This is a genomic window from Streptomyces sp. NPDC056224 (genome assembly GCF_042267665.1).
Classification (GTDB): domain Bacteria; phylum Actinomycetota; class Actinomycetes; order Streptomycetales; family Streptomycetaceae; genus Streptomyces.
Window position 1 is genome coordinate 1 of sequence record NZ_JBHJTK010000024.1, and the last position, 55525, is coordinate 55525.

The 55525-nt window shown below is 72.8% G+C and carries 53 protein-coding genes (1 of these 53 cut by a window edge); 33 read left to right on the plus strand and 20 right to left on the minus strand.

Annotation, left to right across the window (positions count from 1 at the left end; genetic code table 11):
• The 3 genes from ACFCZ1_RS24710 to ACFCZ1_RS24720 all read left to right on the plus strand — a co-directional run.
• On the plus strand, positions 1 to 1854 hold a 1854-nt coding region (locus ACFCZ1_RS24710), incomplete at its 5' end, for a WD40 repeat domain-containing protein (protein WP_376680435.1).
• A 162-nt stretch (positions 1855 to 2016) separates the two neighbouring features.
• Entirely contained in the window at positions 2017 to 2670 is a 654-nt protein-coding gene (locus ACFCZ1_RS24715; protein ID WP_376680531.1) for a molybdopterin-dependent oxidoreductase, read from the plus strand.
• Complete coding sequence (locus tag ACFCZ1_RS24720) at positions 2654 to 3271, plus strand: cytochrome b/b6 domain-containing protein (RefSeq protein WP_376680436.1); 618 nt, start codon at positions 2654 to 2656, stop codon at positions 3269 to 3271. The genes ACFCZ1_RS24715 and ACFCZ1_RS24720 overlap by 17 nt, the downstream gene beginning before the upstream one ends.
• A 67-nt stretch (positions 3272 to 3338) precedes the next feature.
• Here ACFCZ1_RS24720 and ACFCZ1_RS24725 read toward each other — a convergent pair whose 3' ends face one another.
• A complete protein-coding gene (locus ACFCZ1_RS24725) occupies positions 3339 to 4907 on the minus strand; it encodes a hypothetical protein (RefSeq protein WP_376680437.1) in 1569 nt (522 codons plus the stop codon).
• Between the two features lie 142 nt (positions 4908 to 5049).
• Positions 5050 to 5244: a hypothetical protein gene (locus ACFCZ1_RS24730; protein ID WP_376680438.1), complete on the minus strand. Its 195-nt coding sequence runs from the start codon at positions 5242 to 5244 to the stop codon at positions 5050 to 5052.
• 282 nt (positions 5245 to 5526) lie between these two features.
• Here ACFCZ1_RS24730 and ACFCZ1_RS24735 point away from each other — a divergent pair, with 282 nt between their 5' ends.
• Positions 5527 to 6510, plus strand: a complete 984-nt coding sequence (locus ACFCZ1_RS24735; protein ID WP_376680439.1) for a fibronectin type III domain-containing protein — start codon at positions 5527 to 5529, stop codon at positions 6508 to 6510.
• A gap of 62 nt (positions 6511 to 6572) precedes the next feature.
• Positions 6573 to 8669, plus strand: coding sequence for an NB-ARC domain-containing protein (locus ACFCZ1_RS24740; protein ID WP_376680440.1), 2097 nt, complete (start codon positions 6573 to 6575; stop codon positions 8667 to 8669).
• A gap of 146 nt (positions 8670 to 8815) precedes the next feature.
• On the opposite strand, the gene ACFCZ1_RS24745 is transcribed toward ACFCZ1_RS24740, so the two are convergent.
• Positions 8816 to 9001 (minus strand): DUF5999 family protein, encoded by a 186-nt coding sequence (locus tag ACFCZ1_RS24745; RefSeq protein WP_328924488.1) that lies wholly within the window; start codon positions 8999 to 9001, stop codon positions 8816 to 8818.
• Positions 9002 to 9157: 156 nt separating this feature from the next.
• On the opposite strand from ACFCZ1_RS24745, the gene ACFCZ1_RS24750 reads away from it, so the two are divergent.
• Together ACFCZ1_RS24750 and ACFCZ1_RS24755 are read left to right on the plus strand one after the other, a co-directional pair.
• Positions 9158 to 9595 (plus strand): SRPBCC family protein, encoded by a 438-nt coding sequence (locus ACFCZ1_RS24750; protein ID WP_376680441.1) that lies wholly within the window; start codon positions 9158 to 9160, stop codon positions 9593 to 9595.
• A gap of 65 nt (positions 9596 to 9660) precedes the next feature.
• Positions 9661 to 10407, plus strand: coding sequence for a hypothetical protein (locus ACFCZ1_RS24755; protein WP_376680442.1), 747 nt, complete (start codon positions 9661 to 9663; stop codon positions 10405 to 10407).
• Between the two features lie 43 nt (positions 10408 to 10450).
• Here the strand turns inward: ACFCZ1_RS24755 and ACFCZ1_RS24760 are convergent, their stop codons facing one another.
• The gene (locus tag ACFCZ1_RS24760) at positions 10451 to 11680 is read right to left on the minus strand and encodes an acyl-CoA dehydrogenase family protein (RefSeq protein WP_376680443.1); all 1230 of its coding nucleotides are present in this window, start codon (positions 11678 to 11680) and stop codon (positions 10451 to 10453) included.
• Between the two features lie 206 nt (positions 11681 to 11886).
• Here ACFCZ1_RS24760 and ACFCZ1_RS24765 point away from each other — a divergent pair, with 206 nt between their 5' ends.
• Positions 11887 to 12531 (plus strand): TetR family transcriptional regulator, encoded by a 645-nt coding sequence (locus ACFCZ1_RS24765; protein WP_376680444.1) that lies wholly within the window; start codon positions 11887 to 11889, stop codon positions 12529 to 12531.
• Between the two features lie 46 nt (positions 12532 to 12577).
• Here the strand turns inward: ACFCZ1_RS24765 and def are convergent, their stop codons facing one another.
• Complete coding sequence (gene def, locus ACFCZ1_RS24770) at positions 12578 to 13132, minus strand: peptide deformylase (protein WP_376680445.1); 555 nt, start codon at positions 13130 to 13132, stop codon at positions 12578 to 12580.
• 123 nt (positions 13133 to 13255) lie between these two features.
• On the opposite strand from def, the gene ACFCZ1_RS24775 reads away from it, so the two are divergent.
• The 6 genes from ACFCZ1_RS24775 (at position 13256) to ACFCZ1_RS24800 (ending at position 18592) form a co-directional block, all read left to right on the plus strand.
• Entirely contained in the window at positions 13256 to 14494 is a 1239-nt protein-coding gene (locus ACFCZ1_RS24775) for a MurT ligase domain-containing protein (RefSeq protein ID WP_376680446.1), read from the plus strand.
• Positions 14495 to 14522: 28 nt separating this feature from the next.
• Positions 14523 to 15251, plus strand: coding sequence for a type 1 glutamine amidotransferase (locus tag ACFCZ1_RS24780; protein ID WP_376680447.1), 729 nt, complete (start codon positions 14523 to 14525; stop codon positions 15249 to 15251).
• Positions 15252 to 15442: 191 nt separating this feature from the next.
• The gene (locus ACFCZ1_RS24785; RefSeq protein WP_376680448.1) at positions 15443 to 16468 is read left to right on the plus strand and encodes a 6-phosphofructokinase; all 1026 of its coding nucleotides are present in this window, start codon (positions 15443 to 15445) and stop codon (positions 16466 to 16468) included.
• Between the two features lie 89 nt (positions 16469 to 16557).
• Positions 16558 to 17514: a cytochrome c oxidase assembly protein gene (locus ACFCZ1_RS24790; protein WP_376680449.1), complete on the plus strand. Its 957-nt coding sequence runs from the start codon at positions 16558 to 16560 to the stop codon at positions 17512 to 17514.
• A 32-nt stretch (positions 17515 to 17546) separates the two neighbouring features.
• Complete coding sequence (locus ACFCZ1_RS24795; RefSeq protein ID WP_376680450.1) at positions 17547 to 17705, plus strand: hypothetical protein; 159 nt, start codon at positions 17547 to 17549, stop codon at positions 17703 to 17705.
• Positions 17706 to 17881: 176 nt separating this feature from the next.
• Positions 17882 to 18592, plus strand: coding sequence for a lysophospholipid acyltransferase family protein (locus ACFCZ1_RS24800; protein ID WP_376680451.1), 711 nt, complete (start codon positions 17882 to 17884; stop codon positions 18590 to 18592).
• Between the two features lie 80 nt (positions 18593 to 18672).
• Here ACFCZ1_RS24800 and ACFCZ1_RS24805 read toward each other — a convergent pair whose 3' ends face one another.
• From ACFCZ1_RS24805 to ACFCZ1_RS24840, 8 genes are all read right to left on the minus strand, one after another.
• Entirely contained in the window at positions 18673 to 20271 is a 1599-nt protein-coding gene (locus ACFCZ1_RS24805; protein WP_376680532.1) for an alpha/beta hydrolase, read from the minus strand.
• Positions 20272 to 20521: 250 nt separating this feature from the next.
• Positions 20522 to 21319, minus strand: coding sequence for an urease accessory protein UreD (locus tag ACFCZ1_RS24810; RefSeq protein ID WP_376680452.1), 798 nt, complete (start codon positions 21317 to 21319; stop codon positions 20522 to 20524).
• Positions 21316 to 22011 (minus strand): urease accessory protein UreG, encoded by a 696-nt coding sequence (gene ureG / locus ACFCZ1_RS24815; RefSeq protein ID WP_376680453.1) that lies wholly within the window; start codon positions 22009 to 22011, stop codon positions 21316 to 21318. The genes ACFCZ1_RS24810 and ureG overlap by 4 nt, the downstream gene beginning before the upstream one ends.
• Positions 22012 to 22100: 89 nt before the next feature.
• On the minus strand, positions 22101 to 22775 hold the full coding sequence (locus ACFCZ1_RS24820) for an urease accessory protein UreF (RefSeq protein ID WP_376680454.1): 675 nt from the start codon (positions 22773 to 22775) through the stop codon (positions 22101 to 22103).
• A gap of 16 nt (positions 22776 to 22791) precedes the next feature.
• Complete coding sequence (locus tag ACFCZ1_RS24825; RefSeq protein ID WP_376680455.1) at positions 22792 to 24513, minus strand: urease subunit alpha; 1722 nt, start codon at positions 24511 to 24513, stop codon at positions 22792 to 22794.
• Positions 24506 to 24817, minus strand: coding sequence for an urease subunit beta (locus ACFCZ1_RS24830; RefSeq protein ID WP_376680456.1), 312 nt, complete (start codon positions 24815 to 24817; stop codon positions 24506 to 24508). The genes ACFCZ1_RS24825 and ACFCZ1_RS24830 overlap by 8 nt, the downstream gene beginning before the upstream one ends.
• Positions 24818 to 24831: 14 nt before the next feature.
• Positions 24832 to 25134 (minus strand): urease subunit gamma, encoded by a 303-nt coding sequence (locus tag ACFCZ1_RS24835; RefSeq protein ID WP_376680457.1) that lies wholly within the window; start codon positions 25132 to 25134, stop codon positions 24832 to 24834.
• Between the two features lie 297 nt (positions 25135 to 25431).
• Positions 25432 to 25881 (minus strand): ATP-binding protein, encoded by a 450-nt coding sequence (locus ACFCZ1_RS24840; RefSeq protein ID WP_376680458.1) that lies wholly within the window; start codon positions 25879 to 25881, stop codon positions 25432 to 25434.
• A 197-nt stretch (positions 25882 to 26078) separates the two neighbouring features.
• Between ACFCZ1_RS24840 and ACFCZ1_RS24845 the strand changes: the two genes are divergently transcribed.
• The gene (locus ACFCZ1_RS24845; protein WP_376680459.1) at positions 26079 to 26963 is read left to right on the plus strand and encodes a helix-turn-helix domain-containing protein; all 885 of its coding nucleotides are present in this window, start codon (positions 26079 to 26081) and stop codon (positions 26961 to 26963) included.
• 12 nt (positions 26964 to 26975) lie between these two features.
• Positions 26976 to 27197 carry a DUF397 domain-containing protein gene (locus ACFCZ1_RS24850; RefSeq protein ID WP_376680460.1) on the plus strand — a complete coding sequence of 74 codons (222 nt, stop codon included), beginning with the start codon at positions 26976 to 26978 and terminating at the stop codon, positions 27195 to 27197.
• Positions 27198 to 27203: 6 nt separating this feature from the next.
• Here the strand turns inward: ACFCZ1_RS24850 and ACFCZ1_RS24855 are convergent, their stop codons facing one another.
• On the minus strand, positions 27204 to 28376 hold the full coding sequence (locus tag ACFCZ1_RS24855) for an 8-amino-7-oxononanoate synthase (protein ID WP_376680461.1): 1173 nt from the start codon (positions 28374 to 28376) through the stop codon (positions 27204 to 27206).
• 156 nt (positions 28377 to 28532) lie between these two features.
• Here ACFCZ1_RS24855 and bioB point away from each other — a divergent pair, with 156 nt between their 5' ends.
• The 9 genes from bioB (at position 28533) to mug (ending at position 38689) form a co-directional block, all read left to right on the plus strand.
• The gene (gene bioB / locus ACFCZ1_RS24860) at positions 28533 to 29789 is read left to right on the plus strand and encodes a biotin synthase BioB (RefSeq protein ID WP_376680462.1); all 1257 of its coding nucleotides are present in this window, start codon (positions 28533 to 28535) and stop codon (positions 29787 to 29789) included.
• On the plus strand, positions 29782 to 31104 hold the full coding sequence (locus ACFCZ1_RS24865; protein WP_376680463.1) for an adenosylmethionine--8-amino-7-oxononanoate transaminase: 1323 nt from the start codon (positions 29782 to 29784) through the stop codon (positions 31102 to 31104). Before bioB ends, ACFCZ1_RS24865 begins: the two co-directional genes overlap by 8 nt.
• Before the next feature lie 10 nt (positions 31105 to 31114).
• Positions 31115 to 31876: a dethiobiotin synthase gene (gene bioD, locus ACFCZ1_RS24870; protein WP_376680464.1), complete on the plus strand. Its 762-nt coding sequence runs from the start codon at positions 31115 to 31117 to the stop codon at positions 31874 to 31876.
• Between the two features lie 327 nt (positions 31877 to 32203).
• Complete coding sequence (locus ACFCZ1_RS24875) at positions 32204 to 32872, plus strand: class I SAM-dependent methyltransferase (RefSeq protein ID WP_376680465.1); 669 nt, start codon at positions 32204 to 32206, stop codon at positions 32870 to 32872.
• A gap of 439 nt (positions 32873 to 33311) precedes the next feature.
• Positions 33312 to 34763: a hemolysin family protein gene (locus ACFCZ1_RS24880; protein ID WP_376680466.1), complete on the plus strand. Its 1452-nt coding sequence runs from the start codon at positions 33312 to 33314 to the stop codon at positions 34761 to 34763.
• Entirely contained in the window at positions 34760 to 35779 is a 1020-nt protein-coding gene (locus ACFCZ1_RS24885; RefSeq protein WP_376680467.1) for a hemolysin family protein, read from the plus strand. The genes ACFCZ1_RS24880 and ACFCZ1_RS24885 overlap by 4 nt, the downstream gene beginning before the upstream one ends.
• A 68-nt stretch (positions 35780 to 35847) precedes the next feature.
• The gene (locus tag ACFCZ1_RS24890; protein ID WP_376680468.1) at positions 35848 to 36639 is read left to right on the plus strand and encodes an SGNH/GDSL hydrolase family protein; all 792 of its coding nucleotides are present in this window, start codon (positions 35848 to 35850) and stop codon (positions 36637 to 36639) included.
• Between the two features lie 71 nt (positions 36640 to 36710).
• Complete coding sequence (gene purB / locus ACFCZ1_RS24895) at positions 36711 to 38144, plus strand: adenylosuccinate lyase (RefSeq protein ID WP_030860702.1); 1434 nt, start codon at positions 36711 to 36713, stop codon at positions 38142 to 38144.
• Positions 38141 to 38689 (plus strand): G/U mismatch-specific DNA glycosylase, encoded by a 549-nt coding sequence (mug, locus tag ACFCZ1_RS24900; protein WP_376680533.1) that lies wholly within the window; start codon positions 38141 to 38143, stop codon positions 38687 to 38689. Before purB ends, mug begins: the two co-directional genes overlap by 4 nt.
• A 19-nt stretch (positions 38690 to 38708) precedes the next feature.
• Here mug and ACFCZ1_RS24905 read toward each other — a convergent pair whose 3' ends face one another.
• From ACFCZ1_RS24905 to ACFCZ1_RS24915, 3 genes are read right to left on the minus strand one after another with little or no spacing between them, the layout of a single operon-like run.
• Positions 38709 to 39146 carry a hypothetical protein gene (locus tag ACFCZ1_RS24905; RefSeq protein ID WP_376680469.1) on the minus strand — a complete coding sequence of 146 codons (438 nt, stop codon included), beginning with the start codon at positions 39144 to 39146 and terminating at the stop codon, positions 38709 to 38711.
• Positions 39147 to 39186: 40 nt separating this feature from the next.
• A complete protein-coding gene (locus ACFCZ1_RS24910) occupies positions 39187 to 39936 on the minus strand; it encodes an ABC transporter permease (RefSeq protein ID WP_376680470.1) in 750 nt (249 codons plus the stop codon).
• A 28-nt stretch (positions 39937 to 39964) separates the two neighbouring features.
• The gene (locus tag ACFCZ1_RS24915) at positions 39965 to 40876 is read right to left on the minus strand and encodes an ABC transporter ATP-binding protein (protein ID WP_376680471.1); all 912 of its coding nucleotides are present in this window, start codon (positions 40874 to 40876) and stop codon (positions 39965 to 39967) included.
• Positions 40877 to 40984: 108 nt separating this feature from the next.
• On the opposite strand from ACFCZ1_RS24915, the gene ACFCZ1_RS24920 reads away from it, so the two are divergent.
• The 3 genes from ACFCZ1_RS24920 (at position 40985) to ACFCZ1_RS24930 (ending at position 44075) form a co-directional block, all read left to right on the plus strand.
• Positions 40985 to 42163 carry a sensor histidine kinase gene (locus ACFCZ1_RS24920; protein ID WP_376680472.1) on the plus strand — a complete coding sequence of 393 codons (1179 nt, stop codon included), beginning with the start codon at positions 40985 to 40987 and terminating at the stop codon, positions 42161 to 42163.
• Positions 42164 to 42167: 4 nt separating this feature from the next.
• Entirely contained in the window at positions 42168 to 42818 is a 651-nt protein-coding gene (locus tag ACFCZ1_RS24925) for a response regulator (protein ID WP_376680473.1), read from the plus strand.
• Positions 42819 to 42917: 99 nt separating this feature from the next.
• A complete protein-coding gene (locus tag ACFCZ1_RS24930) occupies positions 42918 to 44075 on the plus strand; it encodes an ROK family transcriptional regulator (protein ID WP_376680474.1) in 1158 nt (385 codons plus the stop codon).
• Positions 44076 to 44355: 280 nt separating this feature from the next.
• On the opposite strand, the gene ACFCZ1_RS24935 is transcribed toward ACFCZ1_RS24930, so the two are convergent.
• On the minus strand, positions 44356 to 45126 hold the full coding sequence (locus ACFCZ1_RS24935; RefSeq protein WP_376680475.1) for a GntR family transcriptional regulator: 771 nt from the start codon (positions 45124 to 45126) through the stop codon (positions 44356 to 44358).
• 288 nt (positions 45127 to 45414) lie between these two features.
• On the opposite strand from ACFCZ1_RS24935, the gene ACFCZ1_RS24940 reads away from it, so the two are divergent.
• From ACFCZ1_RS24940 to ACFCZ1_RS24955, 4 genes are all read left to right on the plus strand, one after another.
• Positions 45415 to 46272, plus strand: coding sequence for an alpha/beta fold hydrolase (locus tag ACFCZ1_RS24940; RefSeq protein WP_376680476.1), 858 nt, complete (start codon positions 45415 to 45417; stop codon positions 46270 to 46272).
• A 137-nt stretch (positions 46273 to 46409) separates the two neighbouring features.
• Positions 46410 to 47993, plus strand: coding sequence for an alkaline phosphatase D family protein (locus ACFCZ1_RS24945; protein ID WP_376680477.1), 1584 nt, complete (start codon positions 46410 to 46412; stop codon positions 47991 to 47993).
• 222 nt (positions 47994 to 48215) lie between these two features.
• Complete coding sequence (locus tag ACFCZ1_RS24950; RefSeq protein WP_376680478.1) at positions 48216 to 49628, plus strand: GNAT family N-acetyltransferase; 1413 nt, start codon at positions 48216 to 48218, stop codon at positions 49626 to 49628.
• Between the two features lie 166 nt (positions 49629 to 49794).
• The gene (locus ACFCZ1_RS24955) at positions 49795 to 51495 is read left to right on the plus strand and encodes a DUF885 domain-containing protein (RefSeq protein ID WP_376680479.1); all 1701 of its coding nucleotides are present in this window, start codon (positions 49795 to 49797) and stop codon (positions 51493 to 51495) included.
• A 96-nt stretch (positions 51496 to 51591) separates the two neighbouring features.
• Here the strand turns inward: ACFCZ1_RS24955 and ACFCZ1_RS24960 are convergent, their stop codons facing one another.
• Positions 51592 to 52110, minus strand: a complete 519-nt coding sequence (locus ACFCZ1_RS24960) for a rhodanese-like domain-containing protein (RefSeq protein ID WP_376680480.1) — start codon at positions 52108 to 52110, stop codon at positions 51592 to 51594.
• Positions 52111 to 52204: 94 nt separating this feature from the next.
• Here ACFCZ1_RS24960 and ACFCZ1_RS24965 point away from each other — a divergent pair, with 94 nt between their 5' ends.
• Positions 52205 to 52651 (plus strand): Lrp/AsnC family transcriptional regulator, encoded by a 447-nt coding sequence (locus tag ACFCZ1_RS24965; protein ID WP_376680481.1) that lies wholly within the window; start codon positions 52205 to 52207, stop codon positions 52649 to 52651.
• A gap of 65 nt (positions 52652 to 52716) precedes the next feature.
• On the opposite strand, the gene ACFCZ1_RS24970 is transcribed toward ACFCZ1_RS24965, so the two are convergent.
• A protein-coding gene (locus tag ACFCZ1_RS24970; protein ID WP_376680482.1) for an AAA family ATPase crosses the window boundary here: on the minus strand, positions 52717 to 55525 show its 3' portion. It continues 203 nt past the right edge of the window; 2809 of the gene's 3012 nt are visible here — the last part of the coding sequence; its start codon lies beyond the right edge, outside the window; its stop codon occupies positions 52717 to 52719.

Consider the following 55525-nt stretch of genomic DNA (forward strand, 5'->3'; position numbering starts at 1 on the left):
GCCACCGAGGCGCGCGGAGCCCTGCTGAGCACCCAGGCCCAGCCGTTCGTCGCACGGCTCGGCGGGCACCGCGGGCCCGTGAACGCGGTGGCCTTCGGGCCGGGGAACGGCACGCTGGCGACGGCCAGTTCGGACGGGACGGTGACGCTGGTCCGGGTGGCCGATCGCCGCACGACGGCGGCCTTCACCATGGCCGGCCGGGTACGCGCCGTCGCCTTCAGCCCCGACGGCCGGACGCTCGCGGCCGCCTCCACGGACGGCCCCGCGCGGCTCTGGGACATCGCGGGCCGGCGCACGGCGGCGGTCCTCCCGGCGAGCACCGCAGGCGCCCGCGCGGTGGCCTTCGCCCCCGACGGGCGGACGCTGGCCGTCGGCTCCCCCGACGGGCCCGTCCAGCTGTGGGAGGCCGCCGGGGAGCACCGGGCCGTGGGCTCCCTCGACGGCCACACCGGCAGGGTCAACGCCCTGGCGTACGCGCCGGACGGCCGCACGCTGGTCTCGGCCGGCTCGGACCGGACCGTACGGCTGTGGGACCCGGTGGAGGCCCGCCCGCTGGCCGTCTTCGCCGGGCACACGGACGAGGTGCTGGGGGCCGCGTTCGCTCCGGACGGACGGTCCGTCGCCACCGGGGGCGTCGACAGGACCGTACGACTGTGGGACGTGGCCGGACGCCGGATCACCGCGACGCTGACCGGGCACAGCGACGACGTCAACGGCGTGGCCTACACGCCGGACGGGACGACGGTCGTCAGCGCGGGCGGCGACGGGACGACCCGGCTGTGGGACGTGCACGGCGGCCGGCTGACGGCGACGCTCGCCGGGCACACCGACTACGTGCTCGGGGTGGCGGTGGACTCGTCGGGCGCGGTGCTGGCCACCGCCGGGTTCGACCAGTCGGTGGTGCTGTGGGACCTGCGGGGCCCGGTATTGGCGTCGCGTCCGTTCACGGAGGTCTGGCACGCCGCCTACGGCCCGGACGGCAGACTGCTGGCCACCGCCGAAGCCGATCACACGGTGCGCGTGTGGGACGTGGCGGACCGGCGGGTGGTGGCCGCCTTCGCGGGGCACACCGAGACCGTGTTCTCGGTGGCCTTCGCCCCCGACGGGCGGACCCTGGCCTCGGCGGGCTCCGACGGCACGGTCCGGCTGTGGGACGTGGCGGCCCGCGCACCGGCGGCCACCCTCACCGGCCGGGGCGGGACCGTGTTCGCCGTGGCCTTCGCCCCCGACGGCCGGACCCTCGCCGCCGCCTGCGCGGACGGCACCGTGCGGCTGTGGGACGTCCCGGCACGCCGCCCGTTCGCGGTGCTCACCGGTCACACGGACTTCGTCAACGACGTGGTGTTCAGTCCCGACGGACGGACCCTGGCGAGCGCCGGCGACGATCTGACGGTACGGCTGTGGGACGTCCCGGAGCACGGTGCCGGTGAGGGTCGTCAGCCCACCGTGCTCACCGGTCACACGGGCGCGGTGCGGGGCGTGGCCTTCAGTCCGGACGGGCGGACCCTGGCCAGCAGCGGCAACGACGGAACGGTCCGCCTGTGGGACGCCCGCCGCAGGCGCTTCGAGGCGGCGCTCACCGGGCACACCGGCTCCGCGCGGGGCATCGCCTTCTCCCCCGACGGCAGGACCCTGGCCAGCAGCGGCAACGATCGCACGGTGCGGCTGTGGGACGTGGCCGGGCGCCGCCCCGTGGCCGCGCTGGCCGGCCATGCCAGTGCGGTGTGGGGGGTCTCCTTCTCGCCCGACGGACGGACGGTGGCCAGCAGCAGCACCGACGGCACCGTACGGCTCTGGAGCCTGGACGTCGGAGCCCGGCTCGCGGAGATCGACCGCTGCTGCCGCCACGGCTGAGGTGCCGGCGGCTCCGGCCGCCAGGTGTGACGAAAGTCTGACGTGCCGCCGCGACCCCTGGTTTCCGGGGACCGGCGGTGGTCGAATCGGCGGGTGAGCACAGAAGAGCGCGCGGACCCCGACGGCCGGGGCGCCCCGGTCGGGCGCCGGCTGGTCCTGGGGATGCTCGGCCTCGGCGCGGCCGGGCTGGTCACCGCCCCCTACCTCCAGCACGGCTCCGAGGCCGTCGCCGACAAGGACCCCACCGGCCTCAGCGGGCTGCTGCCGAACGGCGGCGGATTCCGCTACTACTCGGTTGCCTCGTCCGTTCCCGAGCGGGGCCCGGAGAACTACCGACTCACCGTCGGCGGGCTCGTCGACCGCCCGGCGGAGTACACCCTCGACGCGCTGCGGGCGCTCCCGCAGACCCGGGTGGTCCGGGACGTGCAGTGTGTGACCGGCTGGAGGGTCCCGGGTACGCCCTTCGAGGGGGTGCCGCTGTCGCGGCTGCTCGACGCCGCCGGGGTGCGGCCCGAGGCCCGCGCCGTCCGCTTCGACTGCTTCGACGGCACCTACACCGAGAGCCTCACCCTCCCGCAGGCCCGCCGCGACGACGTCCTGGTCGCCCTGCGGATGCAGGACCGGCCGCTGGGCCACAGCCACGGCGGACCGGTGCGGCTGTACGTCGCCCCGATGTACTTCTACAAGTCGGCCAAGTGGCTCTCCGGGATCACCCTCACCGAGAAGGCCGAGCCGGGCTACTGGGAGCTCCTGGGCTACGACGCCGACGCGTGGGTCGGCCGCTCGAACGGACGTGACGATGCGCCCACCGTCTGAACGGGCCGCGCGCGTGAGCCGTTTCAGCCGCGCCGAGCGCCTGGTCCACCGGTCCACGGCCGCGCTCGCGCTGGTGTGCGTGGCGGGCGCCGCCTGCCTCTACCTGCCGCCGCTCGCCGAACTGGTGGGCCGTCGGCACCTGGTCGTCACCGTGCACGAGTGGTCCGGGCTGCTGCTCCCGCTGCCCTTCCTGCTGGGCCTCGCCTCCCCCGCCTTCCGCGCCGACCTGCGCCGGCTGAACCGCTTCGGGCCGCACGACCGCCAGTGGCTGCGGGCCGCGCTGCGCCGCGGCCGCAGGGGGCCACGGCCCGCCGGGAAGTTCAACGCCGGGCAGAAGGTGTACGCGGGCTGGCTGGCCGGGGCGGTCCTGGTGATGCTCGGCACCGGGCTCCTGATGTGGTTCACCGGTCTCGCCCCGCTGGTCTGGCGGACCGCCGCCACCTTCGTCCACGACTGGCTGGCGCTGGCCCTCGGCATCGTGCTCGCCGGGCACATCGGCAAGGCCCTGGCCGATCCGGAGGCTCGGCGCGGCATGCGCACGGGCTCGGTCGGGCGTTCGTGGGCCGCGCGCGAGCACCCGCTGTGGCGGCCCGAGGAGTGAACCCCCGCCGTGACGACGGGAGCTCGGCTCCCCGCAGGGCCCGGGCCGAGGCGGCCGGCCGGCGGGATCAGCCGCCGTCGCGGACCGCGACGATGCCGTTGAAGACGCCCACGTACGCGGTGCCGTCGGGCCCGAGGGTGATCGGGGCCCAGTTGTTGTCGTACAGCGCGCCGGTGCCCGTCAGCTGCCGCCAGCGGCGCTCACCGGTACGGAAGTCCACCGCGGTGAGGTACCAGGCGTCGATGCCCCAGGAGTTGGGCTCCTTCTCGTAGAAGTAGAGCAGCCCGTTCCCGGTGGAAAGCTTCGGGACGACGGAGGGCGAGCGGATCGCGCTCTCCCACACCGTGTCGCAGCCGCTGCCGTCGGCGCGGACGTCGATGCGGGCCACGCCGCCGACGACGGACTTGCCCAGCAGCAGGGTGGCGGGGTTCTCGTAGCCGTAGTTGTTCTCGACGACGATGCTGTTGCCCCAGGTGATCAGGGAGTTGTCGGTGGTCGAGGCGCCGGGACCGAACACCGGTACCTTGCAGACCAGCCGCCGGTCCGCGGGCACGTCCACGCCCCGCTTGTAGACCAGGACGTTCATCCGGTCGTCGGCGTTGTCGGTGATCGCCACGTAGCCGTCGCCGAAGAGGTCCGGGGTGGTGCCCGAACCCTGGTTCACGGAGCCGGGCTTGGTCCCGGCGCCCCGGTCGTACGCCTGGCGCCACTGTGCCTCCGGGGTGCCGTCGGCGGCGGCGCGGAAGCTGTAGAGCGCGTGGTCGGTGACGATGGAGACGCCGTCCTCGGCGACCGAGAAGGAGTTCTGGATCTCCTCGCCGTCGAGCCGGACGGAGCGGATCTGCGAGGTCGCCGGGTCCACGGTGCCGACGCGGCCCTGGCGGGTGACCCACCAGATGCGGCCGTTCCAGTCGGGCATGACGGAGGTGACGGGGTCACAGGTGCCGCTGGGCCACAGGTTGGTCCAGGTGACGCAGTCGTGCGGGACCTGGCCGGTGAGGTCCCAGTCGTCGACGACGGTGAACTTCCAGCTGCCGTCCGGGTCCTGGGCATGGGCGAGGCGCAGGACGTGCTGGCGGGAGTCGGCCAGCACCGCCCGGTCCTGGTCGTCCAGGTAGAAGTAGGCGCCGCCCGAGGTGTCCTTGAAGATCTTCGCGAAGTCGAGGGAGGTGATCGCCTCGACCGTGGAGGAACGCTGCGGGAGCCGGTACTCCGCGAGCGTGGCGAGCGTACGGGGCTCCAGGAGCTTGACCACGAAGCCCGAGAAGGTGCCGCACACCGTGACCAGCCGGCCGCCCGCGTCGAAGGTGGCGGTGGCGCACTCCCCGCCGAGGGCGGCGATCTTCTCGCTGGTCACCCGGGGGTTCTTGCCGAGCGGCCCGGACCAGGGCGAGGTGGCGCTGCCGGCCGCGTCGGAGTGCATGCCGCTGCGGCCGTTGGGCGCGAGGAAGGGATGTTGCGGCGGCGCCTGGCCGGGCAGCGGGGCTGCTGCCGCCGGGCTGCCGTCGTAGTGGCTGACCAGGCGGTGGCCGGGGGCCTTGGGTATCTCGTCGGCCTGGGCGGGCGGGACTCCGTACATCACCGTGAACGCGGCGACCACCGGGAACACGGCGCAGTTCAGCGTTCTTCGGAACATCCGGAACCTCCTCCGTTTCTCTGCAGTTCTATTGACATCACGTCTGACATCGCGCCGCCGCCAGACGCTAGATCGCACTGCCCGAGGAGTCCATGGAGGAACCGGATGATTCACGAAGGCGCAACAGTCGATCAACGACTCATCAGGGATTGAGGCTGGAAACCGCGTTCGCAGTGGCCGTCAGACCTTCGTGGATGGTCGCGGCCATGCTGCTGCTCGCGAGGTAGAAGCCGAGCAGCACGCAGATGACGGCGTGCGAGAACTTGAGCCCGCCGCTGCGCACGAAGATCCAGGCGAGGATGAAGAGCAGGACGACCACGGAGAGGGAAATCACCATCGAAACCTCCTTACTCGGCGCCATGGTGGCGCAGGCGGGGGTGCCGATGGGCGAAACACGTGTCCGCCGTACGGGTGTTGACCGTGTGTGACGGACGGTCAGTGCTTGACGGGCTTCCTCCAGCGGGCCGCACGGGCGCCCCCGCAGCGCTCGCCGGTACGGGGGCCAGGCCCGGGAGCGTGATCAGAAGAAGACGAACCGGGCACGGCAGGGGTCTTGCCCGACCTCCGGCCGCCGTGCCATATATGTCTAGACCTTTACGGGGAAGCGGAGGAGGCACCTGTGCGACGCACCGTCCCGACCCGCGCCCCGCGCACCGCCCTCCTCCCGTGCACGGCCCTCGCCCTGTGCGCGGCCCTCGCCGGCCTGACGGCGTGCACCACACCCGACACCGAGGCCCCGCCCGCCCCCACCGGGCTCACCGCACAGCCCGGCAGCGCCACGACCGTGCACGTCATGTGGGAAGCGGCCGCCGAGCGCGACGGGGTGACCGGTTACCAGGTCTTCGAGTCCGGCCGCCTGGTCCGCGAACTCGCGGCCGAGAAGACCATGGTGGACATCACCGGCCTCACCCCGCAGACCGGCTACGCCTTCACGGTCCGCGCCAGGGACGCCGCCGGGAACGTCTCCGGGGCGGGTCCGGCCGTACCGGCGACCACCCCGGGGGCCACCGCCGAGGACCGCCTCGCACCCACCGCGCCGGCCGCCACCACGGCCCGGGCCACCGGGCCCCGGGCCGCCCGGGTGTCCTGGTCCGCCGCCACGGACGACACGGGCGTGACCGCGTACGACGTCTACCAGGGCGGTGTCCGGATCCACACCGCCGGCCCCGGAGAGACCGGCACCGCGCTGAGCGGCCTCCAGCCGGACACCGTCTACACGTTCACCGTGCGGGCCCGCGACGGAGCGGACAACTCCTCCCCGGACGGCCCGGCGGTGGACGTGACCACCCCGCCCGCCTCCGGTGACGGACCGGGCACCGCACCCGCCGCTTTCACGGCGACCGCCTCCCCCGGCGCGGTCGCCCTCACCTGGACGGCCCCGGACACCGGCCGCGAGACCAGCGAGTACGAGCTGTACGTCAACGGACGGCCCACCACCGTCATCCAGTTCGGCGCCGGCGCGGTACCCAGCGGACGGGCGGAGCACAGGATCACGGTGACCGAGCCGGCCGGTACCGTGTGGGCGGTGAAACTGCGCGCCCGGCTGCCCGACGGCAACTGGGGCGCGTTCTCGGCGGAGCGGACAGTCACCCTCAAAGCGTGAAATCAGGCAACGATCTGGCCTGAACAGCATTGCCGGGAAAGAAGATCACGCACAATACTTCCGTGTTCGGTGAGTACTCGGTCAACGACAATCAGGCAGATTCCGCAGGCGGCGGCACCAGGCCGGGCTCTGGCGCCGTGCCGGGAAACCTGCCGCCGGAATCGGCGAGCTTCGTCGGCCGGGAACGCGAACTCGACCTCCTCGACGGCCTGTTGCGCGAGCGCAGGCTGGTCACGCTCACCGGCGTGGGGGGTGTCGGCAAGTCCCGGCTGGCCCTGCGGGCCACCGCCGCGGCCGGCCGGTCACCGCGGGACGGCGTGTGGTGGGTGGCACTGTCCCCGCTGCGCGACCCCGCCCTGCTCAACACGACCGTCGCCCACGTCGTCGGCCTCGCCGACCACTCCGCACGCTCCCTCGATGAGGAGTTGTGCGCGTGGATGGCCGACAAGGAACTCCTCCTCGTCCTGGACACCTGCGAGCACCTGGTGGCCGCCTGCCGCCACCTGGTGGGTGAACTCCTGCAGTCCGCCCCCGGGCTGACGGTCCTGGTCACCTCCCGGGAGCCGCTCGGCTCTCCCGGCGAGGAGGTCGTCGAGATCCGCCCGCTGCCCTGCGACGGGCCCGACAGCGACGCCCTCGCCCTCTTCCGCGCCCGCGCCCTCGCCGCGACCCCGCAGGCCTCGGCCGCCTTCGAGGACCCCGGCCGGACCGCGGTCGCGGCGGAACTCTGCCGCCGCCTCGACGGGATCCCGCTCGCCCTGGAGCTGGCCGGCGCCCGGATGCGGCTGTGGACCCTGGAGCAGATGGCCGCACGGATCGGCGAGCGCTTCGACATGCTCGCCGACACCCGGGCCGTCCTGCTGCCCCGGCACCAGACGATGCGGACCACGATCGGCTGGAGCCACGAGCTGTGCGAACCGCTGGAACGGCTGCTGTGGGCCCGGCTTTCGGTCTTCACCGGCGACTTCGACGTCGCAGCCGCCCGGGCCGTGTGCGCGGGCGGCCCGCTGCCCGCCTCGCGGGTGGAGCGGGTACTGGCGGGCCTGGTCGCCAAATCGGTGGTCCTGCGCACCGAGGATCGGGGCTCCGGAGCCCGCTACCGGATGCTCGACACGATCCGCGAGTACGGGCACGACTGGCTGAACGAGCTCGGCGAGAGGCAGCTCGTCGCCGGGCGGCACGCCCACTGGTACGGGGCCCTCGCCCAGGCCGCCGACCGGGGCTGGCTGGGCCCCGGACAGGTGGACTGGTACCGCAGGATGACCGCCGAGCACGCGCAGCTGCGTACGTCCCTGGAGCATCTGCTGGGCACCGACCCCGCGGCGGCACTGGAGATGGCCGGGGCGCTGTGGTTCTACTGGTTCGCGTGCGGGCACGTGCACGAGGGCCGCGGCTTCCTGGAACGGGCGCTGCGCGCCGCCCCGGCCGCGGGAGCCGCCCACAACCAGGCGTTATGGGCCCTCGGGCTGACCGCGCTGCTCCAGGGCGACATGGACACGGCGCGCCGGACCGGCGAGGAGTGCGCCCGGGGTGCGGCCCCGCTCGACGACCCCGAACGGGAGCTGCGCGCCGCCTACTTGCAGGCGGTGTCGGTGCTGATGCCGGGCGACCCCGTACGGGCCCTCGCGCTGGCCGGTCCACGGGCCCGGGCGGCTCACGGCGGGCGGAGCAGCGCCCCGGGCTGGCTCCTGTGCAGGCTGGCCACCGGCTACGCCCTGTGCGACCTCGGACGCTTCGAGGAGGCCACGGAGGAGGCGCGGGCCCTGCGGGAGACCTGCGCGGAGCTGGGCGAGCGCTGGCTGCGGGCGTACGCCGACTACATCCTGGCGGTGGCCGCGCTGGGCCTGGGCGACCACGGGGAGGCGGCACGGCACGTGCGGGCCATGCTGTCGGGCAAGCGGCTGCTCGGCGACCGCTTCGGCATCGCGCTGGGCCTGGACCTGCTGGCCGCGGCGGTGGCGGGACTGGGCGACGGGGAGCTGGCGGCGCGGCTGCTGGGCACGGGGCACGCCTGGTGGCGCACGGTCGGCCGGCCGCAGATGGGCTCGCCCTCGCTGACGGCCCTGCGGGACCAGGGCGAGCGGCAGGCCAGGGCGGCGATCGGCGACGCCGCGTACGAGGCGGCGTTCCGGGGCGGCGCGGCGGCGTCCACCGGCTGACCGGCAACCGGTGGACGGCTTCCTGGATCCGGGGCTCCCGTCAGTACGGGAGGGGTCTGCCCGACGGTGTGCGCAGGTCCAGGTCTCGGGGGGCGGGCTTGGGGACGGGCTTGCGGATCAGCTGCTGGCGCATGCTGCCTCCTCGCTCAGACCAGGACCGGGCGGCGGGGTTCCACCGCACGGCCGTCGGGGAGCAGTTCACCGGTGTCGTCGAAGACGACGGCGCCGTTGCACAGCAGGCTCCAGCCCTGTTCGGGGTGGAAGGCCACGGTACGGGCGGCATCGTGGTCTGCGCTGTCTACGGCAGGACAGGGGGGCTGGTGGGAGCACATCGGCGCACCTCCTCGCAGTGTGGGGCGGGAGAGCCGGTGGTCACCCGGTCGAATCCGCGATCCACGGTGGCGGTGAGTATTGCTGATCGCCACCCCCGGACGGAACCCATATTCGCGGTCCAGTTCAGGGTGTGTATGCCCGATTACCATGCGCTCATGCCCGGTATCCGGTTTGTTCACCGTACCCATCTCCCGGCGGCTGAGGCCTGGCTGAGGCTGACGGACTGGAAGCGCCACGGCGCGCAGGTCCCCTTCACCCGGACGATCATGGGGACGGAGCCCCCGACGCGCGTCGGAACGCTCTTCACGGCGCGCACGGGTGTGGGCAGGATCACATTCGACGATCCGATGGAGGTCGTGCTCTGGAGGCCGCCCGAGGGCGCCTCGGACGGGCTGGTGAAGCTCGTCAAACACGGGCGCGCGGTCCGGGGCTGGGCGCAGATCGCGATCCGTCCGCTTCCGGGCGGCGGCGCGGAGATCGTCTGGGCCGAGGAGCTGCGCCTGCGCGGGCTCCCCCGCCTTCTCGACCCGGTGGTCGCGGCGGCCGGCCGGTTCATCTTCTCCCGAGCCCTGCGGGGCATTCTGCGCCCGTAGGGGGCGGGGTTAGGGTTCGACCCGTCACCACGCCGGTGATCACCGCGAGAACGAGGGGGATCTCCGTGGCCACCCCGCCACCGCCGCAGCAGGGCCCGCACTCCTGGCAGCAGCAGCCGCCGGCGTGGCACGCCGGCCCGTACGTCCCGCACCGGCCCCCGGGCCCGTACGCCCGCCTCACGCCGGAGGAGGGGGCCTACGGCTGCCGGGTCTGCGGGGCGCTGCCCGTCGCGGAGACGACGGTCCACGGCCATCAGGGCATGATCGTGCTGATGCGCTTCCTCAGCCGCAAGGGGCCGTTCTGCCGCGACTGCGGGCTCGCCGTCGTCCGCGACATGTCCGCGAAGACCCTGTGGCAGGGCTGGTGGGGACCGCTCTCCGTGTTCATCACGCCGGTCACCCTGCTGACCAACCTCGGCCCGTGGGGAAGGCTGCGCAGGCTCGGTCCGCCGGTGGGCGGCGCCATGCCCCCGCTCGACCCGGGCAGGCCGCTGTGGCGGCGTCCGGTGGCGCTGGCCGGCCTCGTCCCGCTGCTCGCCGTGATCCTCGCGTTCCCGGCCCTGATCCTGATCGGCCTGCTGGCGGGCGACGACGCCGGCCCGAGGAAGCTGTCCGTGGGCACGTGCGTGCAGGACTCGGACCGCTTCCGCACCGAGACCCTGGTCGTCGAGGGCTGCGATTCCGCGCTGGCCAGGTACCGGGTCACCAAGCGGCTGGACACCCCCGGCTCGACCTGCGCGGCGGGCGAGCTGATCAGTGTCTCCGAGCGCAGCCCGCAGGCCGCGCCCCTCTGCCTCGCACCGTGGCGCTGAGGCCCGCCCCCGGGCCCCGGCGCCACCGGCCGGCTCGACGGGCCTAGCGGATCGGCATGTCGGAGATCGTGCGGGCGATCACCAGCCGCTGGATCTCGCTGGTCCCCTCGAAGATCGTGTAGATGGCGCTGTCGCGGTGCATGCGCTCCACCGGGTACTCGCGGGTGTAGCCGTTGCCGCCGAGGATCTGGAGCGCCTGAGCGGTCACCTTCTTCGCGACCTCGCTCGCGTAGAGCTTGGACATCGAGCCCTCCGCCGAGGTGAACGGCCGTCCCGCGGCCGCCATCCACGACGCCCGCCACACCAGCAGCCGGGCCGCGTCGATCTGCGTCCGCATGTCGGCGAGCTGGAAGGCCACGCCCTGGTTGTCGATGATCGGGCGGCCGAACTGCGTGCGCGTCTTGGCGTAGTCGAGGGCGACCTCGTACGCGGCCCGCGCGGTGCCGACCGCCATGGCGCCGACCGCCGGACGGGACGCCTCGAAGGTGGCCATGGCCGCGTTCTTCACGCGCTCCCCGTCCCCGCTGCGCGCCCGCTCGTGGGCCCTGGCGAGCCGCTCGTCCAGCTTGTCCTTGCCGCCGAGCAGGCAGGAGCCGGGGACCCGTACGTCCTCCAGCACCACCTCGGCGGTGTGCGAGGCGCGGATGCCGTGCTTCTTGAACTTCTGGCCCTGGGACAGGCCCGGGGTGCCCGGCGGCACGATGAAGGAGGCGTGTCCCTTGGTGCCGAGCTCCGGGTCGACGACGGCGACGACGATGTGGACGTTGGCGATGCCGCCGTTGGTCGCCCAGGTCTTGGTGCCGTTGAGCACCCACTCGTCCTTGGCCTGGTCGTAGACGGCCCGGGTGCGCATGGCGCCGACGTCGGAGCCCGCGTCCGGCTCGGAGGAGCAGAACGCGGCGACCTTCACGTCGTTCTGGTCGCCGTACATCTGCGGGATCCAGGTGCCGATCTGCTCCTCGGTGCCGTTGGCGAGCACGCCGATGGCCGCGAGCCCGGTGCCGACGATCGACAGGGCGATGCCCGCGTCGCCCCAGAAGAGCTCCTCCATCGCCATCGGCACGCCGAGGCCGGTCGGGTCGAAGAACTGCTGGGCGTAGAAGTCCAGTGAGTAGATGCCGACCTTCGCGGCCTCCTGGATGACGGGCCAGGGAGTCTCTTCGCGCTCGTCCCATTCCGCGGCCGCGGGCCGGATCACGTCGGCGGCGAAGCCGTGGATCCAGTCCCGCACCTGCTTCTGGTCGTCGTTGAGCTCCATGGTGAACTCCGCCATGTCCCCTCCACCTGTCTGTACTGGTCCATGCGTGGGTTACTAGCGGTAACCAACACGGGGCCACAGTCTGTTACCGGTCAGTAAGCAGTGTCAAGCGCGGGCCGTGCCGGGCCCGGGGTCCCCGCCTCTTCGATCGCCCGGGTGTGCGGGGTGTTACGTTGCGTGGGCGTCACGCACATCGCAAGGGCGGGGAGAGAAAACACATCATGGAGACCACGCAGCAGGCAGGCGAGCCTGGAGGGGCCGAGCGACGGCGCCGGGAGCTGCTCGAGGCAGCCGACCGGGTCGTGCTCAGGGACGGCCCCAAGGCCTCCATGAACGCGATCGCAGCGGAGGCCGGCATCACGAAGCCGATCCTCTACCGGCACTTCGGCGACAAGGCCGGCCTCTACCAGGCGCTCGCCGTCCGGCACACCGACGCCCTGCTCGACTCGCTGCGGGCCGCGCTCGACGCCCCGGCCGAGCGGCGCCGCCGGGTGGAGGCCACCCTCGACACCTACCTCGCCGCCATCGAGGCGCGTCCGCAGGTCTACCGCTTCCTGATGCACCCGGCCGAGGACTCCCAGAGCGCCGAACGCGGCTTCGACGTCGGCCTGCACTCGGCCCCGCTGCTGCGCCGCCTCGGCGAGGAGCTGGCCAAGGTGATCGGCGAGCGGGTGGACCTGGGGCCGGGCGGCGAACGCCTGGCCCGCGTCTGGGGCCACGGCATCGTCGGCATGATGCACGCGGCCGGGGACTGGTGGCTCGGCGAACGCCCCTGCGAGCGCGCGGACCTGGTCACCGGCCTCACCGACCTGCTCTGGGGCCGCCTGGGCACGGCGGGAAACCGCGCGGACGGCCCGGGCTTCTGACCCGCGCCGGGCGGCTCGGGCAGGATCCGGAAGTGAGGCGCAGGGCCTATCCGCGCGGCGGCCCGGCACCCCACGGGGTCTTCCGGATCGCCCGCCGCAGGCGCCTGGCGCGCAGGCCCGTGACCCGGTCCGCGTACACGGTGCCTGCGAGGTGGTCGCACTCGTGCTGCAGGCACCGCGCGAAGAACCCGGTGCCCTCGATCCGTACCGGCGCCCCGTCGGAGGTGACCCCTTCGACGACGGCCCGGTCGAAGCGCGCGGTACCCGCCTCCAGCCCGGGCAGCGAGAGGCAGCCCTCGGGACCGAGGAACTCGTCCCCGTCGGCCGCCACCAGGCGCGGGTTGACGATGTGCCCGACGTGCCGGACGTCCTCGTCGTCGGGGCAGTCGTAGACGAACACCCGCTGCCCGACGCCGATCTGGTTCGCGGCGAGGCCGACGCCCTCGGCGGCGTACATCGTGGCGAACATGTCCTCGATGAGCCGGTCGAGGGCCGGGCCGAATTCGGTGACCTCCGCGCAAGCGGAATGGAGCACCGGGTCGCCCAGGAGGCTCATGGTGCGGACGAGTCCGGTGGTGCCGGGGATGGGGCGCTGTCGCATGGCCGTAAGCCTACGACGGGCGAATATATGAGGAGATCTGCCGTGGCGTGGGGGCGCCGCGGTCAAGGCCCCGGCAGGTACTGGATAGGCTGGGGCCGACCGACGCAAGGAGGACAAGGGACGATGGCAGGCAACACAGAGCCGCTTTCGCCGCGGGCCAAGCTGGCCGTGACGGCGGGCAAGGCCGCGGCGGCGGTGTCGCGGGCCGCGGGACGCGGAAGCGGATCGGTGATCGGTGGCAAGGTCGCACTCAAACTCGACCCCGATCTCCTCGGAGCGCTCGCGCAGCATCTCGACGTCGTCCTCGTCTCCGCGACGAACGGCAAGACCACGACGACCCGGCTGATCGCGGAGGCCCTGCGGGCCAGCGGGCCGGTCGTCTCCAACGCGCTCGGCGCGAACATGCCGGCGGGCATCACCTCGGCGCTGGCCGGCGGCTCGGACTCCAAGTACGGCGTGATCGAGGTCGACGAGAAGTACCTGGCCGGGGTGGCCCGGGACGTCACCCCCAAGGTGATCGCCCTGCTGAACCTCTCCCGCGACCAGCTGGACCGCGCCGCCGAGACCCGCATGCTCGCGGAGAAGTGGCGCGAGGGCCTGTCGGGCTCCAAGGCCGTCATCGTCGCGAACTGCGACGACCCGCTGATCGTCTGGTCCGCCTCCTCCTCCCAGAACGTGGTGTGGGTCGCGGCCGGCCAGGAGTGGAAGGACGACGCCTGGTCGTGCCCCTCCTGCGGCGGTGTCATGCAGCGCCCGGGCGACGACTGGTTCTGCGGCGAGTGCGGTTTCCGCCGCCCGACGCCGACCTGGGTGCTCTCCGGCGACCACGTCCTGGACCCGCACGGCTCGGCCTGGCCGATCCACCTCCAGCTGCCGGGCCGCGCCAACAAGGCCAACGCCGCCACCTCGGCCGCCGTGGCCGCCGTCTTCGGCGTCCCGCCGCAGGTCGCGCTGGAGCGGATGTACCAGGTGCAGGCCGTCGCCGGCCGCTACGACGTCGTGAACTTCCAGGGCCGTGAACTGCGGCTGCTGCTCGCGAAGAACCCGGCGGGCTGGCTCGAAACGTTTTCCCTGATCGACCCGCCGCCCACCCCGGTGATCCTCTCGGTGAACGCGCGCGGCGCCGACGGCACCGACACCTCCTGGCTGTGGGACGTGGACTACCCGCGCCTGGCCGGCCACCCGATCTTCGTGATCGGAGACCGCAAGCTGGACCTCGCGGTCCGCCTCGAGGTCGCGGGCCTGGACTTCCGGGTGTGCGAGACCCTCGACGAGGCCGTGCAGCTCGCACCGCCCGGACAGATCGAGCTGATCGCCAACTACACCGCCTTCCAGGACGTGCGCCGCCGCGTCGGCAACTAGCCCCGTCAGAACCGCAGAGGACAAGAGCATGAGCGACAACAGCCTGCGTCTGGTGTGGGTCTACCCCGACCTGCTCAGCACGTACGGAGACCAGGGCAACGCCCTCGTGGTGGAGCGCCGGGCGCGCCAGCGCGGCCTGGACGTCCAGCGCGTGGACGTGCGCAGCGACCAGCCGATCCCCACGTCGGGCGACATCTACCTGATCGGCGGCGGTGAGGACCGGCCGCAGCGGCTGGCGGCCGAGCGCTTGCTGCGCGACGGCGGTCTGGAGCGGGCCGTCTCGAACGGGGCGATCGTCTTCTCCGTCTGCGCCGGGTACCAGATCCTCGGCAAGGAGTTCGTCAACGACATGGGCCAGCGCCAGGAGGGCCTGGGCCTGCTGGACGTCGTCACCCTGCGCGGTGAGGGCGAGCGGTGCGTCGGCGACGTCCTCGCCGACATCGACCCGCGCCTGGGCCTGCCGCAGCTGACCGGCTTCGAGAACCACCAGGGCGTCACCCACCTCGGCCCGACGGCGCGGCCGTTCGCCAGGGTGACCATGGGCCGCGGCAACGGCACCGGCGACGGCACCGAAGGCGCGTACAACGACACGGTGTTCGGCACCTACATGCACGGTCCCGTGATGGCCCGCAACCCGCAGATCGCGGACCTGCTGCTGAAGCTGGCCCTCGACGTGAACGCGCTGCCGGCCATAGACGACCGGTGGTACGAGGCGCTGCGCGCCGAGCGCATCGCGGCGGCGACGCAGCCCGCGTAGGCCCGGCGGCACCAGACGTTCGGCCCGGATTCCCCTGGTGGGAACCGGGCCGACGTGCGTTCGCACCACCTGGGGGACCAGCATGTGGAGGATGGTTCAGCCGACCCTCGTTCCGCTTGTAGGGTGACGGGTAGTTCCAACCGGACGACGTGGTCCGGTCGTCGGCCCACGTTGCAAAGGTCTTTCCTGCCATGCGCATAGGTGTGCTCACTTCCGGTGGCGACTGCCCCGGCCTCAATGCCGTCATCCGCTCCGTCGTGCACCGCGCCGTCGTCGACCACGGCGACGAGGTGATCGGCTTCCACGACGGCTGGAAGGGCCTCCTGGAGGCGGATTACCGCAAGCTCGACCTCGACGCCGTCGGCGGCATCCTCGCCCGCGGCGGCACCATCCTCGGATCCTCCCGGGTCCAGCCCGCGCATCTGCGCGACGGTGTGGAGCGCGCCCGCGGCCACGTCGCGGACCTCGGTCTCGACGCGATCATCCCGATCGGCGGCGAGGGCACGCTGAAGGCGGCGAACCTGCTCTCGCAGGCCGGTCTGCCGATCGTCGGTGTCCCCAAGACCATCGACAACGACATCGCGTCCACGGACGTCACCTTCGGTTTCGACACCGCCGTCGGGGTCGCCACCGAGGCGCTGGACCGGCTGAAGACCACCGCCGAGTCCCACCAGCGCGTGATGGTCGTGGAGGTCATGGGGCGCCACACCGGGTGGATCGCGCTGCATTCGGGCATGGCGGCCGGCGCGCACGCGATCGTCGTACCGGAACGTCCCTTCGACATCGACGAGCTGACGGCGATCGTCGGCGAGCGCTTCTCCGCGGGCAAGCGGTTCGCGATCGTCGTGGTCGCCGAGGGCGCCAAGCCCCGGCCCGGCTCGATGAACTTCGAGCAGGGCGGCACGGACATGTACGGACACGAGCGGTTCGCCGGCATCGGCAACACGCTCGCCGTGGAACTGGAGCAGCGCCTGGGCAAGGAGGCCCGGCCGGTGATCCTGGGCCACGTGCAGCGAGGCGGCACGCCCACCGCGTACGACCGCGTCCTCGCGACCCGCTTCGGCTGGCACGCCGTGGAGGCCGTCCACCGGGGCGAGTTCGGCATGCTCACGGCGCTGCGCGGCACGGACATCGTGATGGTGCCGCTCGCCGAGGCGACCTCCACCCTCAAGACGGTCCCGGCCGAGCGTTACGAAGAGGCCGAGACGGTTCTGTAACCGTATGCCCGTTAGTGCCGCCCCCGCGCGCAGGAGCGACCGGGGGCGGCATTACTGTGGTGGGGCGCCACAGTCAAGGGAGTGAACAGATGGACCACAGCGGGCACGGCATGGACATGAACATGGACCTGCCGCCGTTCACTCTCGGGCGCGGGCTGGAGTTCTCCTTCGACGCCTTCTTCCTCTTCGGCTCCCTGCTGGGGCTCGCCCTGTACGGGTGGGGCGTGCTGCGGCTGCGGCAGCGCGGGGACGCCTGGTCGCCGGGCCGGACCATCGCCTTCACGGCCGGTGTGCTGAGCGTGGTGCTGGTGATGTGCACCAAGCTGAACGACTACGGCATGGTCATGTTCAGTGTGCACATGGTCCAGCACATGGTGATCAGCATGATCACCCCGATCCTGCTGCTCCTCGGCGCCCCCGTGACACTGGCGCTGCGCGCGCTGGCCCCCGCCGCGCGCGGCCACAAGGGACCGCGCGAGCTGCTGCTGATGCTGCTGCACAGCCGCTACATGCGGATCATCACGCACCCGGCCTTCACCATCCCCATGTTCATCGCCAGTCTCTACGGCCTGTACTTCACCCCGCTCTTCGACTTCCTGATGGAGTCCAAGGCCGGACACATCGCGATGATGGTGCACTTCCTCGCCGTCGGCCTGGTCTTCTTCTGGCCGATCATGGGCGTGGACCCGGGCCCGCACCGCCCCGGCTACGTGATGCGGATGCTGGAGCTCTTCGCCGGCATGCCCTTCCACGCCTTCTTCGGCATCGCCCTGATGATGGCCAGCGAGCCGATGATCAAGACGTACGCGAACCCGCCGGCCTCCCTCGGCATCGACGCGCTGCTCGACCAGCAGTGGGGCGGCGGCATCGCCTGGGCCTTCAGCGAGATCCCGTCGGTGCTGGTGCTGATCGCCCTGGTCTACCAGTGGTACCACTCGGAGCAGCGGGCGGCGAGGCGCTCCGACCGGGCCGAGGACCGCAACGGCGACCAGGAGCTGGCGGCGTACAACTCCTATCTCGCCTCACTCCGAGCGCGTGGCCAGTAGCGGAGTACCGCCTTCGCGCGTCACCATGGGGCATGACCGGATCCGTTAAGGCGATGGCCGTGATGACCTTCGCCGCCCTCGTGGCCGTCGCCACGTATTCCGTGGTCCTCGGCAGCAACGGCTGGCTGTGGTTCGGCTGGGTCGTGCTGGGACTGCTGACCGCCGGGATGGCCGCTTCCAGCAGCTCTTGACCACGACGCTGTCCGATGCCGTGACCCCTGTGCGTCCCGTGTGTGTCCCGGGCGTGTCCGATCAAGACGGCATGTGATCAAGACAGAGTGCGATCAAGGCGGCCCTCGATCTGCCGGACCCGCCCTGACTGTCCGTACGATGACCGTGACAACGGGACATCGACGGGAGCGGCCTGGTGTTCTACCACTTGCTCAAGCACGTACTGCTCGGTCCGCTGCTCAGGCTGCTGTTCAGGCCGCGGATCGAGGGCCTGGAAAACATTCCGGCCGAGGGGGCCGCGATCATCGCGGGCAACCACCTGTCCTTCTCGGACCACTTCCTGATGCCCGCGATCCTCAAGCGGCGGATCACCTTCCTCGCGAAGGCCGAGTACTTCACCGGCCCCGGGCTCAAGGGGCGGCTCACCGCCGCGTTCTTCCGCAGCGCCGGGCAGATCCCCGTCGACCGCTCCGGGAAGAACGCCGGGCAGGCGGCCCTGCGCGAGGGGCTCGGGGTGCTCGCCAAGGGTGAGCTGCTGGGCATCTACCCGGAGGGCACGCGCTCGCACGACGGACGGCTGTACAAGGGCAAGGTGGGCGTGGCCGCGATGGCCCTGGGAGCCGGGGTGCCCGTCGTACCGTGCGCGATGGTCGGCACCTTCGAGATCCAGCCGCCCGGGCAGAAGATCCCCAAGATCCGGCGGGTGACGATCCGCTTCGGCGAGCCGATGGACTTCTCGCGGTACGCGGGGCTGGAGGGCGAGCGCGCCGTCCTGCGGGCCGTCACCGACGAGATCATGTACGCGATCCTCGGACTGTCCGGCCAGGAGTACGTCGACCGGTACGCGGCCGAGGTCAAGGCCGAGGAAGAGGAGGAACGGAAGAAGGCCCGGCGCAGGTCGCGCTGAGCCTTCTCCCGCAGACGTTCCCCGGTCCTAGGCCCCGTCGTCAACGTAGCGCCTGGCCCGCGCTACTTCGACGACTGGACCTAGCGGACGGCCGGGAGCTCCTCGAGCGCCGGGAACTCGGCACCCGCGGCGTGGTCGAGCGACTTCGCGGCGACCGGGGCGGGGGCGACCGGAGTGGCGTGCGGGGCGCACTTCACGTCCTTGGCGTCGACCTTGCCGGTCAGCAGGTAGGTGTCGACCCGCGTGTTGATGCAGGGGTTCACCAGGCTGGTGACACCGTGCGAACCGGCGTTCTGCTCGGTGATCAGACGCGAACCGGCGAGCCGGCGGTGCAGCTCGACCGCGCCGTCGTACGGCGTGGCGGCGTCGCGCTCGGACTGGACGATCAGCACCGGCGCCAGACCGCGCTTGGCACCGACCTCGATCGGGGTGCTCTGCTTGGCCTTCCAGGTCGCGCAGGGCAGGTTCATCCACGCGTTGGACCAGGTCAGGAACGGGTACTTCTGGTGCAGCTTGGTGTTGTCCCGGTCCCACTTGGCCCAGCTGGTGGGCCACTTGGCGTCGGCGCACTCGACCGCGGTGTAGACCGCGTTGCCGTTCTCGGACGCCGCGTTGCCCTTGGTGTCCGACATGTCCGGGGCGATGGCGTCGACGAGCGCCTGCTCGTCACCGGCCGCCCAGGCGGCGAAGGTCTGGGCGACGGGCACCCACGAGGAGTCGTAGTACGGGGCGCCCTGGAAGAAGCCGATGAGCTCGGCCGGGCCGACGACCCCGCCGATCGGGTTGGCCTTGGCCTTGGCGCGCAGCTCCTGGTACTTGGCCTCGACCTTGGCGCGCGTGTCGCCGAGGTGGAAGACCGCGTCGTTCTTGGCGACCCAGTCCTGCCAGTCGTTCCAGCGGGTCTGGAAGGCGACGTCCTGGCCGAGGTTGGCCTCGTACCAGATGTTGTCCTGCTCCGGGTTGACCACGCTGTCGACGATCATGCGGCGCACGTGCGTCGGGAACAGGGTCGCGTAGACCCCGCCGATGTAGGTGCCGTAGGAGACGCCGAGGAAGTTCAGCTTCTGCTCGCCGAGGGCGGCGCGGATGACATCGAGGTCGCGCGCGGTGTTCGGCGTGGTCATGTGCGGCAGCATCTCGCCGCTGCGCTCCTTGCAGCCGTCCGCGTACTCGGCGGCGAGCTTGCGCTGGGCGCGCTTGTCGGCCTCGCTGTCCGGGACCGGGTCGGCCTTGGGCGCCTTGACGAACTCCTGCGGGTCGATGCAGGAGATGGGCGCGGAGTGGCCGACACCGCGGGGGTCGAAGCCCACGAAGTCGTACGCCTTGGAGGCGTTGACCCACAGCGGGCTCTTGGTGGTGACCCGGCGCGGGAAGCGCATGCCGGAGCCGCCGGGGCCGCCGGGGTTGTAGATGAGCGCGCCCTGGCGCTCCTCCTTCGTGCCCGTGCTGCCGATGCGGTCGACGGCGAGCTCGATGGTCTTGCCGAACGGCTTGGTGTAGTCGAGCGGGACCTTCACCCAGCCGCACTGGATGGGCTTCTCGAAGCCCCAGTCCGCGGGGCAGTCCTTCCACTCGATCCCGGTACGGGCGGCGCGGGCGGCGGCGATCTGGACGCCCACCGCCTCCGCGGCCCCGTTGTCACGGCCGGCCGAGGCCGCCGAGGCGGACGGTGCGAGCATCAGGCCCGCCGCCAGCGTGCCGGTGATCAGTGTGGCGGCGCTCCCCAGCGCCGCGTTGCGTATCACGTGGTTGTTCCCCCTGCGTCAGTCGCCGCCGTGGGCGGCCGGATTCGGTCGGTCTTCGGTCGTCGGCGTGCAGGGGGGATCCTCGCTCCTCACCTGGACCGGGCAACAGAGCGGGGGACACTTCTTTGCCAACCCGATAACCGGAGAGGCGAGTACCGCTGAGCGGTGTCTGATTCGTCCCGAACTACCCCTGGGGCGACGGGCCGTAGGTGCGGGCGGCCTCGTCCAGCAGCTCCCGCAGCCGCAGGGCGTCCGGGGCCAGGGCCGTCACGAGGACGGCCGGGCCGGCCAGCGGCGTGACCACGGCGAACTCCCCCAGCACCGCCGCCGAGGGCGGGGCCTGGGCGAAGGCCGGATCGACGACCAGGAGTTGGCCGAGCGCCCGGTGCCCGGCGAGTCCCGCCGGGCCGTCCCAGCCGCCGGGCGCGCCGGGGCCGCAGGCGAGCTCCTGGTCCAGGAGCGGGCGCCCGCCACGGGTGACGGTGAGCCGGCTGCGCAGCAGGCCCGGGGCTTCCCCGCAGCGCCCCAGGACCTGTTCCTCGCGCAGCACCAGTCGTGCGGTCGGCGCCAGTTGCACCCGGGTGCGCACCCGCAGGTCGCTGGCGCGCACGGAGACCAGCGGCTCCGGCAGCCACCGCACCGACGCGCCGTCCTCCAGCGTCAGGTGCACGTCGTACCGCGCGGGCTCGCCGCCCCGGCCGGGCAGCGCGAGGGTCGCCGCCGCCGAGGCGAGGGCGAGGCGCGCTCCGGGTGCGGCGGCGGCCTCGACCGTGAGGTGGTCCCCGCCCAGCGGGGCGCTCATGGCGCCGACCAGCATGACCCCGGCCTCGGCAGCGGTCCCCCGGGTGCGGCGCAGGGCGAGCGGCCCTTCCCCGGCGAGCAGCGGCAGCGCGGTCCCGCCCCGTCCGTCGGCGACCGCGCGGATGCGGGCGGTGGCCCGAACGCCCGCCGGCGGCAGGGTGACGGGAGGCGCGCTGGTCACCGTGCGACCCAGGCGGCGATCCGGTCGCGCACCCACGCGGCCACTGGGGCCACGCCCTCGGGGCCGCGCAGCGACTGGAAGGCGACGGGCAGTTCACCGCGCTGCTCGGCGGCGTCCCGGGCCATCCGCCCGAGGTCGGAACCGACGTGGGGAGCGAGGTCGGTCTTGTTGACGACGAGGAGGTCGGCGGTGGTGACGCCGGGGCCGCCCTTGCGCGGGATGTCGTCCCCGCCGGCCACGTCGATGACGAAGATCTGGGCGTCGACGAGCCCCCGGGAGAAGGTGGCCGTCAGGTTGTCCCCGCCCGACTCGACGAGGATCAGGTCGAGCGGGCCGCTCTGCCGGAAGGCCTCCTCCAGTTCCTCGACGGCCTCCAGGTTGGCGGAGATGTCGTCGCGGATGGCGGTGTGCGGACAGGCCCCGGTCTCGACGGCGGCGATCCGCTCGGGGGGCAGGACGGCCTCGCGGAGCAGGAACTCGGCGTCCTCTCGGGTGTAGATGTCGTTGGTGACGACGGCCATGGAGAGTTCGGCGCGCAGGGCGCGGCACAGGGCGGCGACGGTGGCGGTCTTCCCGGAGCCGACGGGTCCGCCGAGTCCGATGCGCAGGGCGCGCCGGGTGCCGTCGGGGCGGACCGGTTCGGCGCTGTGGGTGTGGCGGTGGGGGTAGGTGACGCCGTGGTCGAGGTGCAAGGGGTTCTCCTTGGGGGGCTTGGTGGCCGGGGTCGGGGCGCTCAGGAGGCGATCGGGACGCCCGGGGGCGCTCAGGAGGCTCGGGACGCTCAGGAGGCGAAGAGGCGTACCGGCCAGCCGGCGTGGACCTCGGCCGCGATCTCCAGCAGGGGCGAGGACGCGGCGGGCAGGGCGTCCACGCCCTCCGTGAGGGCCCGCAGGGCGGCCTCGGCCGCGACGGCCGCGACGGCGTCGAGTTCGGGGGTGAGGCGGGCCAGGACGCCGCTCGCCTCGAAGGGGTCCAGGCCCAGCAGCCGCACGGTCGCGGTCGCGGGGCCGCCGACGGCCTCGTACGCCGCCACCTGCGCGGCGTCGGAGGGCCCGAGCCCGGCCGCCCGGGCGGTGAGGCCGAGCACGACGGGCTGGTGGACACCGCGCGGGAACGCGGCCGCCAGTGCCTCCAGTTCGGGTCCGGGCCAGGTGGCCCGGGCGGCCCTCAGCAGCTGGCGGCCCAGGCGCCGGGCGGCGGTGCGCAGGGCGGGCGAGGGGGTGCGGGCGTCGGCGGCGGCGTCGAGCTGCGCCGGGTCGATCCCGAGGGCGGCGGCCGCGGCGAGGGCGGCGGCGGTGAGTCCGGCGGTGTGCAGCCGGCCCCGGCAGAAGTCCTCCAGGGTGGCGGCGTCGTGGATCCGGCCGTCCTTGCAGGCGGCCTCGGCCCCGCCGGAGTGCGCGTGGCCCCCGGCGGGGAAGCGGCCGTCGGCGAGGACGAGCAGCGCGGCGAGGCTCATCGGAAGAGACCTCCCATCAGAAGAGGAAGTATCTCTGGGCCATGGGCAGTTCGGCGGCCGGCGCCGGTTCCACGGCCTCACCGTCGATGGTGACCGTGAAGGTGTCGGCGTCCACCTCCACCCGGGGCATGGCGGCGTTGTTGCGCATGTCCGCCTTGCCGAGCTTGCGGGTGCTCTCGATGGCCACGAAGGACTTGCCGAGGCCGAGCCGGTCGGGCAGGCCGTCGTCGAGCGCGGCCTGCGCGGTGAAGTTCAGCGAGTTCAGGGCGGGTGCGCGGCCGTGGCCGGCGAACATCGGGCGGGGCAGCACCGGCTGCGGGGTCGGGATGGAGGCGTTGGCGTCGCCCATCTGCGCGTAGGCGATCTGGCCGCCCTTGATGACCAGCTCGGGCTTGACCCCGAAGAAGGCGGGGCTCCACAGCACCAGGTCGGCGAGCTTGCCGGTCTCGACGGAGCCGATCTCACGGGCGAGCCCCTGGGCGACGGCGGGGTTGATCGTGTACTTGGCGACGTACCGGCGCGCGCGGTGGTTGTCCGCGGGTCCGTCACCGGGGAGGAAGCCGCGCCGCTTCTTCATCACGTGGGCGGTCTGCCAGGTGCGCAGGACGACCTCGCCGACCCGGCCCATGGCCTGGGAGTCGGACGAGATGATCGAGATGGCTCCGAGGTCGTGCAGGACGTCCTCGGCGGCGATGGTCGAGGGCCGGATCCGGGACTCGGCGAAGGCGAGGTCCTCGGGGACGGCCGGGTTGAGGTGGTGGCAGACCATCAGCATGTCGAGGTGTTCCTCGACGGTGTTGACGGTGTGCGGCCGGGTGGGATTGGTGGAGCTGGGCAGGATGTTGGGCTCGGAGACCACGGTGATGATGTCGGGGGCGTGGCCGCCGCCCGCGCCTTCGGTGTGGTACGAGTGGATGGTCCGCCCGGCGATGGCGGCGAGCGTGTCGCCGACGAATCCGGCCTCGTTGAGGGTGTCCGTGTGGATGGCGACCTGGGCGCCGGTCTCGTCACAGACGCTCAGGCAGGCGTCGATGACGGCGGGGGTGGATCCCCAGTCCTCGTGGATCTTGAAGCCGAGGGCGCCGCCGCGCAGTTGGGAGTGCATGGCCTCGCGGGACATGGTGTTGCCCTTGCCGAGCAGGCCGATGTTGACCGGGTACGCCTCCAGCGCCGCGAACATCCGGGCCAGGTGCCAGGGTCCCGGGGTGACGGTGGTGGCCTTGGTGCCCTCGGCGGGGCCGGTGCCGCCGCCGACGAGGGTGGTGGTGCCGGAGGCCAGGGCCTCGTCGATGACGGTCGGTGAGATGAAGTGCACGTGGGCGTCGATGGCGCCGGCCGTGACGATCTTCCCGTTGCCCGCGATGATCTCGGTCTCGGGGCCGATGACGAGCGAGGGCTCCACCCCGTCCATGGTGTCGGGGTTGCCGGCCTTGCCGATGCCGCAGATCCGGCCGTCGCGGATGCCGACGTCGGCCTTGACGATGCCCCAGTGGTCGAGGACGACCACTCCGGTGATCACGGTGTCGGGCGCGCCCTCGGCCCGCGTGGTGCGGGCCTGCCCCATGGACTCGCGGATCACCTTGCCGCCGCCGAAGACGGCCTCGTCGCCGGCCCGGCCGGGGCCGCCGCTGAGGTCCTGCTCGATCTCGACGAAGAGGTCCGTGTCGGCCAGCCGGATCCGGTCACCCGCCGTCGGCCCGAAAAGGTCGGCGTACACCTGGCGCGAGAGCTCAGCCATCGAGCGGCCCTCCGGTCTCCCCGCGCAGTCCCGGTACGGTGCGCGCGCCCGCCAGGGGTACGAGTTCCACCGCGACCGGAATGCCCGGCTCGAAGCGCACGGCGGTGCCGGCGGCGATGTTGAGCCGGAGCCCGCGGGCGGCGGCGCGGTCGAAGTCGAGGCCGGGGTTGGCTTCGGCGAAGTGGTAGTGGGAGCCGACCTGGACGGGCCGGTCGGCGGCGTTGAGCACGGTGAGACGGGTGACGGGACGGCCCTCGTTGAGGAGTACCGGGCCGTCCCCGTAGGCGATTTCGCCGGGGATCATGCGGGTACTCCCCTTCAGACGATCGGGTCGTGGACGGTGACGAGTTTGGTGCCGTCGGGGAACGTGGCCTCGACCTGGACGTCGTGGATCATCTCGGGGATCCCCTCCATGACGTCCCCGCGGCCGAGCACGGTGCGGCCGGAGGCCATGAGCTCGGCCACGGTCCTCCCGTCGCGGGCGCCTTCGAGGATGTGCGAGGTGATCAGGGCGATCGCCTCGGGGTGGTTGAGGCGCACCCCTCGCGCCCTTCGCCTCTCGGCCACGTCGGCCGCCACGTGGATGAGCAGTTTCTCTTGCTCATGCGGTGTCAGTTGCACAGGTATCACCAAGTTTCCGGGACAAGATCAACAGTGCGCCGGGGCGACCCTATTGGCCGTCAACACTTTGTTGACCTGCGCATATCCGAGCCAAGCGTGTCTTGCCCAACGCAGAGAAAGGCTTTCCGTCCCGACCACCACCGCTTTACCGGATCATGGGTGGTCATTGGCAGACGGACGTGGCGCCACGCTAGGCGCCGCCCTTTTCCGTTGCGTTAACCCACGTTTCGGAAAGGCACCCGCTTCGGCCCGGGGACCCCCGGACACCGGTTCCGTATACGGCTGCGGCCGCGGAACTCAGTGGCCCGTGATGCTCCCGGCCGGGGCCCCGACCGTCCAGGGCAGCGCGATCCAGACCGTCTTGCCCCCGTCCTCGGTGGGGGTGACGGAGAGCCTGCCGCCCGCTTCCGCGGTGAGCCAGCGGATGATGACCATGCCCCGGCCGTTGTCCTGCTGTACGGCCGCCGGGAGTCGCCTGGGCCAGCGCGGGTGACTGTCGGTCACACCGACGCGCAGCCATTCCTCGCGCTCCAGCCGGACGTCGACGGTGAAGGTGGGCGACTGGCCGAACGTGTGCTGCACGGCGTTGGTGGCGAGCTCCGAGACGATCAGCCGGACGCTGTCCGCGGTCTCGGTGTCGTCGGGCAGTCCCCATTCACCCAGCACCTCCGCGACGTAGCGGCGGGCGGCGGCGACCGAGGCGGGATCGCTCGGCAGAGTGACGGATGCTTCCTGGTGGTCTGCCATGACGACGGTCCCTTTCCCACCGGGGTCGAGCCGCCCCGGATCTGCGCTGGACGCCAGAGTGCCACCCATCGTGACGCCGTTTGTGCCGATCCCCCAAGATATGCATATATCTGTCGCTCAATGCGGTGAACTCTGCTACGGAAGAGCGTATTTGGACGGCAGACTGGTGCGAGCTGTGCCGGTGGAAGGAGGCGGGTGTGCAGCACGGTCCCGCGGTGCGTCGGCGCAAGCTCGGCGAGGAACTGCGTGCGCTGCGTGACCGGACCGGTCTCACCAGTGGTGAGGCGGCCCGGATCATGGGATGGCACCAGTCGAAGATCAGCCGCATCGAGACGGGGCGCAGCGGGGTCAAGCCGGAGGACATCCTCCGGCTCCTCGACGCCTACGGGGAGGTCGTGAGCCCGGAGCAGCGCGCGCTGCTGGAGGCGCTGTCGGCCTCGGCGGCCGGCCCGGGCCCGGGGGCCGACACCGGTCGGGGCCGCCAGTGGTGGCACGACTACCGGGGGCTGCTGCCGCAGGAGTACCGGGACTTCATCAGCCTGGAGGCGGGCGCCCGGGCGGCGCGCACGGTGGAACTGTCCGTGGTTCCCGGGCTGTTGCAGACACCGGACTACGCCCGGGCGGTGACGCGGGCCGCTCTGGGCGGGCTGCCGGAGCCGAAGGTGGACGCGCTGGTCGACGTACGGCTCGCACGGCAGGCGGTGCTGCGGGCCGATCCGCCGCTGGAACTGAGCGCCGTACTGGACGAGGCGGTGCTGCGTCGGCAGATCGGCGGGCCCGGGGTGATGGCGGAGCAGCTGAGACACCTGGTGCAGGTGGCGCGGCTGCCCCAAGTTCGGTTGCAGGTACTGCCGTTCAGCGTGGGGGGCCATCTCGGCCTCACCGGTCCGTTCGTCATCTTCTCATTTCCGAACATCGCCGATCTGGATGTGGTGGTACTCGACCATTTGACGAGTAGCCTCTATCTGGAGCGGAAGGAAGACCTCGAGGCGTACAGCGCCGCGTTCCGTGTCATTCAGGCGCACGCCCTCCCGCCCCAGGACTCGTCGGATCTCATCAGCTCACTTGCTGACGACGCGTAAGGAGGCACCCCCGTGTCCGCATTCCCCTTATCCACCAGCGGACTTCTGATCAGCGCGCGATGGCGGCGGAGCAGCCGCAGTACCGGAATGAACAACTGCGTGGAAGCGGCCGTCCTCGGCGGCGGCCTGCTGGCCGTCCGCGACTCCAAGCGGACGGACGGCCCGGCCGTGCTCTTCACCGGGCCGGCCTGGGACGGCTTCCTCGCCACCGTCCGGGCGGACCTGCTCCCGTAACTCCGCCTACCGGTCCGTGGCTCCGGCGGGTGCGGTGGCAAGGATCGTCCCGACAGCCCGGTCGATCTCGTCCCCCGTGAGATCGGCCCGTGCGGTCAGCCTCAGCCGGGAAATGCCGTCCGGCACCGACGGCGGCCGGAAGCACCCCACGGACAGACCCCCCTCGCGGCAGTCGGCGGCCCAGCGCAGTGCCGCCGGAGCCGACGGGGCCCGTACCGACACCACGGCCGCGTCCGGCCGGGCCGCGGTCAGGCCGGACGCGGTGAGCCGCTCGTACAGCTGGGCGGCCACCTCGCGGGCGCGGGCGGCGCGTTCCGGTTCCCGCTGGAGCAGGCGCAGGCTCGCCAGCGCCGCGCCCGCGGCGGCCGGGGCCAGCCCGGTGTCGAAGATGAAGGTCCGCGCCGTGTTGATCAGGTGCCGGATCACCTTGGCCGGGCCGAGTACGGCGCCGCCCTGGCTGCCCATCGACTTCGAGAGGGTGAGGGTGGCGACCACGCCGGGCGCGCCCGCGAGTCCCGCGGCGTGCAGCGCGCCGCGGCCGCCCTCCCCCAGCACTCCCAGGCCGTGCGCGTCGTCCACGACCAGGGCCGCGCCCTCGTCCCGGCAGGCGGCGGCGTAGCCGGCCAGCGGTGCGGCGTCCCCGTCCACGGAGAACACCGAGTCGGTGACCAGCAGCGCCCGGCCCTGGTGCGCGGCGAGCGTCTTGCGCGCGGCGTCCGGGTCGGAGTGCGGGATCACCGCGGTCTCGGCGCGCGAGAGGCGGCAGCCGTCGACGATCGAGGCGTGGTTCCCGGCGTCGGAGACGACCAGCGTGCCCCGGTCGCTGAGCGCGGTCACCGCGGCGAGGTTGGCCGCGTACCCGGAGGACAGGACGAGCGCGGCCTCGAATCCGCAGAAGGCGGCGAGTTCCCGCTCGAGCTCCGCGTGGAGCTCGGTCGTGCCCGTCACGAGGCGGGAACCGGTGGCCCCGCCTCCCCACCGCCCGGCCGCGTCCCGTGCGCCCCGGATGGTCTCGGGGTGCCGGGTCAGATCGAGGTAGTCGTTGCTCGCGAGGTCCAGCAGCGGCGACGACTCCGGTCGCGGGCGCAGTGTACGGACCAGTCCGGCCTGTTCACGGGCGCTCTCCGCGGCATCGATCCAGGAGAAGACATCCACGGGATCGGGAGTGTGCTGGGGCATCGGCAGGTCCTCGTGTTTTGTCGGCAGTCCACAGACCTGCCTGACCCTAGCGGCCGTGACTCCTGCGCCAGGTGTGGCGATACACACACACCCATCCGGCCATGTTGTGCGATCTCTCCTTGGCCGGGAGTGGTCGTGTGGGACAGGATCGGATTCATGGACCTGCTGAACACCCTGGTGGACAAGGGGCTGCGGCGCGAGCTGCCGACCCGCGAAGAAGCGCTCGCCGTACTGGCGACTTCCGACGACGAACTGCTCGACGTGGTGGCCGCGGCCGGCAAGGTGCGCCGCCAGTGGTTCGGGCGGCGGGTGAAGCTGAACTACCTGGTCAACCTGAAGTCGGGCCTCTGCCCGGAGGACTGCTCCTACTGTTCCCAGCGACTGGGCTCCAAGGCCGAGATCCTCAAGTACACGTGGCTGAAGCCGGAGGAGGCCTCCCAGGCGGCGGCCGCCGGTGTCGCGGGCGGCGCGAAGCGGGTCTGCCTGGTCGCGAGCGGCCGCGGGCCGACGGACCGGGACGTGGACCGCGTCGGAAAGACGATCGCCGCGATCAAGGAGCAGAACGAGGGCGTCGAGGTCTGCGCCTGCCTGGGTCTGCTCTCCGACGGCCAGGCCGAGCGGCTGCGCGACGCGGGCGCGGACGCGTACAACCACAACCTCAACACCTCCGAGGCCACGTACGGCCAGATCACCAAGACCCACACCTACGCGGACCGGGTCGACACGGTGCAAAAGGCGCACGCCGCCGGCCTGTCGGCCTGCTCCGGTCTGATCGCGGGCATGGGCGAGAGCGACGAGGACCTCGTCGACGTCGTCTACTCGCTGCGCGAGCTGGACTCGGACTCGGTGCCGGTCAACTTCCTGATCCCGTTCGAGGGCACCCCGCTCGCCAAGGAGTGGAACCTCACCCCGCAGCGCGCCCTGCGGATCCTCGCGATGGTGCGCTTCGTCTGCCCCGACGTCGAGGTCCGGCTCGCGGGCGGCCGCGAGGTGCACCTGCGCTCGATGCAGCCGCTGGCCCTGCACATCGTGAACTCGATCTTCCTCGGTGACTACCTCACCAGTGAGGGCCAGGCCGGCCAGGTCGACCTCGACATGATCGCGGACGCCGGTTTCGAGGTGGAGGGCGCCGGTACGTCGACCCTCCCCGCGCACCGCTCCGACGCGGCGGCCGCGGCCACCGGCGGAGGCTGCGGTTCACACGGCGGCGCCGCCTCGGTCTGTGGTTCGGCCGGGTCCGCGGGCTCCGACGGCTCCGCCGGGGAGGCCGGCTGCGGCTCGGCCTGCGGCGGTTGCTCCGGTCACGCGCAGCCGGCGCCCGCAGCGGCGCAGGCGGATGCCGGCGAGGTCCGCTCGGACCTGGTGGCGGTGCGCCGCCGCGGCGCGGGGACGGACATCGCCCCCAATGCCTGATCAGATCCAGCCCCTGCCGTCCGGCGCGGAACTGCTCGCGCTGGACCGGCAGCACGTCTGGCACCCGTACGGCCCGATGCCCGGACGGCAGGAGCCGCTGGTCATCGCCTCCGCCTCGGGGGTACGGCTGCGGCTCGCCGACCCGTCCCAGGGACAGGGCCACGACGAGCTGGTCGACGGCATGTCCTCCTGGTGGTCGGCGATCCACGGCTACAACCACCCGGTACTGAACGAAGCCGCGACCACGCAGCTGGGCCGCATGTCACACGTGATGTTCGGCGGGCTCACCCATGAGCCCGCCGTCCGGCTCGCCGCGAAGCTCGTCGAGATCACCCCGCCGGGACTGGAGCACGTCTTCCTCTCCGACTCGGGCTCGGTGTCCGTCGAGGTCGCGGTCAAGATGTGCCTGCAGTACTGGCGTTCGCTGGGGCGGACGGGCAAGACCCGGCTGCTGACCTGGCGCGGCGGCTACCACGGGGACACCTGGCAGCCCATGGCCGTCTGCGACCCCCAGGGCGGCATGCACGAGCTGTGGCAGGGTCACCTGCCGCGGCAGGTCTTCGCGGACGCGCCGCCCGGCGGCTTCGACGCCCCGGTGGACCCGGAGTACGCCGGCCACCTGCGCTCCCTGATCGCCGCGCACGCCGACGAGCTGGCCGCCGTCATCGTGGAGCCGGTGGTACAGGGTGCGGGCGGCATACGCTTCCACAACCCGGGCTACCTGCGGGTGCTGCGCGAGTTGTGCGACGAGTACGGCGTGCTCCTCATCCTGGACGAGATCGCGACGGGCTTCGGCCGCACCGGAGCGCTCTTCGCCGCGGACCACGTGGGGATCACCCCGGACGTGATGTGCCTGGGCAAGTCGCTGACGGGCGGTTACCTCACGCTGGCGGCGACCCTGTGCACGGCCCGGGTCGCCGACGGCATCTCCCGGGGCGAGGTGCCGGTGCTGGCGCACGGGCCGACCTTCATGGGCAACCCCCTGGCGACGGCGGTGGCGCTGGCCTCGGTCGAGCTGCTGCTCGGCCAGGACTGGGCGACCGAGGTCAAGCGGATCGAGGCGGGCCTGCGTGACGGCCTGGCGGCCGCGGCCGGGCTGCCCGGCGTGCGGGACGTACGGGTCCTCGGCGCGATCGGCGTGGTGCAGCTGGACCACGAGGTCGACGTGGCGGCCGCCACCAGGGCGGCGGTGCGCGAGGGCGTATGGGTGCGGCCCTTCCGGGACCTGATCTACGTGATGCCGCCGTTCGTCACGGGCGACACCGATGTGGCCCGGATCTGCCGCGCGGTGGTCGCGGCGGCACAGGAAGGCTGAGAAGACCGACATGTCCGTAGTGATCGTGTCCGGCACGGGCACGGAGATCGGCAAGACCGTCGTCACGGCGGCGATCGCGGCCGCCGCGGTGGCGGCCGGCCGCTCGGTGGCGGTGCTCAAACCCGCCCAGACGGGCGTGGGCCCGGCCGAACCGGGGGACGCGGCGGAGGTGGTCCGGCTGGCCGGTCCCTCCGTCACGGCCGTGGAACTGGCCCGCTATCCGGAGCCGTTGGCCCCGGACACGGCCGCGCGCCGCGCGGGCCTGCCCACGGTCTCCCCGGCCGCGGTCGCGGAGGCGGCGAACCGGCTCGCCCTCTCCCACGACCTGGTCCTGGTGGAGGGCGCGGGCGGGCTGCTCGTCCGCTTCGACGAGGAGGGCCACACCCTGGCCGACGCGGCCCGCCTGCTCGGCGCTCCGACCCTGCTCGTCGCCCCGGCCGGGCTGGGCACCCTCAACTCCACCGTCCTGTCGGCGGAAGCCCTGCGGGCTCGGGACCTGACCGCGCTGGGCGTGGTGATCGGCAGCTGGCCGAAGGTCCCGGACCTGGCCGCCCGCTGCAACCTGGCGGACCTCCCGAAGTCCTCGGGCCTCCCCCTGCTGGGCGCGGTCCCGGCAGGCTCGGGCACCCTCCCGCCGTCCGACTTCCGCACCGCGGCCCCGACCTGGCTCTCCCCCGGCCTCGCGGGCACCTGGTCCCCCGCCCCCTTCCTGTCCACCTGGTCCCCGCCCCCCTTCACCCCGGCGGCGCCACCCATCCCTTCCGAAGCCTGACGCACGGGACCCGGGGCGGAACCCAGCAACGGCGCCGCACCCGGCACCCCGATCACCACCGGCACCCGGCACCCGGCACCCGGCACCCGGCCACATCACCCCGGCCCCGCCGACGCCCGAGGCACGGAACCCGGGACGGAGTCCAGGCAACGGACGGCACACCCGGCACGCCGGCCACACCACCCGGCCCCGCCGACGCCCGAGGCACGGGGCCGGGGGCGGAGCCCCGGCAACGGCGCCGCACCCGCGCCGGACGGGTGAGCGCGAGCGGACAGGGCACGCTGGAGGTACGGCTACGTACGCCACCCCCTGTCCCGGAGGTCCGCCATGCTGCCGCGCCGCCGCACCGCTCCGCCCCGCGACCCCGTCCACCACCCCCTCTTCGCCCGCGTCTACGCCCGCGCCAGCGCGACCGCCGAAACCCACGGCATCGCCGCCCTCCGCACCGAGCTCCTCCACGGAGTGACCGGCCGCGTCATCGAGATCGGCGCGGGGAACGGCCTGAACTTCGCGCACTACCCCCGCGCGGTCTCCGAGGTCGTCGCCGTCGAGCCGGAGCGCACCCTCCGCCGCCGCGCGGCCCTGGCCGCCCTGCGCGCCGAAGTTCCCGTGGACATCGTGCCCGGCGCGGCCGAGGCCCTCCCGGTCAAGAGCGAGGCCTTCGACGCCGCCGTCGCCTCACTGGTGCTGTGCACCGTGCGGGACCTGCCCCGTTCCCTCGCCGAGCTGCACCGAGTGCTCCGTCCCGACGCGGAGCTGCGCTTCTTCGAGCACGGCCTGGCCCCCGGCCCCGGCATGGCCGCCGTCCAGCGCGCGTTGGACCGTACCGTCTGGCCCTTCCTGTTCGGCGGCTGCCACACCGCCCGCGATCCGCTCGCCGCGGTCGAGGCGGCCGGTTTCCGGATCGTCTCGCAGCGCAGTTTCCGGCTGCCCGTGCGCGGCCCGGCCTTCCCCACCTCCTACTGCGTCATCGGGTCGGCCCGCCGAGTGGCCTGACCCCACGCGCGCATCCGCTGCGCCTCCGAGCCGTACCCGGCCTCACCCCCCATCAGATGGGCCCGCTCGCCCGCTCCGGCCGAGCGCTCGCGCCTCCCCGCACCGCCCTCACCTCCCCGTGCCCCCGCGCCGTCCGCGAGCAGCAGTGCCTGCGGTCGCGCGCGTGGAGGCGCTCGACCCCCGCGGGATCGTCGCCGATACTCGTTGCCTCGCGGCGTTCACGGCCGGCTCCCGTCATGTCCGGCCACGCTCCGCCAAAAGAATGATCCGTTCTCTTTGCCCGTCCTTTACCATGTGAGGAAAGAGTCCTCCTGATTGAAAGGTGTGAGCGTCCGCCCATGGGCGAGCCTCCCGGTCCACGACGATCCCCCTCCTCCCGCTCGCGACACCGCGCGATGCCCCGCGTCCTGGCCGATCATGGGACGGAGGTGATCGACCGATGACCGAGGTGCTCCTGCTCGTCGTGGCGCTGCTGCTCTGCCTTGCCTGCGGGGTCTTCGTCGCGGCCGAGTTCTCGTTGACCACCGTCGAGCGGAGCGAGCTCGAACGGGCCGTCGCCCGGGGCGAACCGGGGGCCGAGAGTGCCCTGGCGGCCGTCCGGACCCTCACGTTCCAGCTTTCCGGCGCCCAGCTCGGCATCACCGTGACCGGCCTGGTCATCGGCATGATCAGCAAGCCGTCGATCGCCGCCCTCCTCCAGGGCCCGTTCGAATCCATGGGAATGTCGGCCGCCGCGGCCTCCTCCACCGCGCTGGTCCTCGGCACCGTCGTGTCGACCGTCGTCCTGATGGTCATCGGCGAGCTGGTGCCCAAGAACTGGGCGATCTCCTCCCCGCTGGCCATTGCCAAACGCGTGGCGACGATGCAGCGGCTCTTCAGCCGGGCCTTCCGGCCCCTGATCAGCCATCTCAACACCACCGCGAACCACACGGTCCGCCGCTTCGGCATGGAGCCGGCCGAGGAGCTGGCCTCCGCGCGCACCCCGCAGGAGCTGGTCGCCCTCGCACGGCACTCGGCGAAGGCGGGCGCGCTGGAGAAGGACACCGCCGAACTGTTCGTGCGGACCCTGAACCTCGCCGACCTGACCGCGGAGAACGTCATGACCCCGCGCGTCCAGGTCACCGCCCTCGACGTGCAGACGACCGCGGAGGACGTGGCGAACGCGACGCTGGCCACCGGCCTGTCCCGCTTCCCGGTCTACCGGGGCAGTCTCGACTCCGTGGTCGGCACCGTCCACATCAAGGACGTGCTGGCCCTGTCCGCCGAGGCCCGGCGGCATACCCCGGTGTCGCAGCTGCTGCGCGACCCCCTCCTAGTACCGGAGTCCCTGACCGTGGACCGGCTGCTGGACCGGCTGTCCGGGAAGCAGACCATGGCCGTGGTCATCGACGAGTACGGCGGCACGGCCGGTGTGGCCACCTTGGAGGACATCGTCGAGGAGGTCGTCGGCGAGGTCCGTGACGAGCACGACCCGCACGAGACCCCGGACCTGGCCCCGGCCGGTACGGACGACTCCGGACGCCGCCTGTACGCGGCCGACGGCGCCGCGCGCACCGACCAGCTCCAGCGGATCGGACTGCGCGTGCCGGACGGCCCGTACGAGACCCTGGCCGGCCTGATAGCGACCGAACTGGGCCGCATCCCGGCCGTCGGCGACAGCCTGGAGCTGGACGGCTGGCAGCTGGAGGTGGTGGACGCCGGCGGGCGGCGGGCCGCGCGCGTGCTGCTGCACATGCCCGCCGAGACCGGCGACGACGGCGGGGACACCCGCGGGTACGAGCCCGGGGGCAGGGAGAAGCACAAGGACAGGCACGGCGACAAGCAGGGCGACAAGCACGGCGACAAACGCAGGGACAAGCGCAAGCGCAAGGACGGGGAGGGGGACCGATGACCGCCGTCCAGTTGCTGATCGGCCTGGCGACCCTGCTCGTCAACGCCTTCTTCGTCGGCGCGGAGTTCGCGCTGATCTCCGTCCGGCGCAGTCAGATCGAGCCGTACGCCGAACAGGGCGACCGGCGGGCCCGCGCGGTCCTGTGGGGGCTGGAGCACGTATCGGCCATGATGGCGGCGGCCCAGCTCGGCATCACGTTGTGCACCCTGGTGCTGGGCGTGGTTGCCGAACCGGCGATCGCGCACCTGCTGACCCCTCTGTTCGACCTCTTGGGGGTGCCGGCCGCCCTGACACACGTGATCTCCTTCGTCGTGGCCCTGGCCCTGGCGACGTACCTGCACATGCTCTTCGGCGAGATGGTGCCGAAGAACGTGGCCCTGTCCGAGCCGGTGCGCACCGCGCTGACGCTGGGGCCTCCGCTGGTGACCGTGACGCGCGCGCTGCGTCCGGTGATCTTCGCGATCAACGCCTTCGCCAACGCCCTGCTGCGCCTGCTGCGGGTGGAAGTGAAGGACGAGGTGGCGGCGACCTTCTCGGACGACGAGCTGGCGCGCATGGTCAAGGACTCCAGTAAGGCGGGGCTCCTCGACGACCGGGCGAGCGAGCGGCTGCACGACGCCCTGGAGCTGGGCCGCCGACCGGTCACCGATGTGGTGCTGCCGGCGGAGCGGGTGGTCTCCGCCCAGGAGGGCATCACTCCGGCCGGACTGGAGCGGCTCTCGGCCGAGACCGGGTACTCGCGGTTCCCGGTGGTCGACGGCCAGCACCGGATCCTGGGCTACCTGCACGTCAAGGACGCCCTCGACGCAGAGGCGCGGAACGAGCCGTTCCCGGTGTCGGCACTGCGGCTGATCGCCCAGGTACGGGCCGAGACCCCGCTGGACGACGTACTGACCGCCATGCGGCGCAGCCGTACGCACCTGGCCGCGGTGCTGGGGCCGGACGGCGCCATGACGGGCCTGGTGACGATGGAGGACGTACTGCGCGAGCTGTTCGGGCGGCCGGCCTCCCCGTAGTGCGCCGGAACCGCCTCGGTCCCCGGCCCTGCGGGGCCGGGGTACCACGCGGTAACATCGCTCCCGCCATGGACATGAATGCGTCTTACACCAGCTTTGTCGCGGTCGGCGACTCCTTCACCGAGGGCATGTCCGACCTGCTCCCGAACGGCTCCTACCGGGGCTGGGCCGACCTGCTGGCCGCCCGCCTCGCGGCGCGCGAGCCGGGTTTCCGCTACGCGAACCTCGCGGTCCGCGGGAAGCTCATCGGGCAGATCGCCGAGGAGCAGGCTCCGGCGGCCGCGGCGATGGGCGCCGACGTGGTGACCCTGGTCGGGGGCCTGAACGACGCACTGCGCCCCAAGGTGGACATGGGCCGGGTCCGGGGCCACCTGGAGACGGCCGTGGAACTGCTCGCCCCCTCGTGCAAGCACCTCGTCCTGATGCGCTCCCCGGGACGCAACGGGCCGGTGATGGACCGTTTCCGGCCCCGGATGGAAGAGCTCTTCGGCATCCTCGAGGAACTCGCCGCACGGCACGGAGCCCTGGTGGTGGACCTGTACGGGGCCCCGGCGCTCGCCGACCCCCGGATGTGGGACGTGGACCGGCTGCACCTCACTGCCGAAGGCCACCGCCGGGTGGCGGAGGCCGTCTGGCAGACCCTGGGCCTGCCCGCGGAGCAGGACTGGCGCACCGAACTGCCCGCCACGGTCCCCCCTGGCTGGGCGGTACGCCGGTCCCAGGACCTGAGCTTCGCCCGCCGGCACCTGCTCCCCTGGGTCGGCCGCCGGCTGACGGGCCGCTCCTCCGGCGACGGCCGCCCGGCCAAGCGTCCGGAGCTGCTCCCGTACGCGCCGGTCGCGGGCGATCGGCTCTCGTAGCAAGACACAATCGGGGCGGGGGTCCCTACCTGCGTAAACGCACAGCGTCCGCCCAAGTAGAATCCCTCCACGTGACTGCCAAGCCCCGCATCCCCAATGTCCTGGCCGGCCGCTACGCCTCCGCGGAGCTCGCCGTCCTGTGGTCCCCCGAGTACAAGGTGACGCTGGAGCGGCGGCTGTGGCTCGCCGTGCTCCGCGCCCAGAAGGACCTCGGCATCGAGGTCCCCGACGCTGCCCTCGCCGACTACGAGCGTGTCCTCGAGACGGTCGACCTGGCCTCCATCGCCGAGCGCGAGAAGGTCACCCGGCACGACGTGAAGGCCCGTATCGAGGAGTTCAACGCCCTCGCCGGTCACGAGCACGTCCACAAGGGCATGACCTCCCGCGACCTCACCGAGAACGTCGAGCAGCTGCAGATCCGGCTCTCTCTGGAGCTGGCCCGGGACCGCACGGTCGCCGTCCTGGCCCGCCTCGGCAAGCTGGCGGGTGAGCACGCCGAGCTGGTGATGGCCGGCCGCTCCCACAACGTCGCCGCGCAGGCGACCACGCTGGGCAAGCGCTTCGCGACCGCGGCCGACGAGCTGCTCGTCGCCTACGACCGCCTCGAGGACCTGCTGGGCCGCTACCCGCTGCGCGGCATCAAGGGCCCGGTCGGCACCGCCCAGGACATGCTCGACCTGCTCGGCGGCGATGCGGCCAAGCTCGCCGACCTGGAGCAGCGCATCGCCGCCCACCTCGGCTTCGCCCAGGCCTTCACCTCGGTCGGCCAGGTCTACCCGCGCTCGCTCGACTACGACGTGGTCACCGCCCTGGTGCAGCTGGCCGCCGCCCCGTCGTCGATCGCGAAGACCATCCGCCTGATGGCCGGCCACGAGCTGGTCACCGAGGGCTTCAAGCCCGGCCAGGTCGGCTCCTCCGCGATGCCGCACAAGATGAACACCCGCTCCTGCGAGCGCGTGAACGGCCTGATGGTCATCCTGCGCGGCTACGCCTCGATGACCGGCGAGCTGGCCGGCGACCAGTGGAACGAGGGCGACGTCTCCTGCTCCGTGGTCCGCCGCGTGGCCCTGCCGGACGCCTTCTTCGCCTTCGACGGCCTGCTGGAGACCTTCCTGACGGTCCTGGACGAATTCGGCGCCTTCCCGGCGGTCGTCGCCCGCGAGCTGGACCGCTACCTGCCGTTCCTCGCGACCACCAAGGTCCTGATGGGCGCGGTGCGGGCCGGAGTGGGCCGCGAGGCCGCCCACGAGGTCATCAAGGAGCACGCGGTGGCCTCCGCCCTCGCGATGCGCGAGCAGGGCGCCGAGCGCAACGAGCTGCTGGACAAGCTGGCCGCCGACGAGCGGATGCCGCTGGACCGGGCCCAGCTCGACGCCCTCATGGCCGACAAGCTGTCCTTCACCGGCGCCGCGGGGGACCAGGTCGCGGCGGTGGTCTCGCGGATCGAGGCGATCGCCAAGCAGCACCCGGAGGCCGCCGGGTACACGCCGGGGTCGATCCTCTGACCCCCGACGAGCTGAACGCCGCCCGCGACCGCGTCCTCCCGGACGTGGTCGCGGGCGGTCTGCGTGTGCTCTTCTGCGGCATCAACCCAGGTCTCCTCTCCGCCGCCACGGGCCACCACTTCGCCCGCCCCGGCAACCGTTTCTGGCCCGTCCTGCACTTGTCGGGCTTCACCCCGCGGCGCCTGGCCCCGGCGGAGCAGGACGAGCTGCTGACCTATCGTCTCGGCATCACCAACGTCGTGGCCCGCGCCACGGCACGCGCCGACGAGCTCAGCGCCGAGGAGTTCCGCGAGGGCGGCCGCATCCTGACCGCCAAGGTGGAACTGCTGCGCCCCCAGTGGCTGGCGGTCGTCGGCGTCACTGCTTACCGCACCGCCTTCGGCGAACCCAAGGCCCGGATCGGACCCCAGGCCCGGACCATCGGCTCGACCCGCGTCTGGGCCCTCCCCAACCCCAGCGGACTCAACGCCCACTGGACCGCCGAGTCCATGGCTCAGGAGTACGCCCGCCTCCGCGCGGCCGCAGAGCCTCCCGACGGCCCCTAATGCTGTGACCGGACACGCCTCACGGCGGGTCTATCACCGTGACCCCTGCCATCAGCAGGTAGGGGTCCTCGCTGCCCCACTGCGCCACATAGGCCACCAGCCACTGCTCCTCGGCCCGCCACAGGTGCACGTGGTCGGAGGTGTTGCTCACCTCGTCCCACGGCTTCGGTATCTCCTCCCCGTCAAACCCCCGGTCCAGCAGCGATCCGACGCTGAAGACCTGCTGTTCCCCCCACCGGCCGGCCAGAGCCTGGGTGAGCGCTCCGTACTCGGCCGCGATCTGGTCGGCCGCCTCGGCCCGACCTGATCCGTCGTCGTCCCAGAAGTCCCGCGTCCGGCTCAGCCGGACGAGGTGGTAACCCGGGCCGCTGCTCTGCCCGCTGGACCGGTCCGGCTCGGGCGGGAACTCCTTCGCCCTGAGCCGGTCGATCGTGTCGAGGTGCTCTGCCGTGGTCATACCGTCAGTATCCCGACCCCCACTGACAACTGGCCCGGCGTCACGCGTCCCGTCGCCGTATCGCGATCCACCCGAGGACCAGGGTGACGAGCGTCCAGAGCGCCATCACGCCCAGCCCGGTCCACGGTCCGAGGTCGCCGTGCGGCTCGAGCCGCAGCGCCATCTGTCCGGCGCGGTCCGGCATGTACTGACCGATGCCGCTCGCCGCACCGTCGACCACGAAGGAGACCAGCAGGACGAACGGTATGAGGATGCTCAGCACAGCCGTTCCGCTGCGCAGCACAGCCGTCAGACCGGCTGCGAACAGCGTCATCAGGGTCAGGTAGAGGCCGCACCCGACAACCGCCCGTACGGTGCCCGTGGCGCCCAGTTCGAGGGCGTACGAGCCCATGAACACCTGGCCTCCCAGGAAGGTCAGGAGACCGGTGATCTGGCCGATGAGGAGGGCGAGTCCGCCGACCATCGAGATCTTCGACAGATAGAACCGAGTGCGGTCGGGAACGGCTGCGAGGCTCGTGCGCAGGCCTCCGTTGTGGAACTCGGCGGAGAAGGCGCTCGCGCCGAAGGCGATGGCGGCTATCTGCCCGAAGTTGAGTCCGTAGAAGGCGGCGAGCAGCGGGTCGTCTCCCATGCTGCCCTCCTCGGCCGTTCCTATCAGTGCGGCCGTGAGCGTCTGGATCCCCGCGGTGGCGACCAGGACGGATATGAACGCCCCGAGGGTGCCCCGGAGAGACCGGATCTTGATCCATTCCGAGTGCAGGACGGGGATGGTGGGCAGAACGGCGCTCATGGCGCGGCCTCCTGGAAAGTGGGGTCGGTCAGTGGGTCGCGGCGAACTGGGCGTGGTCGGAGGTGAGATCGAGGTACGCCTGCTCCAGCGAGGCGCGCTCGTCCGAGAGCTCCAGCACGGGGATGCCTTCCCGGGCGGCCATGGCACCGAGCTGCTCCGCCTGTATGCCCTCGACGGTCCAGCGCCCGCCGTCGGCGCTCAGCAGCTCGAAGCCCTCCCTGGCGAGGGCGGTCCGCAGCCGTGCCGGGTCCGAGGTGCGGACCCGTACCCGGGGGGTGCTCCGGGCGTCGATGAACTCCTCCATCGAGGTGTCGGCCAGCAGCCTGCCCCGGCCCAGCACGACGAGGTGGTCGGCCAGAGCGGCGGTCTCGGACATGAGGTGGCTGGAGACCAGCACGGTCCGTCCTTCGGCGGCGAGTGAGCGCATCAGCTCGCGGATCCAGATGATGCCTTCGGGGTCGAGACCGTTGGTCGGCTCGTCCAGCAGCAGGACGCCGGGATCTCCCAGCAGCGCTGCGGCGATGCCGAGCCGCTGGCGCATGCCCAGCGAGAACTTCTTGACCCGGCGCTTGGCAGCCGAGGCCATCCCGGTTTGTTCCAGCACCTCTTCCACCCGGCGCATCCGGATCCGGTTGGTGGCCGCCAGGAAGCGCAAGTGGTCCCGGGCGGTGCGACCGCCGTGGATCGACTGCGGGTCCAGGAGCGCGCCCACCCGGTGCAACGGGTCGGTGAAGCCGGTGTAGCGCCGCCCGCCGATGGTGGCAGTCCCGGACGTCGGCCGGTCCAGGCCCAGCAGCAGGCGCATCGTCGTGGACTTGCCGGCGCCGTTGGGGCCCAGGAAGCCGGTGACCCGCCCGGGCAGAACGTCGAAGGTGAGGTGGTCCACGGCACGGGTGGAGCCGTATTCCCTGGTCAGTTCTCGGATCTCGATGCTGTTCATGCCTCAAGACTCGCCGCCGGACCCACCCCGTTCCCTCCCCCACGTGGGGGGTTCGTCTCCCTCGCGTGGGGGAGACGGCGGCAGGGCTCCGACTGCCAGGATGAAGACATGTACCGACTGCTCCGTGCGCCCCTCCGCGGGGTCACGTACACCCGCTGGCTGCATCTGCTGGTCCCGATCCTGATCGTGTCCATCTGGCTCTTCATAGAGCCGGCCTGGCCTTGGATGCCCGCTCTGATCGTCGCCCCGTTCGGGCTCGTCCCCTGGGTGCGGCTGGCCGAGGGGCTGCAGGCCCAGTTCCTGCTGACCCCGCACGAGCGCGGCGAGCACGACGGGTCCATCAGCACCGCGCCGTCGGCTCGTTGGGGGGACCGCTGGCGAACGGTCGCCTGGCTGGAGATACGCCTCCTGCTCGCGGGGGTGGCGCTGATGGCCACCGTGTGGCTCCCGGTCATCACGCTTGAGCTCGTCCTCGTCGGGGCCGGGAAATCCCTGGGCGGGGACGATGTGATCCTGCCCTTCATCCCACCCCGCTGGGCCGCCCTCCTGCTCGTGCCCGTACCACTGCTCCTGCTGCTGGCCGTGGTGGTCCTGCTCGGCGAAGCCGTCACGGCGGTCGCCGCCAAACTGCTGGGCCCCTCGGCTGCGGAGCGGCTCACCGCGCTGGAGGCACGTACTCAACAGCTGCTGGAAAGGACGCGGATCGCGAGGGAGTTGCACGACTCCATCGGTCACGCGCTCACCGTCGCGGTGATCCAGGCGGGGGCGGCCAGGGCGGCGGGGAACCCGGAGTTCACCGACCGTGCCCTGTCCGCGATCGAAGAGACCGGACGGGCCGCGCTGGAGGATCTGGAACGGGTGCTGCTGGTGCTCCGGGAGTCCGCCCAGCCGCCGTCTCAGCGGCCCACCCTGGCTGACGCGGACCGGCTGCTGAACTCGGCACGGGCCTCCGGATCCGCGGTCGACGCCGAACTTTCCGGTCCGCTGGAACAGTTGCCCGGCCCGGTCACGCGCGAGGGGTACCGGATTCTGCAGGAGGCGCTGACCAATGTGTTGCGGCACTGCGGCCCGGTTCCGGTCCGGGTGCGGATCGAGGCGGCGGTGGGGCGGCTGGATCTGGAGGTCGTCAATCCGCTGCCTGACGGTCCCGCGCTGATGGCGGGCACGGGCAACGGCCTGCGCGGTATGCGGGAGCGTGCCGCGCTACTGGGAGGCGAGGCCGAGACCGGTCCGCACGAGGGCAGTTGGAGGGTGCGCGCGCGGCTTCCGCTGGAGCGAATACGCTGACCGGATGCCGGTTACCGTACTGCTCGTCGATGACGAACCCCTGGTGCGCGCGGGTCTGCGCGCCGTCCTGGATGCCCAGCCCGACATCGAAGTGGTGGGTGAGGCGGCCGACGGGGCCTCGGTCGTCCCTCTCGTGCGGCAACTGCGGCCCGACGTGGTGGCGATGGACGTGCGGATGCCGCTGCTCGACGGGATCGAGGCGACCCGGGCGGTCCTGCGGACGGTGGACTCCCCGCCGAAGATCCTCGTGGTGACCACGTTCGAGAACGACGAGTACGTCTACGAGGCGCTGCGCGCCGGTGCGGACGGGTTCCTGCTCAAGCGGGCGCGGCCCTCGGAGATCGTGCACGCGGTGCGGCTGGTGGCGGAGGGCGAGACGCTGCTCTTCCCGGCGGCGGTGCGGGCCCTGGCCGCGCAGTACGGCAACCGGCAGGCCAGGGCGGCCCTGGAGCAGGCGGCCCTGACCGAGCGGGAGGAATCGGTGCTGCGGCTCATGGCTCGGGGTCTGACCAACGTGGAGATCGCGCGCGAGTTGATCATCGGTGTCGAGACGGTGAAGTCTCATGTCAGCGCGGTCCTGACGAAGCTGGGGGCACGGGACCGGACCCAGGCGGTGATCACGGCGTACGAGTCGGGGTTCGTCGCCCCGGCCTGAGGGAGGGCTGATTCCGGCCGATGGGGGGCTGCTTCTCGCCGGCCCGGCGGGTGGGCAGTACGATCCGGCTGACAGGCTCGCCAGCTGGGAGGACACACGTTGGGGCAGCTGACCGGCGGGGACCCTTCTCTGCTCCGGCGGATCAATTCAGCCGTGGTGCTCCGCGCACTGCGCGCTGCCCAATCGCCGACCCTCACCGACCTCACACGGGTGACCGGGCTCTCCCGGCCGACCGTCGAGGGTGTCGTCGAGGGGCTCATGGGAACCGGACTCGTCGTCGAGGCCGATGCCGAAGAGGGCGCGCGACGACAGGGGCGCCCCGCGCGCAGGTTCAGGTTCCGGGCCGAAGCGGGACACCTGCTGGGCATCGAGATCGGCTCGCACCGGATCGCCGTACTGCTGTCCGGGCTGGACGGCCGGATCATCGGCGCCGGTACCAAGGACGTCGCCGAGACGGCCTCGGCCGACGAACGACTGGAGCGGGTACGGGCGGCGGTAGCGGACCTGCTGCGCCGGGCCGGCGTGCCACGGGACTCCCTGCGGGCGGTCGGGGTCGGCAGCCCCGGCATCGTGGAGGCGGACGGGACGGTCCGCCTCGGCACGGCGCTGCCCGGCTGGACCGGGCTGCCGCTCGGGGAGCGGCTGCGGCGCTCGTTCCGCTGCCCGGTGCAGGTGGAGAACGACGCCAACGCGGCGGCGGTCGCCGAGCACTGGAAGGGCGCCGCGCGGGACACCGACGACATGGTGTTCGTGATGGCGGGGCTCAGCCCGGGCGCGGGCTCGCTGATCGGCGGCCGACTGCACCGGGGCTTCGGAGGGGCGGCCGGCGAGATCGGCGCACTGCATCTGCTGGGCCGGGAGGCCACCCCCGAGAAACTGCTCTCCACCACCGGTGAACCGCTGCATCCGCTGGACGAGCCGGCCGTGGCCGAGGTGTTCGCGATGGCCCGGCGGGGCGACGAGCAGGCGGTGGCCGCCGTGGAGCGGTTCATCCAGCGGCTGGTGCACGACGTGGCGGCGCTGGTCCTGGCGATGGATCCGGAGCTGGTCGTCGTCGGCGGCTGGGCCGCCGGCCTGGACGGGGTCCTGGACCCCCTGCGCCAGGAGCTGGAGCGCTACTGCTTGCGCCCGCCGAGGGTCGCCCTGTCCCTGCTCGGTGAGGCCGCGGTGGCCACCGGCGCGCTGCGGCTCGCGCTGGACCAGGTGGAGGAAGAGCTCTTCGCGGTGGAGAAGACGGTCACGGCCCGCCGCCGCTGACGCCCTGTCATGACATGCCACGCATGACATGACTGTGCGGCGCCTCGGAAGGCGCCGCACAGGACGTTCGGAACGGCGGGAGTGGTCGCCGGACGGGCCGAGCAGCGGCGCCGCCGCCGCCGATCCGGCCGGACAGTCCCCGAACCCAGCGCTGCCGGTCGGGAACCAGTCCGTGCGGATCGGGTCGGAGACCCGGTCGTGCAGGTCAGACCAGCGACCCGGCCGTGCGGGTCGGGTCGGAGACCTGACCGTGCTGGTCAGGGACCGGACGGGGGCCGAGTCAGGAGGCGACGCGCGGCTCGTGGGTGATCTCGACGTCGCCGGAGTCGCCGAAGGTCAGGCGGCACGTGTCGGCGCGGTACGTGGCCACCGAGACCGCGGCGGTGCCCGCGGCGGTGAAGTAGCGGGTGGTGACCAGCAGGACCGGGGCGCCGGGGAGGCGGTCCAGCTCCTTCGCGTCGTCGGCGCGGGCGGATCCGAGCTCGACGGAGCGGTCCTGGCCGTCCAGGACCAGCCGCTGCAGCTCTCGCAGGACGGCGCGGGCGCGCGCCGGTCCGGCCGGGGCCTCGATGGCGGGAAGCCCGGGCACGGAGCCGACCGGGACGTAGAGCATTTCGGCGGCGACGACCTGGCCCTGGGCGACCCGGGTCCGGCGCACCGTGTGGACGGGCTGGTCGGCGGCGAAGGCCCCGCCCGTGGCCAGGATCCCCCGGACCGCGGCCGGCGGCAGTCCCTCGACCGCGTCCACCGGCTCCCAGCCGTCGACGCTCTCGCCGGGCCAGCTGTGCCGCGCGCTGCCGACGGCGACTCCGACGCGCGGCGGGGCGACGGTCGTACCGACACCGCGACGCCGCTGGAGCCGGCCCTCGAGCTCCAGCTGCTCCAGCGCCTGGCGCAGGGTCGCGCGGGCGACTCCGAAACGGGCGGCGAGTTCACGCTCGTTCGGAAGGACCTCGCCGACGGCGAAGTCCTGGTCGAGCGCCTCGCTGAGGACGGTCTTGAGGTGCCAGTACTTCGGCTCCGGCACCGTTTCGAGCTGCGTGGTCCCCACCCTGACTCCTCCTGCCATCGCCGCACTCGCCGTGTGTTCCGGCGGCAGTTCCGTGCCTTTGTTTATTAAAGGTTCCTGCACTATCCCTGCGACGATAGGACGGTGCACCCCCTTGGTCAAGACCAATGCTCGCCTCCGGGCCGGGCAGACCGGGCATATGTATCAAGCCGTTCATGGGATGTTCTCGTGCGCCCCAAAGGCTTGTAGTCAAGGGCTACCAGGCGGTAATCATGACCGCGGGAACTACTGACAGCCTGTCTCGCACGCGTCCACCCGACGAGGAGCAGCATGACCGCCACGGTCTCCTTCACGATCGATTCGCCGCTGGGCCCGCGCACGGCCACCGTCTCCTACGAGCGCAAGGGCGCGGGTGAACCGCTTCTCCTGCTGCACGGCATCGGCCACCACCTCCAGGCCTGGCACCCGGTGACCGACATCCTGGCCGCCGAGCACGATGTGATCGCCGTCGACCTGCCCGGTTTCGGTTCCTCGGACCCGCTGCCGGCGGGGGTCCCGTACGACCTGGCCACCGTCACCCCGGCGCTGGGGGCGCTGTGCGCCGCACTCGGCGTCGAGCGCCCGCACGTGGCGGGCAATTCGCTCGGCGGGCTGCTCGCGCTCGAAATGGGCCGCAGCGGCCTGGCCCGGTCGGTCACCGCACTGTCCCCCGCCGGGTTCTGGACCGAGGGCGAACGCCGCTACGCCTTCGCCACCCTCCTCGCGATGCGCGCCGGCTCCCGGGCGCTGCCCCGCCCCGCGCTGGAGCGGCTCTCGCGCAGCGCCGCCGGCCGGGCCGCGCTCACCGGTACCATCTACGCCCGCCCGGCCCGCCGTTCGCCCGCCGCCGTGGTCGCCGAGACGCTCGCCCTGCGCGATGCCACCGGCTTCGAGGAGACGCTGGCCGCGGGCGGCTCCGTACGGTTCACCGACGACGTGCCGGGCCTGCCGGTCACGATCGCCTGGGGCACGCGGGACCGGCTGCTCCTGCGCCGCCAGGGCGTCCGTGCCAAGCACACCGTCCCCGGTGCCCGGCTGGTCCGTCTGCCGGGCTGCGGTCACGTCCCGATGAGCGACGATCCGGCGCTCGTCTCCCGGGTGATCCTGGACACGGCACGGAGCGCGGCGACCCGACGACTGGCCGCCTGACGGGAGAGCGGCGACCCCGCGGTCCGGCCGACCTGCTGACGGCTGTTCATCCGCGGTTCGCGTGGCCGACGCGGCCGGGCCGGTGTGCGACGGCACTCTGGTACGGCCCGTCCCCGCCGGCCCCTGGAGAAGCACCGATGGCATCGACACCGCACACCCGACGGACCCTCATCGGCGGTTCGCTCGCCCTGTCCTCCGCGCTGCTCGCCGCTCCGGTGCTCGCCGCTCCGGCGCTGGCGGCTCCCGCCTTCGCCCGCTCCGGTCGGCCGAAGGCGCTCTGGGGCGTGCAGTCCGGCGAGATCACCGCCCACTCGGCCACCGTGTGGACCCGCGCCGACCGCCCCGCGCGGATGTACGTCGAGACCTCCCCGAGCGAGGCGTTCCGCTACGCCGTACGCCGCCACCGCGGCCCGCTGCTCGGCCCGTCCGGCGACTACACGGGCACCACCGTCCTGCGCGACCTCCCGCCCGGGCAGCAGATCCACTACCGGGTCGTCCTGGCCGACCCCGAAGACCCGCGCCGCACCGGCGAGCCGGTCCACGGCACCTTCCGCACCACGCCCGCCTCCCGCCGCCACGACGTGCGCTTCCTGTGGTCGGGCGACCTGGCGGGCCAGGGCTGGGGCATCAACCCGGACCTCGGCGGCTACCGCGTGTTCGATGAAATGCGGCTGCGCGACCCCGACTTCTTCCTCTTCAGCGGGGACACGATCTACGCAGACGGGCCCATCCAGCCCTCCGTCACCCTGCGCGACGGCACCGTCTGGCGCAACGTCACCACCGAGGAGAAGTCGAAGGTCGCCGAGACCCTCGCCGAATTCCGCGGGAACTTCCGTTACAACCTGCTCGATCGCAACCTGCGCGACTTCAACGCCCAGGTCCCGGTCCTCGCCCAGTGGGACGACCACGAGGTGCGCAACAACTGGTACCCGGGCCAGCTGATCGAGGACCCCCGCTACACCGTCAGGGAAGCCGACACGCTCGCCGCCCGCGCCCGCCAGGCCTTCGGCGAGTACTTCCCCGTGACCGACCTGCGCGGCGGCCGCGCCGAGGGCCGGATGTACCGCGCGATGCGCTACGGCCCGCTGCTCGACGTCTTCGTCCTCGACATGCGCACCTACCGCAACGCCAACTCCCCCGGCACCGGGACCGAGGACCCCATCGGCATCCTCGGCCCGGAGCAGCTGGCCTGGGTCAAGCGTGAGCTCTCACGCTCGCGCGCCACATGGAAGGTCATCGCGGCCGACATGCCGCTGGGCATCGTCGTTCCCGACGGGGCCGCGAACTTCGAGGCCGTGGCCCAGGGTGACCCCGGGGCCCCGCTGGGCCGCGAACTCCAGATCGCCGAACTCCTGCGTCACATCAAGCACCAGCGCATCACCGGCACCCTCTGGCTCACCGCCGACGTCCACTACACCGCCGCCAACCACTACGCGCCCGAGCGGGCGGCCTTCACCGACTTCGCACCCTTCTGGGAGTTCGTCTCCGGTCCGGTCGGCGCGGGCGGCTTCCCGTCCGGGCGGCTCGACGCCACCTTCGGTCCGCAGACCGCGTACGTCCAGTCGGCGCCGCTCGCGAACATGTCGCCCTCCGAGAACCCTCCGTACTACGGCGAGGTCGACATCGACGGCGACAGCGGGGAACTCACGGTCCGGCTGCGGCGCCAGGGAGGCGGCGTCCTCTTCACCCGGACGCTCCAGCCCGGACGCGTCGGCCAGTAAACACAGCAGGCGGCAGGCGGCAGGCGGCAGGCAGCAGGCAGCAGGCAGCAGGCAGCAGGCAGCAGGCAGCAGGCAGCGCACCCGACCTCCCGATCTCCCGGCGCCCGCCCCCGGGACGGGAAATAGCCAGGAAAACTGGGTGAAATCGTCCAGATGGATACTTAACCAGTCGGTCACAGATCGTTCGTGATCACGCAACACCCCTGCGTCACAGTGGTGTGCATGACTGACCGTAACCCTGCCTCTGCCCAGCGTCCCCACCGCCACCACTGGCGCCGTGACGTCGTCGAGCTCGCCGCGCTCTTCTGCGCCGTCGCGGTCGCCGACGGCATCGCCAATCTCGTCGTGCACGGTCCGAGGGGCCCGGTCCTGCTGGTCGCCTCGGCCGTCGCACTCCTGGTCACGGCGGCCTTCCACACCTGGTGGGCGCGGCGCCACAGCCATGCGCCCCCGCCGGTGAGCACGACGCCGACAGATCGGGCGGCGTCGGCCACCACCGGCCCCGGCGCGAACGCCACCACCCTGTGGCGGATGCGCACCACCGTCCGCGACGAGCCCGGATCCCTGGCCGCGCTGTGCACCGCACTCGCCCGTAACACCGTCGACATCCTCACCCTCCAGACGCACCCGCTCCCCGAGGGCGGCACGGTCGACGAGTTCCTGCTGCGCGCCCCGCACCAGCTGCCCTCCGCCGAACTCACCCGCGCCATCGCCCAGGCCGGCGGCCGCAGCACGTGGATCGAGCGCGCCGACGCGCACGACCTGGTCGACACCCCGACCCGGGTCCTGGGCCTCGCGACCCGCACCGCCCTGGACGCCGCCGAACTCCCGCTCTCGCTGCGCCAGCTGCTGGGCCGCTGCACGATCCACTCGATCCCGGCGACCACCCTCTCCGGCCGCCCCAACGCCGCCGCCGACGCCCCGGTCGAGGGGGTACTGGAGGCCACGGTCATGCGGCTGCGCGACCCCTCCGGCGGCGCGATCACCGTCGAACGGCCCTACCTGCCCTTCACTCCGACCGAGTTCGCCCGCGCCCGCGCCCTGGTCGAGCTGGACGCCAGGCTCGGTCCGCGTGTGCCGCGCAGCCAGGACGTGCTGACCCTGCCCGAGGGCAACGAGATCACCGTGCGCCGCGCCGACGGTTCCGACCGGGCGGCGGCCCGCGCGATGCACGACCGCTGCTCGGAGCGCACCCTCGGTCTGCGCTACCACGGGCCCGTCGCCGACGCCGACCGCTACCTCGGCCACCTGCTGAGCCCCCGCTTCGGCCGCACCCTCGCCGCCACCACCGCCTCCGGCAAGCTCGTCGCCCTCGGTCACCTGCTGTGGGACGGGGACGAGACCGAGGTCGCGCTGCTGATCGAGGACGACTGGCAGCGCCGCGGCATCGGCTCCGAGCTGCTGCGCCGACTGATCGCGATGGCCGTCGAGGCCGGCTGCGACAGCGTGTACGCCGTCACGCAGTCCTCCAACACCGGCATGGTCGCCGCCATGCGCGGGCTGGGCCTGCCCCTCGACTACCAGATCGAGGAGGGCACCCTGGTGATCACGGCCCGGCTGGACGCCACCCCCGTCGGCTCCCGGCTCCCGTACGAGCTCCCCCGCGCACAGCAGACCTCGCGCCACCAGCACTGACAGGGCCTGGACGCCCCCGGTCCGCCCCCTCGCCCGCGCCGGGGGCGGACCGGGGGGGCGGACCGGGGCGGACCAGGTCGCCCGGAGGTCACGGCTCCGCATACACGTCAGCAGGCTGGCGTCAAACGGTGATGACACGGCCCCTCCCGCGTACGAAGATGGCGGCATGTCAGAGACCCTCCACAACGGCAGCGACCGGCTGCCCCGCCAGGTGGCCGACGCGTACGTCGACGACCTCATCACCCTCGACCCGATCACCGGCACGTACCTGGGTGTCGCCGCGAGTTCCGGCAAACTGCCGGACTTCTCCCCGGCCGGCCGCGCCGCCGTCGCGGACCTCGCCCGCACCACCCTCGCCCGCCTCGACGCCGCGGAGCGGCTGCCCGGCGCAGACAGCGACGCCGAGCGCCGCTGCGCCCGCCTGCTGCGCGAACGCCTCACCGCCGAACTCGCGGTTCACGACGCCGACGAGGACCTGCGCACGGTCAGCAACATCCACAGCCCCGCGCACGCCATCCGCGAGGTCTTCACCATCACCCCCTCCGAGACCGACGAGGACTGGGCGGCGATCGCCGAGCGGCTGCGCGCCGTCCCGGCCGCCATCGCCGGCTACCGGGAGAGCCTGAGCCTCGGTCTGGACCGCGGCCTGTACGGCGGCCCGCGCGCCACGGCCACCATGATCGGCCAGCTCGCCACCTGGGCCGGCCAGGACTCCGGCGAGCCCGCCTTCTTCACGGACTTCGCCTCGGCCGGCCCCGACGCCCTGCGCGCCGAGCTGGACGAGGCGGCGGCCGCCGCGACCGGCGCCGTCGGCGAACTGCACGAGTGGATGAGCACGGTGTACGCCCCGGCCGTCGCCGGCCGGCCCGACACCGTGGGCCGCGAGCGCTACGCCCGCTGGGCGCGGTACTTCAACGGCAGTGACCTGGACCTGGACGAGGCGTACGCCTACGGCTGGTCGGAGTACCACCGCCTGCTCGCCGAGATGAAGACCGAGGCGGCGAGGATCCTGCCGGGCGCCGGGCCCTGGGAGGCGCTGAGGCACCTCGACGAGCACGGCACCCACATCGAGGGCGTGGACGAGGTCCAGGCCTGGCTGCAGGGCATCATGGACGAGGCCATCGAGAACCTCGACGGCACCCACTTCGAACTCGCCGAGCGGGTCCGCAGGGTGGAGTCGCGCATCGCCCCTCCGGGCGGCGCCGCGGCCCCGTACTACACCTCCCCCTCCGAGGACTTCTCCCGCCCGGGCCGCACCTGGCTGCCCACCATGGGCCAGACCCGCTTCCCCGTGTACGACCTGGTCTCCACCTGGTACCACGAGGGCGTCCCGGGCCACCACCTCCAGCTCGCGCAGTGGACGCACGTCGCGGACCAGCTCTCCCGCTACCAGGCCAGCGTGGGTCTCGTCAGCGCCAACGCCGAGGGCTGGGCGCTGTACGCGGAGCGGCTGATGGACGAACTCGGCTACCTCAAGGACGCCGAGCAGCGGCTGGGTTACCTGGACTGCCAGATGATGCGCGCGGCGCGGGTCATCGTGGACATCGGCATGCACCTGGGTCTGGAGATCCCGGCGGACTCGCCGTTCCACCCGGGCGAGACGTGGACGCCCGATCTCGCGCAGGAGTTCTTCGGCCTGCACAGCGGCCGGCCCGCGGACTTCGTGGTGAGCGAGCTGACCCGCTACCTGTCGATGCCCGGTCAGGCGATCGGGTACAAGCTGGGTGAGCGCGCCTGGCTGCTGGGCCGGGAGAACGCCCGGGCCGCGCACGGCGACTCCTTCGACCTGAAGGCCTGGCACATGGCGGCGCTGTCGCAGGGCTCGCTGGGGCTGGACGATCTGGTGGACGAGCTGTCGAGGCTCTGATCCCCCCATGGAACGGGACGCCCGCCGCCGCCCCCGATCAGCGAGCGGCGAGCGGCGGGCGGGCGGCCCGTTCCGCCCGCCCGCGCCCGTCCACGGTCAGCAGCCGCAGTCGTCCGAGTCGGTGGGGGCGGTCAGCGGGTCGGCCTCGGCCCGCCGCCGGCCGCCCTGCCAGGTCTCGACCTCGAAGCCCTCGCGGATCCAGTACTCGATGCCGCCGAGCATCTCCTTGACCTGGAAGCCGAGTTCGGCCAGCGCCAGCGCGGAGCGGGCCCCGCCGTTGCAGCCGGGACCCCAGCAGTACGTGACCACGGGGACGTTCTTGTCGAGGAGCCGCTCGGCCTGCTCGGGGATGAGGGCGGTGGGCAGGTGGACGGCGCCGGGTACGTGCGCCTGGTCCCAGGAGGGCGTGGAGCGGGAGTCGATCAGCTGGAAGCCGAGCTCGGCGCCCTGCTCGCGGTGGGCCTTGAAGGCGGCGGCGACGTCCGACACGTCCGCGTGGAAGGCCAGGCCGGCCGCGAAGTAGGCGGCGGCCGCGGCCGGAGCGGCCGGCGGTACGCGCAGCACGGGGTTGGCGGCTGAGGCGGGCGCGGTCACGGTGTTCCGGTTCGTCGTCATGGCCAAGAATCTACGATTTGTTGATCATCTCCGGAAGTGACATTCCCCGGCCTTTTCCTTGCCCGACCGGGGAATCCCCTGCTAAACCGGCCCGATGACCGACTATTCCCCCGACGCCACCGACTGGCGGATCCTCGAAGCCCTCCAGCGGGACGGCCGTGCCAGTTTCACCGAGCTCGCCCGCTCCGTGTCGATGTCCGCGAGCGCCGTCACCGAGCGGGTCCGCCGCCTGGAGGAGGTCGGCATCATCACCGGCTACACGGCGGTCGTGGACCCCGAGAAGCTCGGGAAGTCGATCCTCGCGCTGGTCCGGCTGCGCTATCCGCACGGCAACTACAAACCGTTCCACGAATTCCTCGGCGCGACCTCCGAGATCCTGGAGGCCCATCACGTCACCGGTGATGACTGTTTCGTGCTGAAGGTCGCCGCCCGCTCGATGGCGCACCTGGAGGAGGTCACGGGCCGGATCGCGGGCCTCGGCCCGGTGACCACGAGCGTCGTGTACTCGTCCCCGCTCCCCCGGCGGCCGCTCAGTCCGTGACCCGGTGGGTGACCCGGTCCGCGACCCCGGTCCGCGACCCCGGTCCGCGGCCTCAGTCCGCGGCCTCAGTCCGTGAGCGCCGCCGTGCGGTGGCGCACCACCGACCCCCCGCGCTGCTTGACGATCTCCAACTGGGCCTGCACCCGGGTCCGCAGATCGGCGACGTGGCTGACGATGCCGACGCTGCGGTCCCGCTCGCGCAGCGAGTCCAGTACGTCGAGCACCTCGTCCAGCGCCTGGTCGTCGAGGCTGCCGAAGCCCTCGTCGATGAAGAGGGTGTCCAGCCTCATGCCGCCCGCCTCGTCGGTGACCACGTCGGCCAGGCCCAGCGCCAGCGCGAGCGAGGCGAAGAAGGTCTCGCCGCCCGACAGGGTCGCGGTGTCGCGCTCGCTGCCGGTCCAGGCGTCGACGACGTGCAGCCCGAGGCCGGACCGGCCCCGTCCGCTCGCCCGCGCGTCGGAGTGGACCAGGGTGTAGCGGCCGCCGGACATGCGCAGCAGCCGTACCGTCGCGGCGGCGGCGACCTGCTCCAGGCGGGCGGCCAGCACGTACGCCTCCAGCCGCATCTTGCGCTCGTTGTCGGCGGAGGTGCCCGCGGTCAGTCCGGCCAGCCGGGCCACCCGGTCGTAGGCGTCGCGCAGCGGGCCCAGGGCGCGCAGTTCCTGCTCGGCCTGCCGGGAGAGCCGGTCGAGCTCGGAGCAGCGGACGCGGGCCGCATCGAAGGCGGATCCGGCGGTACGGAGCTTCGCCGCGGCCTGGGCGGCGTACGCCTCGGCCTCCTCCGGCGCGGCCGGGGGCAGGGCTGCCGCCGCGGCCGTGTCGGCCTCGCCCAGGCGGTCCGCCAGCATGGCCTCCTCCGCCTGCCAGGCGTCCATCCGGCGCTGGAGCGCGGTGCGTTCGTACTCCGGGAGCACCGCGTCGGCGGCTGCCTCGGTGGTGTCGAAGCCGGCCTTGAAGGAGGCGTCGGCCAGCTGGTCGTCGGCCTCCTTCAGCCGGGCGGCCGTGGTCTCGGCCCGGCGCAGCGAGGCGGCGGCGGCCGAGACCATGCGGACCCGGTCCTCCAGGGTCCGGGCGCGGGCCGCGACAGTGGGCGCGTCGCCCCGCACGGCTGCGAGCTCGGCCTCCAGCGAGGCCTGTTCCCGGTCCAGGGCCTCGCGGCGCGAGACCCGGGCCGCGGCTCGCTCGGCGGCGGCGAGCCGGTCCGCGCTGCGCGCCGCATGCTCCCGCTCGGCGCGGGCGAGGTGCTCGCGGGCCGCGTGCAGTCCGGCGGCCGCCGCGTGGGCGGCGGCGTGCCGGGCGCTCAGGTCCGAGGTCAGGGCGAGGAGTTCGCCGGTGGTGGCGTCCCCCGCGGCGGCCGCGGCCTCGGCGCGGGCCTCCTCCACGGCGGCGAGCCGGCGTTCGACCGCGGCCCGGGCCTCCTCCGCCCGCTCGAACAGGGCGTGGGCGGTGTCCTCGGCGGCGCGGTCCACGTGGCCGGGGGCCGGGCGGGCCGGGGCCGGGTGCTCCGCCGATCCGCACACGGTGCAGGCTTCGCCGGCCACGAGCGCCTCGGCTAGTTCGGCGGCGATCCCCCGCAGCCGGGCCTCCTTGAGCTCCAGCCAGCGTTCCCGGGCGGCCGTCGACTCCTCGCGCACGGACAGCAGTTCGCCCGCCGCGCGCTCCACGGCGGCGGCCAGCTCGTCGCGCCGGCGGGCGGCGTTCAGGTGCATCCGGGCGGGTTCGAGCTTGCCGGCGAGCTGCTCGGCCAGGGTCGCGGCCTGCTGGGCGGCGTCCACACGCTCCTGCAGGGCGGCCCGGGTGGCCTCCCAGCGCGCCAGCCACTCGGCGGACTCGTGGTGCTGGTCCTCGGCGGCCCGGGCCTCGCGCTCCAGGTCGGCCCGCTCGCGGCCGATCTCGGCGCTGCGCTGCTCGGTCCGGCGGGCGGCGCCCAGCGCGCCGAGGTCCTCGCGCAGCCGCTGCTCGACGGCGGCCAGCTGATCGGTGCCCGCCTCCCGCAACTGCGGCGGGAGTTCGGCCCGCGCGGCGCTCTCCGCGTGCGCGGCGGCCAGGTGCGCCCCGTTCGCCGCGCCGCGCAGTTCCAGAGCGGGAGCGACCAGGGCGCCCCGCCGGGCCCGGTCCAGGAGCGTGCGTACCCGCTCCCGCTCGGGCTCCGCGTCGGCGAGCAGGGCGGCCCGGCGGGCGGTCTGCGCGTGCCGGCGCTGGAGCCGGTCGAGCTCCCGCGCCTCCTCGGCGGCCCGGCGGGCGGCGGCGTGCCGGCCCTCCACGGCGGCGAGCGCGTACTCGGCGACGCCCAGCCGCTCCCGTGCGGAGCAGCGGGCGACGGCGGCCCAGGCGCGGACCGCTTCGGCGAGTCCCGGGTCCCCGGGCTGGTGCCGGGGCAGCGGCCAGGCCCGCAGGTCGGCGCTGTCCCCGGCGGCCTGGGCGAGCCGCTGCGCGGTGTGGAGCACCCTCTCGTCCCCGGCGCGCACCCTGGCCTCGGCGGCCCGGCGGCGTTCGCCGAGCAGGGCCTCGACGGCGGCGAAGCGGCGGGTGTCGAAGAGCCGGCCGAGCAGCCGGCCGCGGGCCGCCTCGTCGGCGCGCAGGAACTTCGCGAATTCCCCCTGCGGCAAGAGCACCACCTGGCAGAACTGCTCGCGGCTCATGCCGAGCAGCTGTTCGATCTCCTCGCCGATCTCCTGGTGGGAGCGGCTGAGCGGCTGCCATCCCCCACCGGTGTGTTCGCGCAGCAGGCTCTGCGCCTTGTCCTTGGTGATCCCGGTGCCGCGCTTCTTGGGCCGGTCCTGTTCCGGACGCCGGGTGATCTCCAGGCGTCGGCCGCCCGCGGTGAGTTCGAGGGTGACCTCGGTCGGGGTCCCGGCGTCCGCGTGGTCACTG

What these genes read in the sequence shown, in the direction of transcription:
- ACFCZ1_RS24715 (WP_376680531.1), top strand. Translation starts at nt 2,017, where the DNA reads ATGCTCGGCCTCGGCGCGGCCGGGCTGGTCACCGCCCCCTACCTCCAG.
- ACFCZ1_RS24945 (WP_376680477.1), top strand. Translation starts at nt 46,410, where the DNA reads ATGGCATCGACACCGCACACCCGACGGACCCTCATCGGCGGTTCGCTC.
- ACFCZ1_RS24885 (WP_376680467.1), top strand. Translation starts at nt 34,760, where the DNA reads ATGACCGCCGTCCAGTTGCTGATCGGCCTGGCGACCCTGCTCGTCAAC.
- ACFCZ1_RS24865 (WP_376680463.1), top strand. Translation starts at nt 29,782, where the DNA reads ATGCCTGATCAGATCCAGCCCCTGCCGTCCGGCGCGGAACTGCTCGCG.
- ACFCZ1_RS24915 (WP_376680471.1), bottom strand. Translation starts at nt 40,876, where the DNA reads ATGAACAGCATCGAGATCCGAGAACTGACCAGGGAATACGGCTCCACC.
- ACFCZ1_RS24750 (WP_376680441.1), top strand. Translation starts at nt 9,158, where the DNA reads ATGCCCGGTATCCGGTTTGTTCACCGTACCCATCTCCCGGCGGCTGAG.
- ACFCZ1_RS24820 (WP_376680454.1), bottom strand. Translation starts at nt 22,775, where the DNA reads ATGAGCCTCGCCGCGCTGCTCGTCCTCGCCGACGGCCGCTTCCCCGCC.
- ACFCZ1_RS24875 (WP_376680465.1), top strand. Translation starts at nt 32,204, where the DNA reads ATGCTGCCGCGCCGCCGCACCGCTCCGCCCCGCGACCCCGTCCACCAC.
- ACFCZ1_RS24730 (WP_376680438.1), bottom strand. Translation starts at nt 5,244, where the DNA reads ATGGTGATTTCCCTCTCCGTGGTCGTCCTGCTCTTCATCCTCGCCTGG.
- ACFCZ1_RS24790 (WP_376680449.1), top strand. Translation starts at nt 16,558, where the DNA reads ATGGACCACAGCGGGCACGGCATGGACATGAACATGGACCTGCCGCCG.
- ACFCZ1_RS24880 (WP_376680466.1), top strand. Translation starts at nt 33,312, where the DNA reads ATGACCGAGGTGCTCCTGCTCGTCGTGGCGCTGCTGCTCTGCCTTGCC.
- ACFCZ1_RS24925 (WP_376680473.1), top strand. Translation starts at nt 42,168, where the DNA reads ATGCCGGTTACCGTACTGCTCGTCGATGACGAACCCCTGGTGCGCGCG.
- ACFCZ1_RS24855 (WP_376680461.1), bottom strand. Translation starts at nt 28,376, where the DNA reads ATGCCCCAGCACACTCCCGATCCCGTGGATGTCTTCTCCTGGATCGAT.
- ACFCZ1_RS24910 (WP_376680470.1), bottom strand. Translation starts at nt 39,936, where the DNA reads ATGAGCGCCGTTCTGCCCACCATCCCCGTCCTGCACTCGGAATGGATC.
- ACFCZ1_RS24890 (WP_376680468.1), top strand. Translation starts at nt 35,848, where the DNA reads ATGGACATGAATGCGTCTTACACCAGCTTTGTCGCGGTCGGCGACTCC.
- ACFCZ1_RS24940 (WP_376680476.1), top strand. Translation starts at nt 45,415, where the DNA reads ATGACCGCCACGGTCTCCTTCACGATCGATTCGCCGCTGGGCCCGCGC.
- ACFCZ1_RS24965 (WP_376680481.1), top strand. Translation starts at nt 52,205, where the DNA reads ATGACCGACTATTCCCCCGACGCCACCGACTGGCGGATCCTCGAAGCC.
- ACFCZ1_RS24745 (WP_328924488.1), bottom strand. Translation starts at nt 9,001, where the DNA reads ATGTGCTCCCACCAGCCCCCCTGTCCTGCCGTAGACAGCGCAGACCAC.
- bioB (WP_376680462.1), top strand. Translation starts at nt 28,533, where the DNA reads ATGGACCTGCTGAACACCCTGGTGGACAAGGGGCTGCGGCGCGAGCTG.
- ACFCZ1_RS24840 (WP_376680458.1), bottom strand. Translation starts at nt 25,881, where the DNA reads ATGGCAGACCACCAGGAAGCATCCGTCACTCTGCCGAGCGATCCCGCC.
- ACFCZ1_RS24825 (WP_376680455.1), bottom strand. Translation starts at nt 24,513, where the DNA reads ATGGCTGAGCTCTCGCGCCAGGTGTACGCCGACCTTTTCGGGCCGACG.
- ACFCZ1_RS24785 (WP_376680448.1), top strand. Translation starts at nt 15,443, where the DNA reads ATGCGCATAGGTGTGCTCACTTCCGGTGGCGACTGCCCCGGCCTCAAT.
- bioD (WP_376680464.1), top strand. Translation starts at nt 31,115, where the DNA reads ATGTCCGTAGTGATCGTGTCCGGCACGGGCACGGAGATCGGCAAGACC.
- ACFCZ1_RS24805 (WP_376680532.1), bottom strand. Translation starts at nt 20,271, where the DNA reads ATGCTCGCACCGTCCGCCTCGGCGGCCTCGGCCGGCCGTGACAACGGG.
- ACFCZ1_RS24955 (WP_376680479.1), top strand. Translation starts at nt 49,795, where the DNA reads ATGTCAGAGACCCTCCACAACGGCAGCGACCGGCTGCCCCGCCAGGTG.
- ACFCZ1_RS24765 (WP_376680444.1), top strand. Translation starts at nt 11,887, where the DNA reads ATGGAGACCACGCAGCAGGCAGGCGAGCCTGGAGGGGCCGAGCGACGG.
- ACFCZ1_RS24830 (WP_376680456.1), bottom strand. Translation starts at nt 24,817, where the DNA reads ATGATCCCCGGCGAAATCGCCTACGGGGACGGCCCGGTACTCCTCAAC.
- ACFCZ1_RS24725 (WP_376680437.1), bottom strand. Translation starts at nt 4,907, where the DNA reads ATGTTCCGAAGAACGCTGAACTGCGCCGTGTTCCCGGTGGTCGCCGCG.
- ACFCZ1_RS24760 (WP_376680443.1), bottom strand. Translation starts at nt 11,680, where the DNA reads ATGGCGGAGTTCACCATGGAGCTCAACGACGACCAGAAGCAGGTGCGG.
- ACFCZ1_RS24920 (WP_376680472.1), top strand. Translation starts at nt 40,985, where the DNA reads ATGTACCGACTGCTCCGTGCGCCCCTCCGCGGGGTCACGTACACCCGC.
- ACFCZ1_RS24775 (WP_376680446.1), top strand. Translation starts at nt 13,256, where the DNA reads ATGGCAGGCAACACAGAGCCGCTTTCGCCGCGGGCCAAGCTGGCCGTG.
- ACFCZ1_RS24905 (WP_376680469.1), bottom strand. Translation starts at nt 39,146, where the DNA reads ATGACCACGGCAGAGCACCTCGACACGATCGACCGGCTCAGGGCGAAG.
- ACFCZ1_RS24950 (WP_376680478.1), top strand. Translation starts at nt 48,216, where the DNA reads ATGACTGACCGTAACCCTGCCTCTGCCCAGCGTCCCCACCGCCACCAC.
- ACFCZ1_RS24720 (WP_376680436.1), top strand. Translation starts at nt 2,654, where the DNA reads ATGCGCCCACCGTCTGAACGGGCCGCGCGCGTGAGCCGTTTCAGCCGC.
- ACFCZ1_RS24960 (WP_376680480.1), bottom strand. Translation starts at nt 52,110, where the DNA reads ATGACGACGAACCGGAACACCGTGACCGCGCCCGCCTCAGCCGCCAAC.
- ACFCZ1_RS24780 (WP_376680447.1), top strand. Translation starts at nt 14,523, where the DNA reads ATGAGCGACAACAGCCTGCGTCTGGTGTGGGTCTACCCCGACCTGCTC.
- def (WP_376680445.1), bottom strand. Translation starts at nt 13,132, where the DNA reads ATGCGACAGCGCCCCATCCCCGGCACCACCGGACTCGTCCGCACCATG.
- ACFCZ1_RS24795 (WP_376680450.1), top strand. Translation starts at nt 17,547, where the DNA reads ATGACCGGATCCGTTAAGGCGATGGCCGTGATGACCTTCGCCGCCCTC.